The organism is Verrucosispora sp. WMMD573 (assembly GCF_027497175.1).
Lineage (GTDB): Bacteria > Actinomycetota > Actinomycetes > Mycobacteriales > Micromonosporaceae > Micromonospora.
In genome coordinates this window covers 6,436,021-6,492,815 of sequence record NZ_CP114901.1, presented here as the reverse complement: position 1 = coordinate 6,492,815, position 56,795 = coordinate 6,436,021, and the positions used below count along the sequence as shown (strand labels likewise).

The window sequence follows — 56,795 nt, the reverse complement described above, 5'->3', positions numbered from 1 at the left end:
CGTCAGCGAGGAGAGCGACCCCCGATGGCCTATCCGTTGCACGACCCGACCGCCGGCGGCGTACCGGCGAGCCCGGACCTGCCCGCGGTCGAGCGCCGGGTCCTGGAGCACTGGACGGCCGACAAGACCTTCGAGGCGTCCGTGGATGCCCGCCCGGCCGGCGACCAGGGGAAGAACGAGTACGTCTTCTACGACGGCCCGCCGTTCGCCAACGGGCTGCCGCACTACGGCCACCTGTTCACCGGGTACGTCAAGGACGTGGTGCCGCGTTACCAGACCATGCGCGGCCGGCGGGTGGAGCGGCGCTTCGGTTGGGACTGCCACGGCCTTCCCGCCGAGGTGGTAGCCGAGAAGCAGCTCGGCATCACCAGCAAGGCGGAGATCCTCGACCTCGGTGTGGCCCGGTTCAACGACGCCTGCCGCAGCTCGGTGCTGGAGTTCACCCAGGACTGGGAGCGGTACGTCACCCGCCAGGCCCGATGGGTCGACTTCACCAACGACTACAAGACCCTCGACCTGGACTACATGGAAAGCGTCATGTGGGCCTTCAAGACCCTGCACGACAAGGGCCTGGTCTACGAGGGCTTCCGGGTGTTGGCGTACTGCTGGCGGTGCGAGACGCCGCTGTCGAACACCGAGACCCGGATGGACGACGTCTACCGCGACCGACACGACCCGACGCTGACGGTGTGGTTCGAGCTGACCGCCGACGACGCGGCGCCGGAACTGCTCCGGGGGCCGGTGCGGTTGGGCGTCTGGACCACCACGCCGTGGACCCTGCCGTCGAACCTGGCCCTGGCCGTCGGCCCGGACATCGAGTACGCGGTGCTGGAGCGCGACGGCGTTCGTCACCTGGTGGGCTCGGCTCGGCTCGGCGCGTACGCCAAGGAGCTCGACGGGTACCAGCAGGTCGGCACGGTGCGCGGCGCGGACCTGGTCGGCCGCCGCTACACCCCGTTGTTCGACTTCCTCGTCGAGCAGGCCGGGCCGAACGCGTACCAGGTGCTCGGGGGGGAGTTCGTGACCACCGAGGACGGCACCGGGATCGTGCACCTGGCACCCGCCTTCGGCGAGGACGACCAGAACGTGTGCAACGCCGCCGGCATCCCGACCATCGTCACCGTAGACGATCACACCCGCTTCACCGCGCTGGTGCCGCCCTTCCAGGGCGAGCAGGTCTTCGACGTCAACAAGCCGGTGATCCGCCAGCTCAGGGAGCGGGGGGTGGTGCTCAAGCAGGACACCTACACCCACTCGTACCCGCACTGCTGGCGCTGCGACACGCCGCTGGTCTACAAGGCGGTGTCGTCCTGGTTCGTGGCGGTGACCCGGTTCAAGGACCGGATGGTCGAGCTGAACCAGCAGATCAACTGGACGCCGGGGCACATCAAGGACGGCTCCTTCGGCAAGTGGCTGGCCAACGCCCGCGACTGGTCGATCAGCCGCAACCGGTTCTGGGGCTCGCCCATCCCGGTGTGGAAGTCCGACGATCCGAACTACCCACGGGTGGACGTGTACGGGTCGCTGGCCGAAATCGAACGGGACTTCGGGGTACGCCTGAGCGACCTGCACCGGCCGGTGGTGGACGAGCTGGTCCGCCCCAACCCGGACGATCCGACCGGTCGGTCGATGATGCGTCGGGTGCCGGAGGTGCTGGACTGCTGGTTCGAGTCCGGCTCGATGCCGTTCGCGCAGGTGCACTATCCGTTCGAGAACCGTGAGTGGTTCGAGCACCACTACCCGGGCGACTTCATCGTCGAGTACATCGGGCAGACCCGCGGCTGGTTCTACACGATACACGTGCTGGCCACCGCGCTGTTCGACAGGCCGGCGTTCCGCAACTGCCTCAGCCACGGCATCCTGCTCGGCTCCGACGGGCGCAAGATGTCCAAGAGCCTGCGCAACTACCCGGACGTCTACCACGTCTTCGACTCGTACGGCTCGGACGCGATGCGCTGGATGCTGATGTCCTCGCCGGTGCTGCGTGGCGGGGACATGCCGGTCACCGAGTCGAGCGTGCGTGACGCCGTCCGGCAGGTGCTGCTGCCGCTGTGGAACGTCTGGTACTTCTTCTCGCTCTACGCCAACGCGGACGGGTATCAGGCGCGTCGCCGCACCGACTCGACGAACGTGCTCGACCGGTACGTGCTGGCGAAGACGAACGAGCTGGTGTCGACGGCCGGCGCGCAGATGGACGCGTACGACATCTCGGGTGCCTGCGCCACCGTGCGGTCCTACCTGGACGCGCTGACCAACTGGTACGTGCGTCGCTCCCGGGACCGTTTCTGGGCGGGCGACGCGGACGCGTTCGACACGCTGTGGACCGTGCTGGAGACGCTCTGCCGGGTGGTGGCGCCGCTGGCGCCGCTCACCGCTGAGGAGATCTGGCGCGGGCTGACCGGCGAGCGGTCGGTGCACCTGACCGACTGGCCGGTGGCCGAGGAGTTCCCGGCCGACCATGAACTGGTGGCCGCGATGGACGCGGTACGGGCGGTGGCCTCGGCGACGCTGTCGCTGCGCAAGGCCAAGGGGCTGCGGGTGCGGCTGCCGCTGGCGAAACTGACCGTGGCCAGCCCGGCGGCCGGGCAGCTGGGGCCCTTCGCGGACCTGGTGGCCGACGAGGTCAACGTCAAGGAGGTCGACTTCACCGATGCGGTGTCGGCGTACTGCCAGCAGGTGTTGACGGTGGTGCCGCGGGCGCTCGGGCCGCGGGTCGGCAAGCAGGTGCAGCAGGTGATCAAGGCGGTCAAGGCGGGGGAGTGGGAGCTGGTCGACGGCGCTCCGGTGGCCGCCGGAGTCACCCTGGCCGAGGGCGAGTACGAGCTGCGGCTGGTCGCCGCCGACGCGGAGCATTCGGCGCCACTGCCCGGCGGCGAGGGGGTGGTGGTGCTGGACACCACGGTCACCGCCGAACTGGCCGCCGAGGGGGTGGCCCGGGACTTCGTCCGGGTGGTGCAGCAGGCCCGCCGCGACGCCGACCTCGACGTGTCCGACCGGATCGCGGTGACCGCGTCGGGCGCCGACGAGGTACGGGTTGCGGTGGCCGGGTACCGGGACTTCGTGACCCGGGAGGTGCTCGCCGACAGCATCGACTTCGCCGACGGGGTCGACGGCTTCGCCGGTGAGGTCGGCGAGGGCGTGCCGGTGACGGTGGTCGTTCGTCGCGTCTGAGTTGCCCGGAGGGGCCCCTTCCGGCCGGAGGGGCCTCTTCCCGGCGACCCGTACTCAGCCAGCGGACCAGCCCGACCTCACGCATGCTGTCGTGGGGCGGTCCGCTACGGTGACACCGCCTCTTACCTCACTCGATCCGCCGGAGGACCAGTGCCGCTGCTCTACACCATCGGCAAGCTCACCGTGGGGCCCGCGATGCGGCTGGCGTTCCGTCCGACGGTGGAGGGGCTGGAGCACATCCCGGACAAGGGCGGCGCGATCTTCGCCGGCAACCACCTGTCGGTGGCCGACGAACTGTTCCTCGGCACGGTGGTACCCCGGCACCTGGCGTTCTGGGCGAAGTCCGAGTATTTCACCGGCACCGGCGTCAAGGGCCGCTTCTCCAAGTTCGTCCTCACCGGTCTCGGTGCGATTCCGGTGGAGCGGGCCGGCGGGCGCGCCGCGCTCGCCGCGTTCGACGCCGCCATTCCGGCGCTCAAGGGCGGCGACCTGGTGGTGGTATACCCGGAGGGCACCCGTTCGCCGGACGGGCGACTGTACCGGGGGCGCACCGGTGCGGTCCGGCTCGCCATCGCGGCCGGTGTGCCGATCATTCCGGTGGGCATGATCGGCACCGAGAAGGTGCAGCCGATCGGTGCCCGGGTGCCGCGCCCCTTCACGGGCAAGATCACCATCAAGTTCGGCAAGCCGCTCGACTTCACCGGCCGGCCGGACGACCGGCTGTCGCTGCGGCAGATGACCGACGAGATGATGGGTGAGATCCAGAAGCTCACCGGTCAGGAGTACGTCTCCCGCTACGCGCCGCCGCGGGCCCATCCGCCGGTCACCGGGGAGACCGACGCCCGCTGAGCCGTCCCGCCGGGTGCGCCCACGGCGTGCCGTCGTCGATCCGATCAGCCGTCCGCGGTGACGATCTGGTCCCGTAGGGTGGCCAGCAGTCGGGAGCTGTCGTCCACGGAGAGCCCGGTGAAGACACCCGTGGTGATGCTGCCGTGGTCGACCGAGGTGCACACCACCGCGCCGAGCCCGTCGGTGCGTCCCACCGCGCAACGTTCGTGGCGACCCCGGACACCGGTCTCCATGATCTGCATGTCGCCGAGGGCGTACTGGTCGGTGAGGCGTTCGATCTCGGCGTCGGCGTCCGCCGACGGGGCGAACCGGAAACCGGTGCCGCCGAAGACGGTCACCCGCTTGCCGTTGCTCGTGTGGTAGATCCCGGCGAAGGTGTCCTCGGCGAGCCAGTGCGACTGGCGCATCTGGGTCTCCAGCTGGCGGGCGTCGCGGGTGCTGCGCGGGTCCTCCCGCAGCCGCAGGTCGGCCACCTGCTGCGGCAACGCGGCCTTCGCCGGGTACTGGCTGGCCATCGGCATGCCGTAGTAGGCCGGGCAGCCGCAGCAGCACGCGAGGGTCAGCAGCAGCAACCAGGGCCAGCGGCGACGTTTGCGGACCGGCACCGGGACGTACCCCGAGGGCGGCTGCCAACCCGGTGGGGGTGCGACCGGTCCAACCTTGGACTTCTTCCTGCCCCGCCGACCACGCGACGGTGCCGGTGGGCCGGCCGGGATGGGCGGGTAGGGCCCGGGTGGTTGCGGCTGCTGTGGCGCGACCGGCGGGGGTTGTGGCTGTGGCGCGACCGCCGGCGGCGGATGGGGCGAGACCGGTGCCGGGGACACCGGGGGCCCGGAGTACGGCCGGGTCGGCGGCGGACTCGGGTAGGACAGCGTCGGTGGCAGGGCGGGAAAGTCGGTCGAGGGAAGGTCCCAGCCGCTGGTGTCGACGCCGGCCCACGGGTCGACAGGTGTCTGGTGCTCCGGCTGCGGCACCGGCGTCGCCGGCGGCGGGGTGGGTTCCGCCGACTCGCCCCAGCCGCGTCGGCGCGGTGCGGACGGGGGTACCGGAGCCGAGCCGCTCCAGCGCGGGGCGGCCGCCTCCGGCGCAGACTCGGGCAGCACCCGGGTGCCCTGCGGACCGACCTGCGCCACCGACGGCTGGTCGTCGTCGGAGACGGCTTCGGTGGCCCCTGCGTCGGTCGGGGGGCCAACCTTGGTGGGCAGGCCGACCTTGGTGGGCGGTGCGTCGGTCGGCTCGGTGTCGGCCAGCCCGTTCCCGGTCGGCTCAGCCTCGTCTGGCCTGGCCGACTGGTCGTCGGCGGTGGTCGGGTCGGTGGGCAGTTCGTGGGTGACCGCCGGCTCCCCGTCCCGGTGTTGATCCGGACGGCTCCCGTCGACCGGCCGGTCGGCTCCCGGCTGCGGCTCCGGCATCGCGGCAATCTCCTCTCGCGCCGGTCCGAGGTTAGTACCGGTGTGCCACCGGGACCGACTCGGGATGAGGCAAGGCCGGTGCGAGCGGCTCCGCCGGTAGGCGCCGTTTACCGATGGTGGCCGAATGGGGACCCTTAGTCTCGGCCTATGCCCGAGTCAGCGACGATGTCCGGTGCGCCGCGGGTCAGCGAGATCGGTCGGATGACCGGATTCAGCGACGGGGTCTTCGCCATCGTGATCACTCTTCTGGTGATCGAACTCCAGGTTCCCGACCATGCGCCGGGAGAACTGCTCCACGCCCTGTTCGAACAGGCTGCGGCGTACCTGGCCTTCCTGCTCTCCTTCGGGTACGTCGGCGTGCTCTGGCTCAACCACCACACCCTGCTGCGCCTCATCCGCGGAACCACGCTCGGCCTCAACTGGATCAACCTGTGGCTACTGCTCGGCGTGGTGATCATTCCGTTTCCGACCTCGGTACTCGCCGAGGCCTTCGCGCACGCCGGCACCGACCGTGACCGCCGGGTCGCCGTGCTGCTCTATGCCCTCGTCGCCGCCGCGATGTCCGCACCCTGGCTCGCCTTCTTCGCCTACCTCCGTCGGCACCCGATGTTGCTCAGAGAGGGGATCGACCGGGCGTTCGTGTCCAGTCAGCGGATCCGGCCGGTGGTCGGCATGGCGCTCTATCTCATCGGTGGGGCGCTGGGCTGGTTCGTCAGCCCGGTCATCGGACTGGTCGGCATCGGTGTCATGATTTTCTTCCACGCGGTGACGAGCGAGGGTGTCCGGCGGGGGCGGTCACGTCGGAGTACGACAACCTGACCGGTTGCGCTCGCCCCGTCGGCGCGGCTGGCGGTGGAGCACCGCGTACCCTTGGGCATCATGAGCGTCCCGTCCCCGACTTCGCGTCCCGTCGCGGCCAACTCCGTCTGGCCCCGGCTGGAGCCGCTGCTGCCCCAGGTGACCAAGCCCATCCAGTACGTCGGTGGCGAGCTGGGCGCGGTGGTCAAGGAGTGGGACGCGGCGACCGTACGGTGGGCGCTGATGTATCCGGACGCGTACGAGGTGGGGCTGCCCAACCAGGGCGTGCAGATCCTCTACGAGGTGCTCAACGAGCAGCCGGACACCCTCGCCGAACGGACGTACGCGGTCTGGCCGGATCTGGAGAAGCTGATGCGCGCCCACGGCGTGCCGCAGTTCACCGTCGACGCCCACCGCCCGGTTCGCGACTTCGACCTGTTCGGAGTGTCGTTCGCCACCGAGCTGGGCTACACCAACCTGCTCACCGCGATCGACCTGGCCGGCATCCCGCTGCTCGCCGCCGACCGCACCGACGCCGATCCGGTGATCGTGGCGGGTGGGCACGCCGCGTTCAATCCGGAGCCCATCGCCGACTTCGTCGACGCCGCCGTGCTCGGCGACGGCGAGGAGGCGGTACTGGAGATCACCGGGATCGTCCGGGAGTGGAAGGCCGAGGGCGGTCCCGGCGGCCGGGACGAGCTGCTGCTGCGGCTGGCGCGTACCGAGAGCGTCTACGTGCCGCGTTTCTACGACGTGGACTACCTGCCGGACGGCCGGATCCAGCGGGTCGTGCCGAACCGGGCGGACGTGCCGTTCCGGGTGCACAAGCGCACGACGATGGACCTGGACGCCTGGCCGTACCCGAAGAAGCCGCTCGTCCCGCTGGCCGAGACGGTGCACGAGCGGTATGCGGTGGAGATCTTCCGCGGCTGCACCCGGGGCTGCCGGTTCTGTCAGGCCGGCATGATCACCCGGCCGGTGCGCGAGCGTTCGATCACCACGGTGGGGCAGATGGTGCAGCAGGGGCTGGAGTTCTCCGGCTTCCACGAGGTGGGCCTGTTGTCGCTGTCGTCGGCCGACCACTCCGAGATCGGTGACATGTGCTCCGGCCTGGCCGAGCAGTACCAGGGCACCAACGTCTCGCTCTCGTTGCCGTCCACCCGGGTGGACGCGTTCAACATCGAGTTGGCGCAGGAGCTGTCCCGCAACGGCCGACGGACCGGTCTGACCTTCGCTCCCGAGGGCGGGTCGGAGCGGATCCGCAAGGTGATCAACAAGATGGTGTCGAAGGACGACCTGATCCGCACCGTCGTCACCGCGTACACGAACGGTTGGCGGCAGGTGAAGCTGTACTTCATGTGCGGTCTGCCGACCGAGACGGACGACGACGTCCTGGAGATCGCCGACATGGCGCATGAGGTCATCCGGGCCGGTCGTGCCGCCACCGGTTCCAAGGACATCCGGTGCACCGTCTCGATCGGCGGGTTCGTGCCCAAGCCGCACACCCCGTTCCAGTGGGCGGCCATGCAGCGGCCGGAGGTCATCGATCACCGGCTGAGGCTGCTCAAGCAGGCCATCAACGCTGATCGCTCGTTGGGTCGGGCGATCGGTTACCGCTACCACGACGGCGAGCCCTCGCTGATCGAGGGCCTGCTGTCCCGAGGCGACCGCCGGATCGGCGCGGTGATCCGCCGGGTCTGGGAGAAGGGCGGACGGTTCGACGGCTGGAGCGAACACTTCTCGTACCAGCGCTGGGTGGACGCGGCGGCTGAGGTGCTGCCCGATCTCGGGGTGGACCTCGACTGGTACACCACCCGGGAGCGCGACGAGCTGGAGGTCCTGCCCTGGGACCATCTGGACTCCGGCCTGGACAAGGACTGGCTCTGGCAGGACTGGCAGGACTCGCTCAGCGAGTACGAGCAGGATGACTGCCGGTGGACGCCCTGCTTCGACTGCGGCGTCTGCCCGGCGATGGACACCGAGATCCAGATCGGCCCGACCGGCCGGAAGCTGCTCCCGTTGACCCCGGTCAACGGCCTGAAGCTGTCCGCCGGCGCCCAGCAGTAACCGCGGCGCCACGGGTGGGGCCCGACACCGAGGAGCACGACGATCAGTAGGAAACCACAGCCCGAGGGGGGCCAGGCACCGGTCGTCCAGCGCGTCCGGATCCGGTACGCCAAGCGTGGCCCGCTGCGGTTCACCTCGCACCGGGACTTCGCCCGGGCCTTTGAGCGGGCGCTGCGCCGGGCCGGTGTACCGGTCGCCTTCTCCCAGGGTTTCACCCCGCACCCGAAGATCTCGTACGCCAGCGCGGCGCCGACCGGGGTGGCGAGCGAGGCCGAATATCTGGAGATCGGCCTGCGTGAGCCGGTCGATCCGGAGCAGTTGCGGTTGGCGCTGGACGCGGCGCTCTCGCCCGGCCTCGACGTGCTCGACGTCGTGGTGGCCAGCGGCGCGAGCCTGCCCGACCGGATCGAGGCGTCTCGCTGGCGGATCGAGTTGCCGCAGGTGGATCCCGACGTGCTGGCCAAGGCGGTGGCCGTCTTCACCGCCGCCGACGAGGTGCTGGTCGAGCGGATGACCAAGCAGGGGCGACGCACCTTCGACGCACGCTCCGCAGTTGTCGGCATCGATGTGATTGCCGCATCGGCGACGCCTTCCGAGGACCCGGCCGTACCGTGTGCGATACTCGAACTGGTCGTGCGGCAGGTCACCCCGTCCGTACGGCCCGATGACGTCCTTTCCGGCTTCCGCGTGGTGGCCGGCCTGGAGCCGCCGGTGGCCCCGAAGGTGATCCGGCTGGCTCAGGGCACGCTGACCGCGCAGGGCGCGATCGTGGATCCGCTGGACGCGGACCGCGACGGGGCAACCATCGGCGGGCGCTGACCGACGGTCGGCGTCCAGGCAGGCAGACTTCGCCGGCGCGCACCCCGTGCGCCCGGGGAAACACCTTTTGCGGCAACCCTGCGTGGCAGCGCTCACCCGCGCCCGGGGAAGCCAGAACTGGAGAACGTCCATGCTCGAGAACGAGCCCGAGGGCAGCGAACGCGCCGGCATCGATCCGGCCGACGAGAGCGCCGAGAGCAGCACCGCTGAGGCGACCGGGTCGTCGCGTCCGCCGCAGGACGCGACCGAATCCGGTCCGGTCGCCGACCCGCCGGAGGAGATCGCCGGTGCCGTGAGCGGCACCGCCGACCTGGGTGGCGCGACCGACGCCGAGCCGACCCCGCGACGTCGGACCACCCGACGTCGGGCCACCTCGGTCAGCCAGCCGGAGCAGACCGACGCGCCGGTCGAGGCGTCCGGCGCCGCAGCGATAGGCAGCGGAGAGGCTCCCCAGGCCGAGGTGTTCGCCCCGGTTTCGGGGGACCTCGACCCGGCCGCGAAGACGCCGCGACGCCGCCGTAAGGCGACCACCGGGCAGAAGGCGGTCGAGGAGCCGCTGACCGTGGCCGAGGCGGAGCCCACCGACAGCGACGTGGTGCCGCCGGTCAAGGTGACGCGTACCCGTCGCCGGAAGTCCGCGCCCGCGCCCGCCGAGCCACCGTCCGACGCCGTGATCGAGCCGTCCGCCCAGGCCGAGTCGACGCAGCCCGCCGCCGACGCCGGTCTCGCACCGGCGGCCGGCACCGACTTCGGTTCCGCCGCGCTGCCAGCCGAGGGCGCCGCCGATTCGGAGCAGGTGGCCGAGTCGGCCGAGACCACGGAGCCGGTGGGCCCGGACGCTGTGCCGGCCGAACCCGAAGGCCGCTCCCGCCGTCGCAAGGCCGCGCTCACCGCACCGACGGTGCTGTTCATGGCGCCGGAAGAGGTGCTCGCCGCCCGGGCTGCCGCCGCGCAGCCCACCGAAGCGGAGCCGGCAGAGGAACCGGCCGAGCCGTCCCGGCGGCGTCGTCGGGGCCGGCGGGAGACCGAGCCGGTGGCGGAGGCCGAGACCGAGGAGGAACCCACCGTGGCGACCGAGGAGGCCGCCGAGGAGGACGACGACGAGGAGACCGCCGGCGGCCGGCGTCGCCGCCGTCGCGGTCGCCGGGGCCGGGGCCGGGGCAAGGGCGGCGTCGACGACGGCGAGGAGGCCGAGGAGGGCGAGGCCGCGGAGCCCGTTCAGGCCGAGCCGGCCGAGTCGGAGACCGAGGCCGAGTCCGAGGAGGGCGACGAGGCCGATGGCGACGGGATGACCCGTCGGCGTCGGCGGCGGCGTCGCCGGGGGGCCGGTGACACCGACGGTGCCGCCGACGACGGTGTGCCCACCGTGGTGAAGATCAGGGAGCCCCGCCGAACGGTCGACGAGGTGCAGGGCGTCTCCGGCTCGACCCGGCTGGAGGCCAAGCGGCAGCGCCGTCGCGACGGCCGCGAGCAGCGCCGTACCCGCCCGCCGATCCTCAGCGAGTCGGAGTTCCTGGCCCGCCGCGAGGCGGTCGACCGGGTGATGGCCGTACGCCAGCGTGGGGACCGGACCCAGATCGCCGTGCTGGAGGACGGCGTCCTGGTCGAGCACTACGTCACCCGTAGTTCCGCCGGCACGATGGCCGGAAACGTCTACCTCGGCAAGGTGCAGAACGTGCTGCCGAGCATGGAGGCGGCGTTCGTCGACATCGGCCGTGGCCGCAACGCGGTCCTGTACGCCGGCGAGGTCAACTGGGACACCACCGGCCTGGAGGGCAGGGCCCGCTCGATCGAGCAGGCGCTCAGGTCCGGTGATTCGGTGCTGGTCCAGGTCACCAAGGATCCGATCGGGCACAAGGGCGCCCGGTTGACCAGCCATATCGCGCTCTCCGGCCGGCACCTGGTCTACGTGCCCGGCGGCAACGCCTCCGGGATCAGCCGCAAGCTGCCGGACACCGAGCGCAAGCGGCTGCGTGACGTGCTGAAGAAGCTCGTGCCCGAAGGTGCCGGGGTGATCGTCCGGACCGCGGCCGAGGGCGCCAGTGAGGACGAACTGGCCCGGGACGTCAAGCGGCTCCAGGCGCAGTGGGAGGACATCCAGGCCAAGGCTGCCGAGGGCGGCGCGCCGGTGCTTCTCTATCAGGAGCCCGATCTCGTGATCAGAGTGGTTCGCGACCTGTTCAACGAGGATTTCCGCGAGCTGGTCATGGAGGGCGACGAGGCGTACGACATGGTCGAGTCGTACCTGTCGCACGTGTCGCCGGACCTGGTCGCCCGGTTGCGCCGGCACATCGGCACCACTGACATCTTCGCCGAGTACCGCATCGACGAGCAGATCCTCAAGGGGCTCGACCGCAAGGTCTTCCTGCCCTCCGGCGGGCACCTGGTGATCGACCGGACCGAGGCGATGACGGTGGTCGACGTGAACACCGGCAAGTACACAGGTGCCGGGGGCAACCTGGAGGAGACGGTCACCCGCAACAACCTGGAGGCGGCCGAGGAGATCGTCCGGCAGCTGCGGCTGCGGGACATCGGCGGCATCGTGGTGATCGACTTCATCGACATGGTGCTGGAGTCGAACCGCGAGCTGGTGCTGCGCCGGCTGACCGAGTGCCTGGGGCGGGACCGCACCAAACACCAGGTCACGGAAATCACCTCGCTGGGCCTGGTGCAGATGACCCGGAAGCGGATCGGCGCCGGACTGCTGGAGGCGTTCAGCGAGACCTGTGAGTGCTGCAAGGGTCGGGGTTTGATCATTCACACCGAACCGGTGCCGGAGAAGGCACGCTCCGGTGGCGGGGACAAGGTCAAGGCGGTTGCCTCGGCGAGTGCGCCGGCCACCGAGCAGCCGACTGCTTCGTCCCGGCGCCGCGCGCGTAAGAGCGCCGCCTCGGCGGAGCGGACCGTGGTGGAGGTCACCGAGACCGACACGACGAGCACCGCCGACGCCGACTTCCACGACACGATGGGCTACGACCTCTCGCGTTACGAGACGGACACCCCGGCCGCGACGGACGTCGCCGACAGCCAGCAGGGCGAGGCGGCACGGCTCGCCGCCCCGGACGACCCGGATGCGGTCGGCGAGACCGACGAGGAGGAGGGCGGCACCGGTCGGCGTCGTTCTCGTCGTGGCGGCGCGCGTCGCCGTACCCGACCCTGACGCGACGTTCGGTGGGCGCGCTCGGCCAGGTGCCGGGCAGACGACGGCCCGACCGGTCCCGTCCGGTGGTGATGTCCGCCGGGCGGGACCGTCCCGTATGGTCGACGGGCGGCCCCCGCGCCCGGTCCGGGCTGACTGGCCCGTTCCCGTGCCCTCAGTCGCACGGCGGGTGGACGCGACCGCCGGAGGAGGAGACGATGCGCCGACCGCTCGCCGTCACCGTGGCCACTGCCGTGCTGCTCGTCGGCGCTGCCTGCTCGACCGAGCGGCCCGACGCGGGCGAGCCGTCCGCCTCGGCCTCGACGCGCGTCGAGGTCACCACCGACCCGGCGACGCCGACCCTGGAACCGTCGGCGGCGACCCCCGCCCCCGGGGCGGCAGGCGGAAACGCCCCAGAGGTCTGTGCCGCCGCCCAACAGGCCAGCGGCGACGCGGGGAAAAAGTACGTCGAGCAGCTCGCCGCGATGGCCACGGCTACCGGTGCGGGTGACAGCGCCGACGCGCAGGCGGCCGGCCGGCGGGCCGAGGCGGCCCTCAGCGACTGGGAGAAGGCGCTCAGGGCACAGGCAGCACGCGCGGACGACCAGCGGCTCAAGGAGCTGCTGACAGAGTTGTCGACCGAGGTCGGCCGGCTCGGCACCGACATTGAGGCGCTCGAGGGGACCGCGCTCGACCGGTTGCAGCAGCGCCTCGACCGGCTCTGCGCCCGCTGACCGGCCCGGCCCGGTTTGGGTCCCGGCCCGACCATGGCGTACGCTAGCCTGCGGCGCACTTTGGTGTGCCGAGTTCCCGCGTGCCCGCGCCGCCGTGCTTCTGCTGCCCGGCGAGCCGCCGTGGGGACGACCGACCGGCAACGGTGGGAAAGACGCTAGCAGCCTCAACGACAGGGAGTGCGCCTCCGATGTACGCGATCGTCAAGACCGGCGGCAAGCAGTACAAGGTCGCCGAAGGCGACGTGATCGAGGTCGAGAAGCTCACCGGTGCTCCCGGTGACGCGGTGAAGCTCGCCGCGGTGCTCCTCGTCGACGGTGACGACTTGGTGACCGACGCGGCGAAGCTCGCTCAGGTCGAGGTGTCCGGCGAGATCGCCGCACACACCAAGGGCCCGAAGATCCGGATCCACAAGTTCAAGAACAAGACCGGCTACCACAAGCGCCAGGGTCACCGCCAGCCGTTGACCCAGGTCAAGGTGACCGGCATCTCCAGCGGGAAGTAGGTCGTCCTCCAATGGCTCACAAAAAGGGTGCGTCCAGCTCGCGTAACGGTCGTGACTCCGCGGCCCAGCGACTCGGCGTGAAGCGCTTCGGTGGTCAGGTCGTCAGCGCGGGTGAGATCCTCATTCGTCAGCGTGGCACCAAGTTCCACCCCGGTGACCTGGTCGGCCGTGGCGGAGACGACACGCTCTTCGCGCTGGCCGCCGGTGCGGTCCAGTTCGGCACCAGGCGCGGTCGCAAGACCGTCAGCATCGTGCCGCAGCAGTAGCTGTCCGGCGTAAGCGGGCCGTGGACCTGATGTCCCGGCCCGCTTCGCCTTTTCTCGCGCAGGGCCGAGCCCTGCTGGAAGGATTACGTCGTGACGACGTTCGTTGACCGGGTCGTCCTGCATTTGCAGGCCGGCGACGGCGGGCACGGCTGTGTCTCGATCCACCGGGAGAAGTTCAAGCCGTTCGGCGGCCCGGATGGGGGCAACGGCGGGCACGGTGGCAGCGTCTCCCTGGTGGTCGACCCGCAGGTGCACACGCTGCTCGACTTTCACTTCCGGCCGCACGTGAAGGCGGAGAACGGGCGGGGCGGCGCGGGATCCAACCGGGACGGCGGCAACGGTGCCGACCTGGTGCTCAAGGTGCCCGACGGCACGGTGGTACAGACCAGCGACGGCACCGTGCTGGCCGACATGGTTGGCGCCGGCACCACCTTCGAGGTGGCCCGGGGCGGGCGTGGCGGCCGGGGCAACGCCTCGCTGGCCAACGCGCGCCGCAAGGCACCCGGCTTCGCAGAGCTGGGCGAGCCCGGCGAGCACCTGGACGTGGTGCTGGAGCTGAAGAGCGTGGCCGACGTCGGTCTGGTGGGCTTCCCGTCGGCCGGTAAGTCGTCGCTGATCTCGGTGATCTCCGCAGCCAAACCCAAGATCGCCGACTATCCGTTCACCACGCTGGTACCGAACCTCGGCGTGGTTCGGCTCGACAACCACACCTTCACCGTCGCCGACGTGCCCGGGCTGATCCCCGGGGCGGCCACCGGCAAGGGTCTGGGGCTGGAGTTCCTTCGGCACGTCGAGCGCTGCGCCGTGCTGGTGCACGTCATCGACACCGCCACCCTGGAGCCGGGGCGCGACCCGTTGGCCGACATCGACACCATCGAGGCGGAGTTGGCCGAGTACGGCGGGTTGGCCGACCGGCCCCGCCTGGTCGCGCTGAACAAGGTCGACGTGCCGGACGGCCGCGACCTCGCCGAGATCGTCCGACCCGACCTGGCGGCGCGTGGCCTGCGGGTCTTCGAAGTCTCCGCGGCCACGAGGGAAGGGCTCAAGGAACTCACGTACGCGATGGCGGAACTGGTGGAGCAGTCGCGAGCGGCGGCACCACCGGCCGAACCGACGCGGATCGTGATCCGGCCGAAGGCGGTCGACGACGCCGGTTTCACCATCGAGGCCGAGGACGACGGCTCGTACACCGTGCGCGGTGTCCGTCCCCAGCGTTGGGTGCGTCAGACGAACTTCGACAACGACGAGGCGGTCGGCTACCTCGCCGACCGGCTGGCGCGTCTCGGCGTCGAGGAGCAGTTGGCCAAGGCGGGGGCCCAGCCAGGTGACCTGGTTCGCATCGGCGAACGGGAGTTCGACTGGCAGCCCACCCTCTACGCCGGCGCCGAGTTCGTCCCGGGCGCCCGGGGCCGTGACGTCCGGCTGGAGGAGAAATCGACCCGGGTCAGTGCCGCCGAGCGGCTGGCGGCCCGTAAGGCACGCCGGCAGCGACCGGCCGACGAGGTCGAGCCGGTGCCCGCTGACGGAGATGACGCCGAATAGCTCGGTGCGCTCCGAAATGGGGACGACTGCTGGAAACCCTCGCGAAATTTCGTCGCCCTAGCGTGGAGTGATGCTGATCCAGTCCCGCCCGCTGGCGGATCCGGAGGTCGCCGCGCTTGCCGCGGCCGAGCAGCGCGAGCTGCGTGAGCTTGCGGGCGGTGCCGCCGGGCGGGACATCGGTACGCACGGTGACGCCTGCTGGCTGACGGCCGTGCTTGCCGGCCGGGCGGTGGCGTACGGCGGGATCCGGGTCCGCGACGACGACACCGGCGAGTTGGAGCATCTGTACGTGCGTCCCGCCTACCGGCGTCGCGGTGTCGCCCGCCAACTGGTCGCCGCGCTGGAGGAGTTGGCGTACCAGCGGGGGCACTCTCTCGTTCGGGTGGAGACCGGGCCGCACCTGCCAGCGGCGGTGGCGTTCTTCCGGGCCTGCGGGTACGAGTCGCTTCCCGGCGACGGTGAGCCCGGTGGCGGACCGTATCGGCCCTGCCTCGCCAAGCGGCTGCCGGTTCCGGCCTGAGCCCTGCTCAGGGGAGGTCGAACGGGCGGTCGAGCCCGATCCGCAGGGAATTCTCCGATCGAGCATGGGCGGCCGATGGCGGGGTAGGTCAATCAGGGACAGCGGCGACATCGTTCGCCGTACCCCCGACACCTGCGATGATCCCGCAGCGGAAGGACATCATGACCTACGACCTGTCATCGACCCCCAGGACCCACGAGCCCGATTCGCCGAACGGCAGCGGCGTCCGTGAACAGGCCCGCCAGGTGGGTTCGGATGCCGCTCACGCCGGCGGAGCGGTGGCCGAGACTGCCCGCGAGCAGGGCCGGGAGGTTGGCCGGGAGACCGCCCGCCAAGCCCGCGACCTGTACGGCGAGGCTCGTACACAACTCGCCGGTCAAGCCGGTGAGCAACAGCGACGCGCCGCCGGTGGCCTTCGCTCGCTGGCCGACGAGATGCGTTCGATGGCCGACAACGGTGGCCAGGCCGGCCCGGTGAGCGAACTCGCCCGGCAGGCCTCCGACCGGGTGCACGGTGTCGCCGGTTGGCTGGAGCAGCGCCAACCCGGCGACCTGCTCACCGAGGTACGCGACTACGCGCGCCGCAACCCCGGCACCTTCCTGGTCGGCGCGGCCCTGCTCGGAGCGGTGGCTGGCCGGCTTACCCGCAACCTCTCCGCGAATGGCGACGACAGTTCCGGCCACACCGCCACGCACGACCCGTACGGCGACCCCGACCGGACGGTGGCCCTGCCGACGCAGGCCCCGCCGCCCGTCGGGCCGACGGGAGTGTCCGCCGGAGAAAGCCTCGACCCGCGTACGCAGCCCGCCGACGTCCGGCCGATCGGCGAGGGTCACTCCGCAACGGGCGCGCCGCTGCCCCCGGTGGACCGGACCGATCCGCTGCCGGGCGTGCCGTCCAGCGGAACTAGCCGCCGGTGAGGACCCGAGTCATCCGAAGGGAGGCGACGGCATGACCACGCCTACGCAGAGTTCCGCGGCGGACGCCCGGAACCATCACCCGCCCTCCGCAGACGAGGTCCGGGATAGCTCCATCGGCGAGCTGATGCGCCAGGTCACCAGCGACCTGTCGACGCTGATGCGGCAGGAGGTGGAGCTGGCGAAGGCCGAGATCCGGCAGGAGGGGAAGAAGGCGGGCAAGGCCGCTGGCCTATTCGGCGGTGCCGGCTTCGGCGCGTACATGGTCGCCCTGTTCCTCTCCCTCGCCCTCTGGGGCGGCCTGTCCAACGTGATGGACGCCGGCTGGGCGGGACTGATCGTGGCCGTCATCTGGGCGGCGATCGCGGCAGTTCTCTACACGATGGGCCGACGGAACGCGGAGCGCATCCGTGGGCTCAAGCAGACCAACGACAGCGTGCAGCGCATCCCCGACGCGCTCAAGCCACACCCGGAGGGAGTGACCCGATGAGCACCGACCCCGTCCAGATCCGCCGGGAGATCGAAGCCACCCGCGACAACCTCAGTTCCGACGTGGACGCCCTGGCGTACAAGGTCAGCCCGGGCCGCATCGTCGACGACCGTAAGCAGCGGGTGCGTAGCACGCTGCAGAATGTGAGGGACAAGGTAATGGGAACCGCATCCGACCTCGGCCATCAGACCAGCCAGGGTGCCCACTCGGCCGGCGATCGTGCCGCCGCGACGGCCGCTGCGATGGGCGACGCCGCGCATTCGGCCACCTCGGCCGTCGGCGACGCGGCACATCGCGCCCCGCAGGTCATCAGGCGCAAGTCCGAGGGGAACCCGCTGGCCGCCGGCCTCATCGCCTTCGGCGTCGGCATGCTCGTGTCCTCGCTCGTTCCCCCGACTCAGCGTGAGCAGCGGTTGGCCACCCAGGCCCGGGAGAAGGCCGGTGAGCACGGCTCGGCGGTGACCGAGACGCTGGGCCGGGTGGCCAGCGAGGTGAAGGAGGAACTGCGCGAGCCGGCGCAGCAGGCAGCCGAGTCGGTGAAGGCCAGCGCGCAGGACGCCGCGCAGGCGGTGACCGATGACACCCGGTCCGCGGCCCACGACGTGAAGCACCGGGCGCAGCACTCCCGGGACCAGGTACGGCACTGACCGGTCAACGAACCCAGCGGCTGCTCGCGCCGGTCCGTCGTACGCACCGGACGCGACATCGGCGTGACGTAGGCAAGGGCTCCTCCTCGGGCGTACCCGATCGGAGGAGCCCTTGCCTTCCGCCCGTCTCGCGGTCTCTGCCGGGGTAACGGCCGCGCCCGGCGTCAGCCCGGGCAGGCCGCGGCCGGCGGGCTCAGCGGACGCGCCGCACGGCGCTGACCACGAAGCCGCTGCCGGGCAGTGCCGGCATCCGGCTCAGGTCCACCGCGAGATCCTGCGGTGGTACGTCGTAGCGGACGACCTCGGTCAGCAGCGCCACCGCACGCTTCATCAACTCGATGGTGATCCACTCTCCGGCGCAGCGGTGTCCGGTGAGATGACCTCCGCCGCCCTGCGGTATGAATGTGAACGGGTCACCCGGCCAGCCGGCGAAACGCTCCGGCCGGAACCGCTCCGGCTCCGGCCACAGCTCGGGGTGATGATCGGTGCCGTAGAGATCCAGCAGCACCCGGCGGCCCTGCGGGAAGTGGTAGCCCTGCCAGTCGAAGTCCCGCCGGACCCGGGCCACGGTCACCGGGAAGAACGGGTAGTAGCGGCGTACCTCCTGCACGAACTTCCCGGCGGCCTCGTCATCGTCGCGTACCCGTTGCCGCCAGGCGGGATGGTCGTGCAGGGCCAGCGCGGCGAAGACCACGAACCGGGTCACCGCGACGGTCGGGCGCAGCACGTTCAGCAGTTCCACCGCGGCGACGCGGCGGGGCAGCCGATGCCCCGCGCCGTCGCGGTGCTCGGCGATCACGCGCAGGGCGGTGCCGTCGGGCGGGGACAGCGACCCGCCGCGTACCCGCTCGACGAGATCGCCGGCCCAGTGCTCGCCGCGCAGCCGGCCCAGCCGACCACGCCAGTGCTTCGGACCGAGCGCGGCGGCGCTGTCGATCATGGCCTGTAGGTCGGCGGTGCGCCGGTCCAGCTCGCCGGCGGCCAGTGGCACCCCGGCCCAGGCGCAGACCGCTCGGGTCAGCATCGATGCGACCTCGGTGTGCAGGGTCACCGTCCCGGCCAGTTCCCAGGCGGGCAGCCGGGCCTGCCACTCGTCGACGAAGAGTTGCCCGAGCCGCCGCACTGCGGTCGGCGTCATCAGCGACATGAACATGGCCTTGCGGTCGTGGTGGGCGTCGCCGTCGAGACCCTGGACGCCGCCCCGGCCGGTCAGCGTCCGTTGACCCCGGCCCGGCATGGCGCCCGCCCGCACGAACCGGTCGGCGTCGTAGAAGAGTTCGGCGGCGGCCCGGCCGCGCAGACAGATCGTCGGCTCCAGCAGCAGGCGGGTCTGGAAGATGTCGGTGCCGTGCCGCTCGCACCGTTGACTGACGAACCGGTAGCCGGCCCGCAGGAAGGCCAGAGTGCTGTCCGGGCTGCGGTCCGTCGGAATGGTCGCCATCGGGTCCCCTGCTGCCGGGGCGCGGCCGTCGCCGACCGGCCACTCGATCCTCGCGGATGGTGACTACCCAGGTCAGGGCGGCGCAACCGCATCAACGGGCGGCAGCGCGGCCGGGCCGGTCCGGTAGCGGAGCTGCTGGCCCCTCCCAGGCTCGGGGAAGCCTGGTTAGCTGAATACGGCGGCGTCGTCGACCTGCCCCGGCGGTTGATCCGGCCGCCGGGCCGGGTCGCTGGTTGCGTCGTCGGTCAGGGGTTCGGCAGGCCACGGGGAGGATGGATGCGAAACAACCGTGCGGCGTACTGGCGACGGTGGCCAGCCGGGGCGGCCGGCAGGGACCGACCACCGCTGGTGGGGCCGCCACGCCGCCAGGCCCGGCCCGACCGCCACTTCACCGTGCATCTCGGCTTCACCGCTGCCGATCTCGTCACCGCCCGTGAGGTGGCCGTCGGGTACGCCGAGGCGTTGAGCGTGCTCCGGCCCGAGCTGGCGATCGGTGCGTGCGCGTTGTCGCCGGCCGATGCCTGGCACCGTGCGGAGCGGCTGTTCTGTGGTGCCCTCGGGCCGGACGCCGAACGGTGTGTCGATGTCGCCGGCCACGCCGGTTTTCATCACGCGCCCGGTCCGGGTGGCCTCGGCTGGGGCGACGGTGACTAGGTCGGGGACGCCGCCGGTCATCGTCGGTGCCGGCGGCGTCCCGTGAACGTCTCCGGGGCACCGCATCCCGCTCAGTCCAGATCGAACTCGCCGTCCTGGGCACCCGCGACGAAGGCGTCCCACTCGGCCTGGGTGAACACCAGCACCGGGCCGTCCGGCTCGGCGGAGTTGCGCATGCCGATGAGATCGTCGACGAAGGCGACCTCCACTGCGGCCTCCGAGGTGTCGCCCTCGGCCCGTTGCCAGACCGCCCGGGAGAGGTCGAAGTCACCCTTGGGGTGCGCTGTCATGGTCCCGTCCTCCAGTACCAGGGGAAATGGGGAAGCCGGTTCGTTCCCTCATCGGGCAGGATAAGCGGATGCCGAGCCTGAGCCGTGCAGAGGCGACCGCGCGTGGCGCGTCGATCACCGTCGAGTCCTACCAGGTGGATCTCGACCTCACCGGGGGCGGTGAACGCTTCCGATCGCACGTCACGATCCGGTTCCGGGCCACCGGCCCCGACACCTTCGCCGAGGTCAAGCCGGCGAAACTGCTGGCGGTACGCCTCAACGACACCGATCTCGATCCCGCGACGCTTGACGACAACCGCCTGCCGCTGACCGGCCTGGCGACGCAGAACACGCTGACCGTCGAAAGCGAGATGGCGTACACGAACACCGGCGAGGGGATGCACCGCTTCGTCGACCCCGCCGACGGTGAGACCTACCTGTACGTCATGTCGTTCCTGGACGATGTGCAGCGGGTCTTCGCCGCCTTCGACCAGCCGGACCTGAAGGCGCCGGTCACGTTGTCGGTGAGCGCGCCGGAGCACTGGACAGTGGCGGCCAACGCGGAACTCGCGGCCAACCCGGGGCCGGGTCGCTGGGAGTTCGCTCCCACCCTGCCGATCGCGACGTACTTCTTCACTCTGATCGCCGGCCCCTGGCACGTACGCCGGGACACCCACGACGGGATTCCGCTGGGTGTGTACTGCCGGCGTTCGCTCGCCGAGCACCTCGACGCCGACGCGGCGGAGATCTTCACCGTCACGAAGCAGTGCCTCGACCGGTTCCACCAGCTGTTCGACGAGCGCTACCCGTTCGGCAAGTACGACCAGGCGTTCGTGCCCGAGTTCAACGCCGGTGCCATGGAGAATCCGGGCCTGGTCACCTTCCGCGACGACTACGTGTTCCGCTCGGCGGTCACCGACAGCGAGCGCGAGCTGCGCGCCACCACGATCGCCCACGAGATGGCGCACATGTGGTTCGGCGACCTGGTCACCATGCGTTGGTGGGACGATCTGTGGCTGAACGAATCGTTCGCGGAATATCTGGGCACCCGGGTCACCGCCGAGGCGACCCGGTTCGACCGGGCCTGGACGACTTTCGCGTTGCGCCGCAAGGCGTGGGGATACGCCGCCGACCAGCGCCCCTCCACCCATCCGGTGGCACCCGAGCGGGTCATCGACGCCGCCGAGGGGCTGCTCAACTTCGACGGCATCTCGTACGCCAAGGGGGCCAGTGTGCTGCGGCAGCTGGTGGCGTGGCTCGGTGACGAGGCGTTCCTGGCCGGCCTCAACGATCATTTCAGCCGGCACCGCTTTGGCAACGCCACCCTCGCCGACCTGCTCGATAGCCTGGCCGCCAGCAGTGGGCGGGAACTGACCGACTGGGCGGAGTCCTGGCTGCGGACCGCGCAGGTCAACACGCTGCGGGCCGAGGTGGCGCTGGACGCCGACGGCCGGTACGACGAGGTCGTGATCGCCCAGACCGCGCCGTCGACGCACCCGGTGCTGCGCCCACACCGCATCGGCGTGGGCCGGTACGCCGTGGATGGCACCGCCGAGCGGTTCGAGGTCGACCTCGAACCGAAGAGCGACGACGGCCGTACCCGGCTCGTCGGGTTGGCCGGGGAGCCGGCGGCTGCGGTTCTGCTGCCCAACGACGGCGACCTGACCTTCGCCAAGATCCGCCTCGACCCCGCGTCGGCCGATGCGGTGCCGCTGCTGCTGCCCCGTCTGCACGACCCGCTGGCCCGGGCCCTGCTGTGGGGTGAGGCGCTGGACGCGGCGACCGACGGGGAACGGCCGGTCACCGGTCTGGTCGACCTGATCGTCGCGGCACTGCCCACCGAGACAGAAGTGATCATCGTCGAGGACGTGCTGACGATGAGTCGCAGGCTTATCGACCGCTATCTCGATCCGCTGGCCCGACGGTCCGCTCTGGCCCGGGTCGCGGAGTCCTGCCGGCGGTTGCTCGACGGCGCCACCCCGGGAGAGTCGTTGCAACTGGCCGCCGCCCGGGGGCTGATCGCCGCGAGCACCGATGCCGAGCTGCTCACCGGATGGCTGGCCGGCCGGGCCGTGCCCACCGGGTTGGCCGTGGACACCGAACTGCGGTGGGCGCTGCTCGGCCGGTTGGTGGTGCTCGGTGCCGCCGGTGTGGCCGAGATCGAGGCCGAGGCGGCAGCCGACCCGAGCGCCACCGGTGCCGAGCGGGCCGCCCGGTGCCGGGCCGCCCTGCCCGATCCCGCTGCCAAGCAGGCCGCATGGAAGATCATCGTGTCGAACACGGAACTGTCGAATCGGCTGGTCGAGGCGACGGCGGAGGGCTTCTGGCAGCCCGAGCAGGCCGACCTGACCAGCACCTACGTGGCCAGCTACTTCGCCGACATGCCGGCCGCCGCGCGGCTGCGTACGCCCTGGGTGGCTGATGAGGTCGCCAAGCTTGCCTACCCCCGCCACGCGGTGTCCCAGCCCACCCGGGAGGCGGCCGCGGCGTTGCTGGCCCGCGAGGACCTCACGCCGGGGCTGCGTCGGGTGGTCACCGACGCCGACGACGACCTGCGCCGCGCCCTGGTGGCGCGCACGGCGGTAGCCGCCACGAGCGCGTGACGACCGTGGCCGGGCCGGTCCGGAGGGTGACGGCCCGGCCCGGCCATGGTCGTGCACGCCCTAGGATCATGGGGTGGAGGAAGACATCCGGCGGATCGGCATCATGGGCGGGACGTTCGATCCGATCCATCACGGGCACCTCGTGGCCGCGAGCGAGGTGGCGGACCGGTTCGGCCTCGACGAAGTGATCTTCGTACCGACCGGGCAGCCCTGGCAGAAGGCCGACGTCCCGGTCAGCTCGGCCGAGGATCGTTACCTGATGACCGTGATCGCCACGGCGTCCAATCCCCGGTTCCAGGTCAGCCGGGTCGACATCGACCGGGGCGGGCCCACCTACACCGTCGACACCCTGCGTGACCTGCGTGCCCAGTACGGTGCGAAGGCGCAGCTGTTCTTCATCACCGGCGCGGACGCGCTGGAGCGGATCCTGAGCTGGAAGGACCTCGACGAAATCTTCGAGCTGGCTCACTTCGTCGGGGTCACCCGGCCGGGTTTCCAGCTGACCGCCGCGCACCTGCCCGCCGACACGGTCAGCCTGGTGCAGGTGCCGGCCATGGCGATCTCATCCACCGACTGCCGGGCGCGGGTCGCCCGGGGGGAGCCGGTCTGGTATCTGGTGCCGGACGGTGTGGTGCAGTACATCGCGAAACGGTGCCTGTATAGGGAGTGATTCGACCGCTTCATGCCGTTTTCCGGCTGAAACTGGCGAGTCGGGAATCCGGGCCGTGTGAGAGGCTGGAAGCCTCGCACGGTTGATCGAAGGAGAACGGTGACAGTTTCCGAACGCGCTCACGAGCTGGCGATCGTCGCCGCCCAGGCGGCGGCCGACAAGAAGGCTCAGGACATCGTCATCATCGACGTGGGCGACCAACTCGCCATCACCGACGCGTTCCTGCTCGCCGCGGCCCCGAACGAGCGCCAGGTGCTGGCCATCGTCGACGCCATCGAGGAGGCCCTGCTCGACCTGCCGGAGAAGGCGAAGCCGGTGCGTCGGGAGGGCGAGCGCGGCGGTCGTTGGGTGCTGCTCGACTACGTCGATGTCGTGGTGCACGTGCAGCACACCGAGGAGCGCGAGTTCTACGCCCTCGACCGGCTCTGGAAGGACTGCCCGACCATTCCGTTCGTCGACCGGGACCTCGCCAGCGCAGAGGCCGCCGCCGGATCGGGCGAGTGACCAGGCTGATCATCTGGCGGCACGGCAACACCGACTGGAACGCCGCCAGCAGGGTGCAGGGACAGACCGACGTACCGCTGAACGACCTCGGCCGGGAACAGGCGCGCAGGGCCGCGCCGCTGCTGGCCGCGCTGCGCCCGGATGCCCTGGTCGCCAGCGACCTGAGCCGCGCCGCGGACACCGCCGCCGCGCTGTCCGCGCTCACCGGCCTGCCGGTACGCTCCGACGCCCGCCTGCGGGAGCGGGACTTCGGCAGCTGGCAGGGGCTGCTGCTGGCCGAGGTGGCGGAGCGGTTCCCCGCAGAGTACGCCCGCTGGCGGGCCGGGGACCCCGACCCGGGAGCGGACATCGAACCGTTGGACGAGTTGGGCAAACGCATCGGCACCGCGTTGCAGGAGGCCGCCGACCAACTGCCCGGGGGCACCGTGGTGATCGCCACCCACGGCGGCGCCGCCCGTCAGGGCTGCGGCCACCTGCTCGGCTGGGAGCACGCCGTGCTGCGTGCCGTCGGCTCGCTGCGCAACTGCCACTGGACGGAACTGCGTCACGACGTCGAGCGCGGGTGGCACCTGCGCGCCCACAACGTCGGCCCGATGGAGGCCTCCACCGTTTCGACAGGCACCGCCGCGACAGGTGTTCCGGTCTCCGCCGAGCCGGTCTGAGCGGGCGCGGTCAGGCAACCGTCCAGCTTGATCCGCTACGGTGCCCGCATGCCAGTCGCGGTCGTCACCGACTCCACCGCCTACCTTCCACCCGAGCTGCTGCGGAAGCACGCGCTGACCGTGGTGCCGCTGACCGTCGTGCTGGCCGGCGTGGAAGGGCTGGAGGGCGTCGAGACCTTCCCCGCGGACGCCACCCGGGCGCTGCGCGCGCGGCGGGTGTCGGTGAGCACCTCCCGCCCGTCGCCCGAGCAGTTCGGCCGCACGTACCGGGAACTGCTGGCGGCCGGGGCGGAGGGCATCGTCTCGGTGCACCTGTCGGCCGGGCTCTCCGGCACGGTCGAGGCCGCCGAGTTGGCCGCCGCGGAACTGGGCGGCCGGGTCAGCGTGGTCGACAGCCGCTCCTGCGGGATGGGTCTCGGTTTCCCGGCCATCGCGGCGGCCCGGGCCGCCGCGCGCGGTGCCGACCTGTCCGGCGTACGGGCTGCGGCAGCAGCCGCCGTCGATCGCACCAGCATCCACTTCTACGTGGACACGCTGGAGTTCCTTCGTCGTGGCGGGCGGATCAACGCGGCGGAGGCGTTGCTCGGCACCGCACTGTCGGTCAAGCCCATCCTGCACATGCCCGAGGGGCGCATCGTGCTGCGGGACAAGGTCCGCACCGCCAGCCGGGGCATGGCGCGGCTGGCGGACCTCGCCGTCGAGGCAGCCGGCGACGGGCCGGTGGACCTGGCCGTCCACCACCTCGACGCGCCGCAGCGGGCCGAGGAACTCCTCGACACACTTACCGTTCGGCTCGGCGACCGGCTGCATGCGGCGTACGTGTCCGAGGCCGGTGCTGCCGTCGCGGTGCACGTCGGACCCGGTCTGGCCTGTGTGGTGGTCCACCGTGGGCCGGACACCGCCGACTGACCTGCCCGCCGTTGGTGGCAGCGGTGGGCGAGGATTGATCCCATGGCCGGGCCGGGGGAGGTAAGGCGGATGTCCTGTGTGGTGACCGGTGGGGGGCGCGGGGTCGGGCGGGGCATCGTGGAGCGGTTGCTCGCCGACGGTGGAGCGGTCGTGGTGATCGAGCGCGATCCGGGGGCGTTGTCCTGGGTGGCGGAGCATGCCCGCGCCGACCGACTCGCGGCGGTGGTCGGTGACGCCGGTGACGAGGGCGTCGCCGGGCGGGCCGCGGACCTGGCGGAGCGCTTCGGCCGGCTCACCGGTTGGGTGAACAACGCCGCCGTGTTCCGCGACGCCTCGGTGCACGACGCGCCGGTCGGCGAGGTCGTCGACCTGATCACCCGTAACCTGCGTCCCGCGGTGGTCGGTGCCGCGACCGCGGTACGCCGCTTCCTCGCCGCCGGCACCCCTGGCGTCGTGGTGAACATCTCGTCCCACCAGGCGAGCCGGCCGGTGCCGGGCTGCCTGCCGTACGCCACGGCGAAGGCGGCGGTGGAGGGGCTGACCCGGGCGCTGGCCGTCGAGTACGGCCGGCACGGCATCCGAGCCAACGCGATCGCCCTCGGTTCGGTGGCCACCGAACGACACGAGGCGTTCCTCACGGACCTCACCGACACCGAGCCGGACCAGGCGCGGCGGATCGAGGCGGAGCTCTCCCGGCTGCACCCGGTGGGCCGGATCGGGCAGCCGCAGGACGTGGCGGAGGCGGTGGCGTACCTGCTCTCGCCCGCGGCCGGCTTCGTCAACGGGGTGACTCTGCCGGTCGACGGCGGGCGCGCCGTTCTCGGTCTGGACCCGCAGGCGCGCACCGACTGAACCAGGCGCGGCGGGGAACCGCGCGGCACGTGTCGGCTCCGCCGCGTGGCCGGTCCCTGCGAGGGCTCGGGTTCGACGGGCGGCGGGCCGGCACGGCGGCGGTCATAGCAGACCCGGTGCATGATCAGGGCGCTGTCCACAGAGCCTCAGGCTGTCCACAGGCCGACCGGCGTGGCGCGCTCGACCGGGCCTGGCCGCCCTAACCTCGCGGCGTGTCGAAGGACGAAGACGAGGCGATGGTGGTCCGGCGGCGTCTGTGGCAACTGATGCCCGGCGCGCTGGACCTGCCGGCGGAGGCCGCCGTACCGCCGATGCCAGGCGGCGAGCGGACGCCGGCCCTCACCGGGTGGCCTCCGCCCGCCGACCTGCCTCCGCCCGTGGACCTGTCCCCGTCCGTCGAACTGCCTCCGCTCGGCGGGGCGTCGCGGCCGGTCACCGAGTGGCCGACCGTGCTGCTGCCGGTGCAGGCCGCCGACCGGGTCCCTGACACTGGTCCGGTTCGCGGCGGCGGGTCGGCTCGGGCCGGTGGTCCGGGTCGCGACGGCGTGCCGGCCTGGGACGGTGGTCCGGGTCGCGACGGCGAAACGGCTCGGGCCGGTGGTCCGGGTCGCGGCGGCGTGCCGGCCTGGGCTGATGGTCCGGTTCGGTTCAGCGAGGATGGACCGGTCGGCTTCGGGCAGGGGCGGACGGCCGACGAGACGTCGCCGAAGCGCCTCCCCGGGCCGGGTGCCTTCGATCCGGGGCGGCGGGGGGTGCGGGCGCTCGCCGCCGTCGCCGTCCTTGTGGTGCTGGTTGCGGCCATCTGGGCCTGGCAGTCCCGTCCCGAGCTGGAGCCGGTCGTCGCCGAGACCGGCGCCGCCGTGACGTCGGACCCGTCCGTCGTGGCCGGCGACGAACCGGCGAAGCCGGAGACGGAGTCGACAGGTGAGTTGGTGGTCGCCGTCGCCGGCAAGGTCCGACGGCCCGGGTTGGTGCGGTTGGCGGCCGGCGCTCGGGTGGCCGACGCGCTGCACGCCGCCGGAGGCGCGTTGCCCGGGGTGGACGTGGCGATGCTGAATCCGGCCCGTCGGATCAGCGACGGCGAGTTGATCCTGGTCGGTGTGCCGGCACCTCCGGGCGCGGCGGTGGGTGCCGGGTCCGGAGCCGGCCCGGCACCGGATGGCGGGCCGGGCACGGTCGGGCGGGTCAACCTGAACACCGCGACGTCGGCACAGCTCGAAACCCTGCCCGGGGTGGGGCCGGTGCTCGCCCAGCGGATCGTCGAGTATCGCGACCAGCACGGCGGCTTCCGGTCCGTCGGCGACCTGCGTCAGGTGACCGGGATCGGCGATGCCCGGTACGAGCAGCTCAAGGACCTGGTGACGGTGTGAGGGCGTCGACTGCCCCGGTCGCGCCGCCGGCCGGCCTCCCCGGTGTCGCGACCGGCGAAACCGCACCCGATCTCCGCCTGGCAGGGCTGGCGGTGGGGGCCTGGCTCACCGCGTTGATGGGGCTGCATCTCGATGCCCGCCGGACGCTGCTGCTGGCCGCCGTCGCGGTCGGTCTCGCCGGGGTGGCGACACTGCATCTGCTCGGCTTCGTCGGGCGACCCGGCCCGACCGTGCGCCGCCACGGCTGGGTCGTGGTGGCGATCCTGCTCGGTGTGGTCTGTGGCGGGGCGGCCACCTCGGCGCGGCTGACCGTTCGGGACGCGGGCCCGCTGCGTGCCCTGGTGGACGAACGGGCACGGATCACCGCCGAACTGGTCGTCCGCGACGATCCCAGGCCGGTGCGCGGCGGCATCGTGGGTCGTCCACCGACCCTGCTGGTGCCGGCCAGACTGGTGACCCTGACCGGGCCGCAGGGCCAAAGGCTCGCCGTGCCGGCGCGGGTGCTGGTGCTCGCCGATGATCCGGCTTGGCGAGGGCTGCTGCCCGGGCAACGGCTCACTGCGGAGGGACGCCTGGCCGAGCCGCGCGGCGGCGACCTCACCGGGGCGGTCCTGATGGCCGTCGGCGCACCGGTTCGACTGGGTTCCCCCTCGGCGTTGCAACGCGCGGCCGGCCGCCTCCGCGCCGGCCTCCAGCAGGCGTGCGCACCCTTGCCGGACGATCCCGGTGGCCTGCTGCCCGGCCTGGTCGTCGGGGACACCAGCCGGCTGCCCGACACTGTGGAGGAGGATTTCCGGGCCACCGGAATGACCCACTTGAATGCTGTCTCCGGATCGAACGTCGCGATAGTGGTGGGCGCGGTGCTGCTGCTGGCCCGCTGGGCCCGAGCCGGTCCCACCCTCGCCGTCGGCCTCTGCGGGCTGGCCCTGGTGGGCTTCGTCATCCTGGTTCGGCCGTCGCCGAGCGTGGTACGCGCGGCCACCATGGGCGCTATCGGGCTCGCCGCGCTGGCCGTCGGCCGATCCCGGGCGGCGGTGCCGGCGCTCGCCGCCGCCGTGGCGATGCTGGTGCTGGTCGACCCGGATCTGGCCGGGGACGCCGGTTTCGCGCTGTCCGTGCTGGCCACCGGCGGGCTGCTGCTGCTCGCACCGGGTTGGCGGGACGGTCTGCGTCGGCGGGGTGTACCGCCGGGTGCGGCCGAGGCGCTCGCGGTGCCGGCCGCCGCGCAACTCGCCTGTTCGCCGGTGATCGCCGGGCTGACGGGCACGGTCAGCGTGGTCGCGGTGCCGGCGAACCTGCTCGCGGTGCCGGCGATCGCTCCGGCGACGGTGCTCGGCGTGGCGGCGGCGATCGTCTCGCCGATCTGGTCGGGCGGCGCGGAGGCTCTGGCCTGGCTGGCCCACTGGCCGGCCTGGTGGCTGGTGCTGGTCGCCCGGTACGGTGCCCGGCTGCCGGCGGGCAACCTGCCCTGGCCCGGCGGGGTGTCCGGGGCGCTGCTGCTGGCGATGCTGACCGTGGCGTTGCTGGTCGCCTTCCGACGGCCGCTGGTACGCCGCCTGGTGGTGGTCTGCCTCGTCGCGGTCGTGCTGGGTGCCCTGCCGGTGCGGGTGATCGCGCCGGGTTGGCCGCCGGATGGTTGGGTCGTCACGGCCTGTGCGGTGGGTCAGGGTGACGCGGTGCTGCTGCCGGTGGCGGCGGGCCGGGCGGTCGTGGTGGACACCGGCCCGGATCCGGCGGCGGTGGACGCCTGCCTGCGCCGGCTCGGCGTGCGTCGGGTGTCGCTGCTGGTGGTCAGCCACTACCACGTGGACCATACCGGCGGGGTGGCCGGGATCTTCCGGGGAAGGCCGGTGGACACGGTGCTGGTTCCGCAGTGGCCGGAGCCGGTGGCCGGCCGGGACCTGGTGCGCAGCACCGCCGCAGCACACGGCACGCCAGTGGTCGCCGCACCGGCGGGCTGGCGCTATCGGGCCGGCGCGGTCGATCTGACCGTGCTCGGCCCGCCGTACCCGATGCGCGGAACCCGCTCGGACCCGAACAACAACTCACTGGTGGCGCTCGCCACGGTCGACCGGGTGCGGGTCCTGCTGACCGGCGACGCCGAGGTCGAGGAGCAGCGTGCGCTGCGGGAGCGGCTGCCACCGGACGGGCTGCGGGCCGACGTGCTGAAGGTCGCCCACCACGGCAGCGCGTACCAGGATCCGGCCTTTCTGGACGCGGTGCGGCCGGCGGTGGCGCTGGTGCCGGTCGGCGCGGAGAACAGCTACGGCCATCCCAACGAGGCGGTGCTGGCCCGGCTGGCCCGGGGTGGGGCGCGGGTGCTGCGTACCGACGTCGGAGGTGACGTGGCGGTGGTGCGGTCGCCCCGAGGGCTGGCGGTGGTGAGCGCTGGCGTCGACCGGGTCCGTCCACGGTGATGAATCAACGGCAATTTACCGTGAAAAGCCAAAGATAAGGCGTATGTCTGGATTTGCGTTGAGTGCGGGGTCTGCCGGCAGAGTAATGACGAGCAGGCTGGACCGGAGGGCCGCGCGTGCGAATATGGGCGGCGTGACCGCCGCCAGTGCCGCTCCTATTGTCCTCGTCCTCGGCGACGAGGAGCTGCTCGCCACGCGCGCGGTGACCGAAACCGTTGCCGCCGCCCGCGCCGCCGACCCCGCCGTCGACGTGCGCGAATACCAGGCCAGTCAGCTCACCGTCGGTGAGATCGACGAGATGCTCAGTCCGTCGCTGTTCGGCGGGCGTCGCGTGCTGGTGCTCCGATCCGGTCAGGACGCCCGCAAGGATCTGGTCGCCGCCCTGTTGGCGTACGCGAAGAACCCCGACCCGGAGGTGCAACTCGTGGTGGCGCACCTCGGGGGCGCGAAGGGCAAGGCGTTCGCCGACGGCCTGAAGTCGGCCGGCGCCCGGGTCGTGCCGGCCGCGAAGCTCAAGGGCCACCGCGATCGGGTGGCCTTCGTCCGCGACGAGATCCGTCGGGCCGGTGGACGGTGTACCGACGACGCCGCCGAGGCGCTGATCGCCGCCGTCGGCAACGACCTGCGTGAACTCGCGGCAGCCTGTTCCCAACTCATCGCCGACACCGACGGCCGGATCGGCGCCGATACGGTGGCGCGCTACTACCGGGGCCGGGTGGAGGTCAGCGGGTTCACGGTGGCTGACGCCACGATGGTCGGTGACCTCCCGGGTGCCCTGGAGGCGCTGCGCTGGGCGTTGCACGTGGGAGTGGATCCGGTGCCGATCGCCGACGCCCTCGCCGACGGCATCCGTACGGTCGCCCGGGTCGCCTCGGCCGGCCGGGGCAGTCCGTACCAACTGGCCAGCAGCCTCGGCATGCCGCCGTGGAAGGTCGAACGGGCCCAACGGCAGGCCCGAGGCTGGACCCCCGACGGGCTGGTCCTGGCCATGCGAGCGGCGGCCGAGTGCAACGCGGCGGTCAAGGGCGGCTCCGACGACCGGGCGTACGCGCTGGAGAAGGCGGTCTTCTCGGTGGCGGCCGCTCGGCAGGGCGGCGCCAGGTGAGCGGAGCCCTCCGTGGCTCGTGGGCCACGATCCCGGCCGACGAGGAGCGGTACCGTCCGTTCTACGCGCGGGCGCTCGGTCTGCGGTTCGTGAATCCGGGTGGGGTCCTCTGCTTCATCTTCTTCGAGGGGACGATCGCGCTGGCGGCGCTGCTCGCGCTCGCCGAACTGGTGACCTGGTGGGCGATGCTCGTGCTGCCGGCCACGGTGGCCGTGATGGTCAAGCTCAACGACCTGGTGGCCGCCGCGGTGGTGCGCTCCGCCGCGGCCGTACCCGAGCAGGAGCGGGACCGGTTTCGCCAGCAGATGGAGCCGGTGGTCGGGCGGGCGCGGGTCGACTGGCTGCGGCACAGTGTGCCCGGCGTCGTGGTGCGGTCCGAACCGACGGAGGTAGTGGGCCCTGGCGCGGCGCGGCCGACACCGCGTGCCGTCGGCGGTCGGTCCGACCGGGTGCCGGACGGCACGGGCCGGGACGCAGCGGCGGCGGGGCGCGGCGAGGAGGCGGCGAAACGGAGTGACTTCGGGACTCGGCCGGAAACCACCGAACCCGGTTCCTGATCAGGGCGCCCGGTCGGACCGGAAGCGGATCAACGCCGGGCTGATGGACGTGCGGAAGCCCCGAGGCACCGCCCCGGGGCTTCCGTCAGGTCTGAGCGCTGGCTCAGGCGGCGAGCGACGCGACGCGCTTGGCGATCGCGGACTTGCGGTTCGCGGCCTGGTTGCCGTGGATGACGCCCTTGCTGGCCGCCTTGTCCAGCTTGCGCGAGGCGTCCTGCATGAGGGCGTTGGCCTTCTCGACGTCACCGGCCTCAGCGGCCTCGTGGAACTTGCGGATGGCGGTCTTCAGCGACGACTTGACCGACTTGTTACGCAGCCGGCGCTTCTCGTTCTGCCGGTTGCGCTTGATCTGGGACTTGATGTTCGCCACGCGACAGCCTCGTCTTGATAGCTCGGGTTGGTCAGCTTGTGCGCGCGACGAGCATGCGTCATCGCTGCGCGAAGAGCCAGGCTACCAGGTCCAGTTCCGGCGGACCAAAACAACCTCCCGCCCACCCCCACCCACCCACCCCCCACCCGTCCTGGTTGATCATGAGGTTAGCGGCAATCGTTGATCTTCAAACTGCCGCCAACCTCATGATCAACGGTGTGGGTGCGGGCGGCGGGTGTGGTCAGGTCCAGTCTTGGCGGTGGGACAGCCAGCGGATGGCCTGCTCGCCGGTCCAGCGGTGGTGTGCGGGCAGGTGGATCGACGCGGTAGGTGGTGGCGACGTCGAGGCGGTGAGGTGGTACCCGGCCAGGGCGGCCAGCGCGACGTCCAGCGCGTCGTCGGGCGCGCCGGCCGCGGCCGGATGGGCGGCGAAGAGCGAATCGACGTCCAGCCCGCCGGCGTACCCGGTGATCAGCAGGGTGACCAGGTCGAACCAGGCCGGCCCCTGGCACAGCCACGACCAGTCGCAGAACCAGGCGGCACCGACGGTGTCGATCAGCACGTTGTCGACCCGCAGGTCGCCGTGGGTCAACCCGGTCGCGGCGGCGGCGTATCCGGGCAGGCGCGACTCCAGGGTGACCAGTTCGGCCAGCCGTCCCCGGGCCGGGGCGGGCAGTGGCGGCACCGGTTCCCGACCTGCGGCGACCTCGCCCCACCAGAGGATGTCGTCGCGGGCCAGGTCGGCGAGGCGGGGCGGGCCGAGGGCGGTCAACTCGGCAGGTGGATCGGCGAGCGCCGCGGCGACGTCGGCGAAGGCGGTGAGGGTGGCGCTCAGTTCGACCTGCTCCCAGGGCAACCGAGGAGTGTGCCCGTCGACGGCGTCGAGGCACAGGACGTACCAGCCCGCCTCCCACAGCGTCCAGTGCGGGCGGGGCACCGGCAGCCCGGCCGGCAGCCGGTGCAGGATCGCGGCTTCCCGGGCGTACCAGTCGACCAGGTGTGGCTGCTCGGCGTGCGGTGCGGCCTTGACGAACGCGCGACGCCCGTCGTCGGTGCGCAGCAGCGCGGCGAACCCCCGGGTGAAGCCGGCACCGGCGGTCGTGACCCGGACCACCGGGGCGCCGAGCCGGGTGGCCACAGCGGCCCGCAGCCGCGCCGGCAGGGCCGACCACTCGGGCCGCTGCGCGGTCGCGTGGTACGCGGGCGGGAAGGCGGAACTCACCGGACCATGCTGCCCGGTGGCCGGTCGGGCGGCGACCTCCGGCGCGGATCCGGGCACCCGGGGCGGCGTCTGCCAGACTGCCGAACCATGAGGACCGACGACTTCTGGCAGTTGATCGACCGCGCCCGTACCGGCGGGGGAGAGCCGGCCGCCATCGCCGCCCGGGCCGTCGCGCTGCTCGCCGCCCGCGACCCCGAGGAGATCGTCGGGTACGCCCACCACCAGCAGCGGGTCCTCACCGCGTCCTACCGGGTCGACCTGTGGGGCGCCGCGTACCTGATCAACGGCGGTGCCTCCGACGACGGGTTCGAGTACTTCCGGGGTTGGCTGATGACGCAGGGCCGGGAGGTGTTCGCCCGGGTGGTCGCTGATCCGGACTCGCTGGCGGAGCTGCCGCAGATCCGGTCCGCCTCGCTCAGCGGCGAGGAGTTCGAGTGCGAGGACATGCTCGCGGTGCCGTGGGACGCGTACCGCAGGGCCACCGCGGCCGACCTGCCGGGGGAGCGCGCGCCGACGCCGCAGCCCGACCTGAACGACTTCTGGGACTTCGACGACGAGGAGGAGGCCCGCCGCCGACTGCCCCGGCTCGCCGCCCTCTTCGTCGAGCCGCCGCAGGAGTGACGGACGCCCGGCCGATGCCCGCCGGGGACATGGGAGCATAGAGGGGGCCGGCGCGTGCCGGCCCGCTCACGTCAGCCGACCAGAACGGACCGCTGTGCCACCGACGCTCGATCCCGGCGCGAACGCTCCTGGTGCCACCGACCCGGGGCGGATCAGGAACTTCTGCATCATCGCCCACATCGACCACGGAAAGTCGACCCTGGCCGACCGGATGTTGCAGCTCACCGGCGTGGTCGACCCGCGGCAGATGCGCGCTCAGTACCTCGACCGGATGGACATCGAGCGCGAGCGTGGCATCACCATCAAGAGCCAGGCGGTCCGGATGCCGTGGACCATCGCCGAGGGCGAGCGGGCCGGCGAGCAGGCCGTGCTCAACATGATCGACACGCCCGGTCACGTCGACTTCACCTACGAGGTGTCCCGGTCGTTGGCGGCGTGCGAGGGTGCGATCCTGTTGGTCGACGCGGCCCAGGGCATCGAGGCGCAGACGCTGGCGAACCTCTACCTCGCGCTCGAGAACGACCTGCACATCATCCCGGTGCTCAACAAGATCGATCTGCCGGCGGCCCAGCCGGAGAAGTACGCCGAGGAACTGGCGCACCTGATCGGCGGCGACCCCGCGGACTGCATCAGGGTCTCCGGCAAGACCGGTGAGGGGGTGCCGTACCTGCTCGACGAGATCGTCCGGCAGTTCACCCCGCCGGTCGGCGACGCCGATGCTCCGGCCCGTGCCATGATCTTCGACTCGGTGTACGACGTCTACCGGGGCGTGGTCACCTACGTGCGGGTGGTCGATGGGCGGATCAGTGCCCGGGACCGGATCAAGATGATGTCCACCGGCGCCACCCACGAGCTGCTGGAGATCGGGGTCATCTCGCCGGAGATGGTCAAGGCCGACGCGCTCGGCGTCGGTGAGGTCGGCTACCTGATCACCGGGGTGAAGGACGTCCGGCAGTCCCGGGTCGGTGACACGGTCACCATCAACGGGCGGCCGGCGGCCGAGGCGCTCGGTGGTTACAAGGACCCGAAGCCGATGGTCTACTCCGGCCTGTATCCGATCGACGGGTCGGACTACCCCGCGTTGCGGGACGCGCTGGACAAGCTCAAGCTCAACGACGCCGCGTTGACCTACGAGCCGGAGACCTCCGGTGCGCTCGGGTTCGGTTTCCGCTGCGGCTTTCTCGGCCTGCTGCACCTGGAGATCATCCGGGAGCGGTTGGAGCGGGAGTTCAACCTCGACCTCATCTCGACCGCGCCGAACGTGGTCTATCGGGCCATCCAGGAGGACGGCGACGAGGTCGTGGTCACCAACCCCAGCGAGTACCCGACCGGCAAGATCGCCGAGGTGTACGAGCCGACCGTGCGGGCCACGGTGCTCACCCCCAACGACTACGTCGGTGCGGTGATGGAGCTGTGTCAGAGCCGGCGCGGCAGCCTCCTGGGCATGGACTACCTCTCCGCCGACCGGGTGGAACTGCGTTACACGCTGCCCCTCGCTGAGATCATCTTCGATTTCTTCGACCAGTTGAAGAGCCGTACCAAGGGCTACGCGTCGCTGGACTACGAGCCCTCGGGTGAGCAGGCGTCCGACCTGGTCAAGGTCGACATCCTGCTGCACGGCGAGCCGGTGGACGCGTTCAGCGCCATCGTGCACAAGGAGAAGGCGTACACCTACGGCACCACCATCGCGGCGAAGCTGCGCAACCTCATCCCGCGCCAGCAGTTCGAGGTGCCGATCCAGGCGGCCATCGGCAGCCGGGTGATCGCTCGGGAGACGATCCGCGCCATCCGCAAGGACGTGCTAGCCAAGTGCTACGGCGGTGACATCAGCCGTAAGCGCAAGCTGCTGGAGAAGCAGAAGGAGGGCAAGAAGCGGATGAAGATGGTGGGCCGGGTGGAGGTCCCGCAGGAGGCGTTCATCGCTGCGCTCTCCTCCGACTCGGACGGCAAGGCGAGCGGCAAGAAGTGATGCCTTCCGGGGTGGTCGCGATCTTTCGGGGTGGTCGCGAGCTCTCGGTCAGAAAAGCCGGTTTGGGATCTTCCATGGTCGGGCATTAGGCGGTCACGACAGGAACACCACAAACGTTGAACGTCTTTCGTGAAGGAGAGCGACCATGGAGCTCACCGTCTGGGGCATCATCACCGCCCTGATCGTTGGTCTGATCGTCGGTGCGCTTGGCCGACTGGTGGTGCCGGGCCGGCAGAACATGCCGATCTGGCTGCACATGCTCATCGGTGTCGGCGCGGCGCTGCTCGGCACCGTGATCGCCCGTGCGTCCGGCTTCGCCGAGACCGCCGGTATCGACTGGCGGGAGCTGATGCTCCAGGTGCTGCTGGCCGCCGTCGCGGTGGCGCTGGTCGCCGGCGTGGGCCGTAACCGCCGGGGTGTCACCCACCGGTAACAGCTGAACCGCCGAAAGGCGCCCGACCGTCGAGGTCGGGCGCCTTTCGCATTCGTACGCCCGATCCTCGTGTCCGTGCCGCTGGCGACCTGACCAGCGGGCGGTGGCGTGCCGAGGCCGCTCCCGTAGGATGTGATCATGACAGGCAGGGTGGCCTCGGTAAACGTCGGCATCGTCACCGAGGCGGCGTGGGCCGGCGACCCGAGCGGGCGCAGCGGCATCGACAAACGGCCGGCGGAGGCCCCGGTGCTCTTTCGCACCGACGGCGTGGCCGGCGACTTCATCGGCGAACGGGCCCACCACGGTGGTCCGGACCAGGCTGTCTACGCGTACGCGGGGGAGGACGCGGCCTGGTGGGAGGCGGACCTCGGGCGCACCATCCGGCCCGGCTGCTTCGGCGAGAACCTCACCACGTACGCGGTCGACCTGACCGGTGCCGTGATCGGCGAGCAGTGGGCAGTCGGCGAGGCGCTGCTCCAAGTGACCACGCCGCGTACGCCGTGCACCACCTTTGCCGGCTTCTGGGGCGTACCGGATCTGATCAAGCGGTTCACCGCCCGTGCCACGCCCGGCGCGTACCTGCGGGTGGTGCGCGAGGGCGCGGTGGGCGTCGGCGACCCGATCGAGATCGTGCACCGGCCGGCGCACGGGGTGACCATCGGCGAGGTGTTCCGGGCGCTGACCGTGGAGCCGGCGCTGCTGCCCCGGTTGCTGAACGCCGACGAGCTGCCCGAGCCGATTCGCGACAAGGCGCGTCGCCGCCTCGGTGAACCGGCCGGCTGACCGACCGGCAGGTCTGTCCCGAGACGACGCGACAGGCCCCGTGGCACGTCCAGGCGTGCCCACGGGGCCTGTCGTCACGCTCCGGTCAGCGGAGCCAGGGGATGTTGCGGTTGAGCAGACCGCGCTGCTTGAGCTCCTTGCGCAGCGGGATCTCGTCGTCGATGTAGCCGTCCCAGTTGATGCCCCAGTAGTTGGCCGTGTGGGTGCCCTCCCCGAGCAACTGGCGCTGCACCGGCGTGCGGTTGCGGTACCACTCGCCGTCCTTGTCGGGGTGCAGCTCGTCGAGCGGGCGGATCCACCGGTAGGTGTAACCGACGAACAGCATCTTGCGGGTGATGTTCGACAGGTTTGTCGACCGGGAGTGCCACTGGCGGCGGTCGAAGATGAAGGCGTCACCCGGGTTGGCGGTGATCTCGACCGTGCCCTCGGGGTCCGGGTTGTGCACGCTCAGGTCCGCCGGGCGCGGCAGCGAGTTCCACAGGTGGCTGCCGGGGATCACCTTCGTCGCGCCCCGTCCCTTCTCCGACAGGTCGGAGAGCACGTAGGCGACCTTCAGCGAGAACATCGGCCGGGGCAGGTTCGGGTCCATCGTCTCCGGGTCGGAGTTCTGCCGGTACCCGTCCTGGTGCCAACCCCAGTACGGCTTCTCGGGCTCCGACGCCGGCGGCGTGACGTCGAGGTGGTTGTGGTGGGTGTAGATGTTCCAACCCGCCAGGCCCCACATGTAGGGGAACGCGATCGGGTGGGTGAGCAGCTCGCCGAAGAGCTCGTCACGCTCAAGGAAGCCCAGCAGGTGCAGGGTGCCGTCCTTGGTGGTGCTGCCCTTGGCCTTCTCCTCCTCGTACACCCGGTCGACCGCGGCCTCGAGAGCGGCCCGGTGATCCTCGGTCAGGACGTTGCGCAGCAGGAGAAAGCCCTGCTCGTGGAACTCCTTGCGGTCGACGTCACTGATCGGTTCGTAGCCGGTCCGGTCGCCGTAGTCGAACGCCACGTAGTACCCCTCCCCAAGAGGTGAAACCATTTCTGGCACAGGCCGCCGATCGTAACGCGGGTCCAGACGGCTCGGGGGGCACCCCGCGACCTTTCCACAGGTACGGCGACTGAAGGCGGTTGAACGACTACCGCATGTCACCCAACGTGGCGAGACGCGGCTTTACGTACCGAAATGCCGGATCTTGCGGTGACTGCGAGTAAGAGCGACAGGTCAGACGTCGGCGTGGACCTCGGCGAGGACCTCCGTGTCACCCCGGTCGCTGTCCGGCAGGCGCTTCCAGTCACCGCGCTTGGCGGTCCACTCCCGGCCGTCGTAGGTCACCCGCTTCACCCCGTGCTCCTTCGCGTGGGAGACCAGCCAGTGCGTGTACCGCCAGCCGGCCCGCACGCCCTCGGCGGAGGTCATCAGGCTGCCGGCGGGGCTCCGCTCGAAGTCGTTGATCCCCACCTTCAGCAGAGTCGGGTTGCCGTAGCTGTCGACGGCGGAGCTGAAGTAGCCCCTGCCCGTCTGCCGGTCGTCGTCGGAGGTGAAGGCTCGCAGACCCCAGTCGAGCGCCAGTCCCTCGGTCAGCGCGGCAATGGCGGCGGCGCCGCGCAGCACCGGATCACCGCCCACCGCGCAGGTGACCGCCGTGGTGGCGTGGCCGAGCAGCGCCCGGCTGAGCACCTGCGACTCGTCGGCCCACTTCTCGTACGCCTCCGGGAAGGCCGAGCGCTGCACCTTCTGCGCGGCGTCGGTGACCCGCATGTCCTCCCAGCCGCGCACCTTCTTCAGCGCCGCGTAGAACTTCCCCGCCGCGTACCGGGGGTCGCGGATCTGTGTCGGCGTGCCCCAACCCTGGCTCGGTCGCTGCTGGAACAGCCCCACGGAGTCGCGGTCGCCGCCGGTCAGGTTGCGCAACCCGGACTCCTGGTACGCGGTGGCCAGCGCCACCACCACCGCCCGCTCCGGCATGTCGCGCTGCACGCCGATCGCCGCGATGGTCGCCGCATTCGCCATCTGCTGCGAGTCGAGCGTCACCTTGCCGTCGGCCTGCACCGTGCAGGCCCGGCCGGCCAACGGCAGCCGGAGCCCCTCACCGGCCTGCCTCAGCACCACGATCATCCCGATCGCGGCGATCAGGACGAGGACCACGAAGCCCGTCGCGACAGCCCGAGTTCGCACCCGCACCTCCTGCGTCAAGGTCCGCCAAGCGTACGTCCCTCATCGACCCGTTCGGGTCGTCCGACCGGTTCCCACCTCCTGTGGCACCCCCGCGTAACCCGAGGTTCCCCGTCCCGGCCGTACCTCACCCACCGAGTTCCGTCACCCAGCGCGGCTGGCGCTTCTCCCGGAACGCGGTGACCCCCTCGATCCCGTCCGCCGACAGGAAGTACCCGGTGGACAGCTCGGCCAGCTCGGCCAGGTCGGCCCGCAGGTCGACGGCGGCCGGCCGGCGCAGCAGGCGCTTCGCGCCGGCCAGCGCCGCCGGGGCCCCACGGACCAGCGAGTCGCAGTACCGCCGCACCTCGGCATCCAGCTCCTCGGCCGGCACCGCGGCGGTGACCAGGCCGATCTCGGCGGCCCGCCGGCCGTCGAAGGTGTCGCCGGTCAGGTACAGCTCGGCCGCCGCCCGGGTGGTTAGGCGGGGCAGCACCGTCGCGGAGATCACCGCCGGGATCACCCCGATCCGCACCTCGGTGAAGGCGAACGTGGCCTCGGCCGCGCAGACCGCCAGGTCGGCCGCCGCGATCAGGCCCAGTCCGCCGGCCCGGGCCGGGCCGGCCACCCTCGCCAGCACCGGCTTCGGGCACTCCCAGACCGCCGCGAGCACGTCACCCAGCATCCTGGCGGGCACCGTGCCGCTGGCGTACGCCGCCGCGGTCTCCTTCAGGTCGGCGCCGGAGCAGAAGACCGGTCCGCTGTGGTCGAGCACGATCACCCGGACCGCGTCGTCGGCGACCGCGGCGGCCAGCCCCGCCAGCAGTTCGGTCATCAACGGTGTGGAGAGCGCGTTGCGGTTGTGCGGACTGTCCAGCGTGAGCGTGGTCACCCCGCGGGCCGTGGCGACCCGCACGAGCGCGTCGGGAGAGGTCATGCCAGGGCACACTAGTGGCCATGCCCGGCGTTCTTCCAGCAGGCGAGCCCGTCCCCGCCGACGGGTCGCTGCCCGCGTCCGCCCGTGCCTCAGTGGGCGCCCGGGGTTTCGGGGTCTACGTGCATGTGCCCTTCTGCGCGAGCCGCTGCGGCTACTGCGACTTCAACACGTACACCGCCGACGAACTGGGCGGCGGCGCGAGCCGGGAGAGCTACGCCGACACCGTGCTGGCGGAACTGACGCTCGCCGCCCGGGTGCTGGGCGAGGCCCCACCGGCACGGGTGGACACGGTCTTCGTCGGCGGCGGCACCCCCACCCTGCTGCCCGCCGACGACCTGGCCCGGATCCTCGACGCGATCGACCGGACCTGGGGGTTGGCCGCCGACGCGGAGGTGACCACCGAGGCCAACCCGGAGTCGGTGACGCCCACCTCGCTGAAGGAGTTGCGTGCCGCCGGGTACACCCGGATCTCGCTGGGCATGCAGTCGGCCGCGCCCGGGGTGCTCGCCGTGCTCGACCGCCGGCACCACGCCGGTCGGGCCACCGCCGCCGCGCTGGAGGCCCGCGACGCCGGCTTCGACCACGTCAATCTCGACCTGATCTACGGGACACCGGGGGAGCGGGCCGATGACTTCGCCGCCTCGCTGGACCAGGTGATCGCCGCTGGCGTGGACCATGTCAGCGCGTACGCCCTGATCGTCGAGGACGGCACCCGGCTGGCCGCCCGGATGCGCCGTGGTGAACTGCCGTACCCGGACGAGGACGTCGCCGCGGACCGTTACCTGGCCGCCGAGTCCGCCCTCGGTGCGGCCGGCTTCTCCTGGTACGAGGTCTCCAACTGGGCCCGCACACCGGCCGCGCGCTGCCGGCACAACCTGCTCTACTGGACCGGCGGTGACTGGTGGGGCCTCGGGCCGGGAGCGCACAGCCATGTCGGCGGGGTGCGCTGGTGGAACGTCAAACATCCCGCCGCGTACGCGCAACGCCTCGCCGCCGAAGCGTCACCCGGGCAGGCCCGGGAGGTGCTCACCGGCGACGAGGCGCACATGGAGGACGTCATGCTCCGGCTGCGGCTGCCCGCGGGCCTGCCGCTGGACGCGCTGACCGACGCCGGTCGGGCCGGCGCGGCGCGGGCGGCGGCCGAGGGGCTGCTCGACCAGCCCGCCCACGCCGCCGGCCGCGCCGTGCTCACCCTGCGCGGTCGGCTGCTCGCCGACGCCGTGGTCCGCGACCTGCTGCCCTGATCCCCGTCATCAGACCGGCCGGCGCGCTCAGCGCTTCACGAACGCGTAGGTCATCGGGTACTGGTAGAGCACGCCCTCGTTGGCCTTGACCCCGCCGATGATGCCGAAGATCAACGGCACGATCGCGACGAGGATCGGCACGAAGAACAGGATGCCGCAGGTGATCGTGGCGAGCACCCAGCTCAGCACGCCAGCGACCGCCCAGGTGAGCTGGAAGTTCAGCGCGGCCACCGAGTGCGCCCGGACGATCGGGGACTGCTGCCCGCGGGCCATCATCGCGATCAGTGGCGCCACCCAGCCGAAGAGCCCGCCGCCGACGACCACGCCGAGCGGGCCGCCGAAGTGCGCGATCAGGGCCCAGGTCTTGTCCTCGTTGTTGGCGTAGCCACCGCCAGGAGCGCCGTAACCGCCGGTCGGGTAGCCGACACCGGGGGCTCCGGGTGGGGGCGGGTAACCGCCCGGCGGCGGGTAGCTGCCGGGTGGTGGGTAGCCGGCCGGCGGCGGCTGGTCGCCGGTGGGAGGGGGATAGCCGCCGGGCGGGGGATAGCCGCCCTGGCCAGGCGAACCGGACAGTGGTGTCGTGGGTTCGTCGCCGGAGTCCGGGGGACGAGGTGGTTCAGTCATGGAGGTCACGGTAGGTGCCAGCGGCAACGGCGCACCAGAGCGACACCGGCGAGTGTCAACCCGCCGATCGGTTCGATGACGGGCGTGCCGACTTGATCATCGCGTCGAGGGGGACGCCGACGTAGACTGGCACTCGCTACAGTCGAGTGCCAGAGTGTTCCTCTGGCGGCCGTGACGCTGCGGGCTGACCTGCGACAGGAGGTGGCAAGGATGGGTCTGGACGACCGGAAGCTCGCCGTGCTCCGGGCGATCGTCGAGGACTACGTCGCCACCCAGGAGCCGGTCGGCAGCAAGTCACTTGTCGAGCGGCACCAACTCGGCGTCTCGCCGGCCACGGTCCGAAACGACATGGCCGTGCTGGAGGAAGAGGGCTACATCCGTCAGCCGCACACCAGCGCCGGGCGGGTGCCCACCGACCGTGGCTACCGACTGTTCGTCGACCGGCTGAGCCGGGTCAAGCCGCTCAGCCCGGCCGAGCGCCGGGCGATCGAGCGCTTCCTGGCCGGCGCCGTCGACCTGGACGATGTGGTGCACCGCACAGTGCGGCTGCTGGCGCAGTTGACCCGGCAGGTCGCCGTCGTGCAGTACCCGAGCCTGGCCCGGTCCCGGGTGCGGCACCTGGAACTGGTGCCGATCTCCACCACCCGGCTGATGCTGGTGATGATCGCCGACACCGGCCGGGTCGAGCAGCGGCTGGTGGAGCTGCCCGCACCGGTCCTCGCCGACGACGTGCTGGACCTGCGCCGGCTGGTCAACGAGAAACTGGTGGGTGTCCGCCTGTCGGAGACCCCGCCGCTGGTGCAGACGCTCATCGACGACTCCGTGCCGCACCTGCGCGCGGCGATGGCCACCCTGTCCACGGTGCTGCTGGAGACACTCGTCGAACGACACGAGGAGCGGCTCGCGCTGGCCGGCACCGCCAACCTCGCCCGGGGCGGCCTGCTCGACTTCCAGGGCTCGTTGCGTCCGATCCTCGAAGCGCTTGAGGAGGAGGTCGTGCTGCTCAAGCTCATTGGCGAGGTGGAGCCGAGCACACTGCGGGTGCGCATCGGCGACGAGAACGAGATCGACAACCTACGGGCGGCCTCCGTGGTCAGCACGGGGTACGGCCCGGGCGCGACAATCGTCGGGGGGATGGGCGTGCTGGGACCGACCCGGATGGACTACCCCGGAACCATCGCCACGGTGAGGGCCGTGGCACGCTACGTGGGCGAGCTGCTGGCCCAGAACTGACAAGTCAGGGCCGACGGCAGGCTGCCGCCGCCGAACGGCGTAACCCGAGACGAACACGAGGACACGGAACGCAGTGGCCAGGGACTACTACGGCATTCTCGGCGTGAGCAAGGGTGCCTCCGATGACGAGATCAAGCGCGCCTACCGCAAGTTGGCGCGCCAGTTCCATCCGGACGTGAATCCGGATCCGGAGGCACAGGAGAAGTTCAAGGACATCAACGCCGCGTACGAGGTTCTCTCGGACGATCGGAAACGGCAGATCGTCGACCTGGGCGGGGACCCGCTGGCCCCCGGCGGGGGCGGACCCGGCGGTCCGGGTGGCCCCGGCGGGGCCGGTCCCTTCGTCGGCTTCCAGGACATCATGGACGCGTTCTTCGGCGGAGCCACGGGCGCCGGGCGAGGCCCGCGTCCGCGCACCCGCCCGGGCGCCGATGCGATCCTGCGCCTGGAGCTGGACCTTCAGGAGACCGCCTTCGGCGTCGAGGCGCCGATCACCGTCGACACCGCCGTGCTCTGCACCACCTGCTCCGGCGCCGGCACCGCCGCCGGCACCCACCTGGCCACCTGCGAGGCCTGCGGTGGCCGGGGCGAGGTGCAGTCGGTGCAGCGCACCTTCCTCGGGCAGGTGGTCTCCGCCCGGCCGTGCACGGTCTGCCAGGGCTACGGCACCACCATCCCGAGCCCCTGCCCGACCTGCGCCGGCGACGGCCGGGTGCGCACCCGCCGTTCGCTGACCGTCAAGATCCCCGCCGGGGTGGAGGACGGCATGCGGATCCGCCTCGCCCAGCAGGGCGAGGTCGGCCCGGGCGGCGGCACCGCCGGGGACCTCTACGTGGAGATCCACGAACGGCCACACGACGTCTTCTCCCGCAAGGGGGACGACCTGCACTGCCGGGTCACCGTGCCGATGACGGCCGCCGCGCTCGGCACCCGGCTGACCATCAAGGCGCTCGACAGCGAGGAGCCGGTCGACGTCAAGCCGGGCACCCAGCCGGGCAGCACCCTGCGGCTGCGGGCCCGCGGCGTACCGCACCTGCGCGGCGCCGGGCGCGGCGACCTCTACGTCCACCTGGACGTGCGTACCCCGACCAAGCTCGACGCCGAGCAGGAGCGGATGCTGCGCGAGTTCGCCAAGACCCGCGGCGAGGAGGTCGCCGAGCTGACCAAGCAGGGTGGCTTCTTCTCCCGGATGCGCGACGCCTTCAACGGCCACGCCTGACGTGTCCGCCCCGCTGTTCCTGGTCGAGTCGCTGCCCACCGCCGCCTCGATGGTGCTGGACGGCCCCGAGGGCCACCATGCCGCGACCGTGCAGCGGCTGCGCGTCGGCGAGCAGGTGCTGCTCGCCGACGGGCGAGGCGGCACGGCCACCGCCGTGGTCAGCGCCGTCGGCCGGGGCACCCTCGACCTCGACGTGACCGACCGGGGGTACGTCGACGCGGCGAACCCGCGGCTGGTGGTGGTCCAGGGCATCGCCAAGGGCGACCGGGGTGAGCTGGCCGTGCAGGCCATGACCGAGGCGGGCGTGGACGAGATAGTCCCCTGGGCGGCGGGCCGCTCGGTGGTGCAGTGGCGCGGCGACCGGGGCGTACGGGCCCGCAGCCGGTGGGTAGCGACCACCCGGGAGGCGACGAAGCAGGCCCGGCGGGCGTGGCTGCCGGTGGTGGCGGGGGCACCGGACGAGACCACCACATCGGTGACGCGCCGGATCGCCGGGGCGGCGGGCCGGTACGTGCTGCACGAGGAGGCGACGGACCGGCTGACCACCGTCGAACTGCCGGAGCACGGCGAGATCGTGCTGGTGGTGGGGCCGGAGGGTGGCATCACCCCGGCCGAGTTGTCGGCCTTCCAGGAAGCCGGTGCCCGACCGGTGCGGCTCGGCTCCTCGGTGCTGCGCACCTCCACCGCCGGGGTGGCTGCCCTGGCGGTCCTCGCCACCCGCCTGCTGCGGTGGTGAGCGTCGCGGGAACATCGCCGCGGACCCCTTCCTTACACTGCCCGGATGGGAAGCGACTGTCTGTTCTGCCGCATCGTCGACGGAGAGATTCCGGCCACCGTGGTCCGTGAGACACCCACCACGCTCGCCTTCCGCGACATCGACCCGAAGGCACCGGTGCACGTGCTGGTCATTCCGAAGGAGCACTACGCCGACGTGGCCACGCTGGGCCAGGGTGATCCGGGGCTGGCCGGCGAGGTGCTGGCCACCGCCGCCGCGGTGGCCGAGGACGAGGGCCTGCTCGGCGACGGGTTCCGGCTGATGTTCAACACCGGAGCGTACGGCGGCCAGGAGGTCTTCCACGTGCACGCCCACGTGCTCGGCGGCGCCCCCCTCGGCCCGATGCTGGCCCGGAACCTCGGATGACCTCCGCCGCCGGCCGCACCTCCGCAGCCGATCGCCTGGACCGGATGGTGCGCCAGGTCCAGGCGCAGGCCCGGGTGCCCGCGATCTCGGCGGCGGTGCACCGCGCCGACCGGCCGTTGTGGACATGCGCCGCCGGCGGCACCGGCAACGCCGCCGCCCTGGACGACCAGACCCGGTTCCGGATCGGCTCGGTCACCAAGACGTTCACCGCCGTGCTGGTCATGCAGTGCCGCGACGACGGGCTGCTCGACCTCGACGACCCGCTGCGCCGGCACCTCGACCTGCCGGCGCACGGCGAGCTGACCGTACGCCGGCTGCTGTCGCACACCGCCGGCCTGCAACGGGAACCGTACGGCGACGTCTGGGACACGCTGCGGGCGCCGGACGCCGACCAGCTGATCACCGAGCTGGCCCGGGCCGAGCGGGTGCTGCCGACCGGCCGCCGCTACCACTACTCCAACCTCGGCATGGCACTGCTCGGCCACCTGGTCGGGCAGGTACGCGGCGGCACCTGGGCGGAGACGCTGACCGAGCGGGTGCTGACCCCGCTCGGACTGACCGCCACCACCACCGTCCCGGGCCCGCGCGCCGCGACCGGGTACCTGGTCGACGCGTACTCCGACGAGGCGCATCCGGAGCCGCCCACCGACTTTGGCGCGGTGAGCCCTGCCGCGCAACTGTGGAGCACGGCCACCGACATGGCCCGGTGGGCCGCCTTCCTGGCCGACCCGGCGGCGTTGGACGCGGCGGGTCGGGTGCTCGCCCCGGCCACGCTTGACGAGATGCGCTGGCCGGTGACGGTCACCGACGAGGCGGTGTGGGCCGGCGGGTTCGGTCTCGGCCTGATTCTGGTGCCCCGAGGGGAGCGGGTGGTGCACGTCGGGCACGACGGGGCGATGCCCGGCTTCCTCGCCGGGGCGTACGGCCGCCGGGGCGGCGAGGGCACCCCGGGGGCGTTCGGCGCCGCCGTGCTGGGCTCCTCCGGCACCGCCGTCGAGCTGCTGGAACTGCCGCACCGGCTGCTCGCCGCCGCAGTCGAGCACGATCCGGCCGACATCGACCCGTGGCGTCCCGGTGAGCCGGCGCCGCCGGACGTGCGCGGGCTGCTCGGCCGCTGGTGGGGCGAGGGCTTCGAGTACGTCTTCTCGTGGCACGAGGGGGCCCTGCGGGCCCGTGGCGCCGGTGACCCGCCGGGAAAGCCGCCGGCGGTGTTCGCCCCGGTGCCGGGCCAGCCGGACGTGTTCCGTACCGCCTCCGGCCGGGAGAACGGCGAGCTGCTCCGGTTGACCCGTGACTCCGCCGGCGCGGTGGTCCGGATGCACTGGGCGACCTACCGGTTCACCCGCCGCCAGGAGACCTTCGACGGTTTCGACTTCCGCGTCTGACCGGGCGGTACGTCGGGGTGGAATGCCCTGCTCTGTCCGGTGGTGCCGGGGCGTCACAGCGGCGGAAATGGGCAGCGTGTCCCCGCCGTTGAACCGATACGATGGTGGCAACGTCCACACGCCGTGCCACGGGCCCGGCACCGAGATCGAGAGCAGGTGGCGCAGGGCCCTCGGGCCCGACCTATGACCGGCACCCCACCTCCCGGCCCGCCCCGGGTGCAGACCAGGATCACGGTTCCCGATTCGAAGATCATGGTCAACCTGCTCGGCGCGGGTGACGAGATCCTGCGACTGGTCGAGCGCTCGGTGAACAGTGACGTGCACGTGCGTGGCAACGAGATCACCATCACCGGCGCTCCCGCCGACAACGCCCTCGCCGAGCGGCTCTTCAGCGAGTTGCTCGAACTCATCGAGAAAGGCGAGACCCTGACCACAGATGCCGTCCGGCGTACCGTCGGCATGCTCGAACAGGGTGGCACGGAGCGGCCCGCCGAGGTCCTGACCCTCAACATCCTCTCCCGGCGCGGGCGCACCATCCGTCCCAAGACGCTGGGTCAGAAGCGCTACGTCGACGCGATCGACGGGCACACCATCGTCTTCGGCATCGGCCCGGCGGGTACCGGCAAGACCTACCTCGCCATGGCCAAGGCGGTGCAGTCGTTGCAGGCCAAGCAGATCAACCGGATCATCCTGACCCGGCCGGCGGTCGAGGCGGGGGAGCGACTCGGTTTCCTGCCGGGCACGCTCAACGAGAAGATCGACCCCTACCTGCGCCCGCTCTACGACGCCCTGCACGACATGCTCGACCCGGAGACCATCCCGAAGCTGATGGCCGCCGGCACGATCGAGGTCGCCCCCCTCGCATATATGAGGGGTCGGGCGCAGCCGTACGACGCCCGCGTGCTGACCCCGGAGGGCTTCAAGCGGTTCGGCTCACTCCAGGTTGGCGACCTGGTGATCGGCTCGAACGGCATGCCGACCCCCGTGATCGGGATCTACCCGCAAGGGCCCAAGCAGGTCTACCGGGTGACCACGCAGGACGGGGCCTCCACCCTGTGCTGCGGTGAGCACCTCTGGACCGTGGCCACCCCCGAGGACAAGCGGCGTGGTCGCCGGCGCACGCTGGAGACCCAGGAGATGATCGGGCAGGAGCGGCGGGGTGACATCCGCCGTTACGAACTGCCGGTTGTGGCTCCGGTGCAGTTGGAGCCGCAGGACGTTCCGCTCGATCCGTACGTCCTCGGCCTGCTGCTCGGTGACGGGTCGATCTCGTGCCGGACGACGCCGGGGTTCACCACGGCGGACCCCGAGCTCGCCCGGGCGATCGAGGACGATCTGGTCGACATCGAGCTGCACCGCAAGAGCGAGTACGACTTTGTGCTCCGGCACACCAAGGGGCAGCTAGGCGGGGTGATCGTCGCGAACCCGGTGACGGTCGCGCTCCGCGAGTTGGGGCTGGACGGGACGAAGTCAGGTACCAAGTTCGTCCCGTCCGTCTATCTCCAGAACAGCGTCGATGTCCGCCTGGCCGTCCTGCAGGGGCTGCTGGACACCGACGGCGGGCAGGCCGGACGTACCTGCCGGGTGCAGTACTCGACGACCTCTCCCCGACTGCGTGACGATGTCGTCCACCTGGTCCAGTCACTCGGTGGCGTGGCGACGTGGCGTGTTCGAGTGGCCGAGGGCCGCAAGCCTGGCCTGGCCAACGGTCGACCGGTCGCCCACCGGTCGGACGCCTATGTCGTGGAGATCCGCTTGCCGGAGGGCGTACCGCCGTTCCGGTTGTCGCGTAAGCGCCAGCGGTACGAGGAGTGCGGCGGCGGCCGGCCGATGCGTTTCATCGACTCGATCGTTCCCGCCGGTGTCCAGGAGACGATGTGCATCCAGGTGGCGGCGGAGGATTCGCTGTATGTCACCGATGACTTCCTGGTCACGCACAACACGCTCAACGACGCGTTCATCATTCTCGACGAGGCGCAGAACACCACGCCCGAGCAGATGAAGATGTTCCTCACCCGGCTCGGCTTCGGCTCCAAGATCGTAGTCACCGGCGACGTCACCCAGGTCGACCTGCCCGGTGGGACGACAAGCGGGCTGCGGGTCGTCCGGGACATCCTGGCCGGGGTCGACGACGTGCACTTCGCGCAGCTGTCCAGCGCCGACGTGGTGCGTCACCGGTTGGTCGGGGAGATCGTCGACGCGTACGCGCGGTGGGACGCCGAGAACCAGCAGGCGCAGGGCGTGCACGCGGTGTCCGGGCGCAGCGCCCAGGGCAACCGCGGCGGCCGGCGCCGCTAGACCGAGGGAAGACAGTTGTCCATCGAGATCGCCAACGAGTCCGGTGCCGAGGTCGACACCGACGCCGTGCTCGCCGTCGCCCGGCATGCGCTCGACGAGATGGGAGTCAACCCGCTCGCCGAGCTTTCCGTGCTGCTTGTCGACATCGACTACATGACCGAGCTGAACCATCGCTGGATGGGCGGCGACGGTCCGACCGACGTGCTGGCCTTTCCCATGGACGAGGGCAGCGTCGACCACGGGCCGGGTGAGACCGCCGCCGCCGGTGGTGAGCCCGCACTGCTCGGCGACATCGTGCTCTGTCCGGAGGTGGCGGCGAAGCAGGCCGCCACCGCCGGGCATCGCACCGCCGACGAGCTGCATCTGCTCACCGTGCACGGTGTCCTGCACCTGCTCGGCTACGACCATGCGGAGCCGGAGGAGGAGCGGGAGATGTTCGGTCTCCAGGCCCGGTTGCTGGCGAGCTGGCGGTCGGCCCGCTCCCGGTGATGGACACTCCGCTGGCCGCGGCCGCCACTGGCCTACCCGACCTGCAACTGCTCGTGTTCGCTGCCGGGCTGGTGGTGCTTGCCGGCCTGATCGCGATGACCGAGGCCGCCCTGGCCGCGGTCTCACCGGCCCGGGCGGCCGAGCTGGCCCGAGAGGGGATCCGGGGCGCGCGCACCCTTCAGACGGTCGCCGGTGACGTGGTCCGGCATCTCAATCTCCTGTTGCTGCTCCGGCTGCTCGCCGAGCTGACCGCCACCACGCTGGTGGCGCTGGTGGCGGTGGACACCTTCGGCGCCGGCTGGCGGGCGGCGCTGGTCACCGCCGGGGCGATGACCGTGGTCAGCTTCGTCGTGGTCGGCGTGGGTCCGCGTACTCTCGGCCGGCAGCACGCGTACGTGGTGGGCCGTTCGGCCGCGCCGCTGGTGCGCTGGCTGGGCCGGGTGCTCAACCCGCTGGCCTCCCTGCTGATCCTGATCGGTAACGCGGTCACGCCGGGCCGTGGTTTTCGGGAGGGGCCGTTCGCCACCCAGGTCGAGCTGCGTGAGCTGGTCGACCTCGCCGAGCAGCGGGGCGTGGTGGAGCACGGCGAGCGGCAGATGATCCATTCGGTCTTCGCGCTCGGCGACACCATCGTCCGCGAGGTGATGGTGCCGCGTACCGAGATGGTGTGGATCGAGTCGGGCAAGAACCTCTCCCAGGCGCTCGCGCTGTTCCTGCGCTCCGGCTTCTCCCGGATTCCGGTGATCGGCGAGAGCGTGGACGACGTGCTCGGCATCCTGTATCTCAAGGACCTGATCCGGCGTACCCAGGGCGGGGCTGTCGAGGATCGTCAGCTGCCGGTGGCCGAGCTGATGCGGCCGGCGACCTTCGTGCCCGAGTCCAAGCCCGTCGACGATCTGCTGTCGGAGATGCAGGCCGCCCGCAACCACCTGGTCATCGTGGTCGACGAGTACGGCGGCACCGGCGGCCTGGTCACCATCGAGGACATTCTCGAAGAGATCGTCGGGGAGATCACCGACGAGTATGACGTCGAGCGCCCACCTGTCGAGCAGTTGCCCGACGGTGCGGTGCGGGTCACCGCACGGCTGCCGGTCGAGGATCTCGGCGAGCTGTTCGACACCGAGCTGCCGCACGACGAGGTGGAGACCGTGGGTGGTCTGCTCGCCCAGGCCCTGGGTCGGGTGCCGATTCCGGGCGCGCGGGTCGAGGTGGCCGGCCTGCGCCTGGTCGCCGAGGGCACCACGGGTCGCCGCAACCGGATCGACACGGTGCTGGTGCGCCGGGTGGAGCCGACCAACACGAAGGACGCTCCGGGCGGCCCGCCGACCGCGTCCCGTTCCGACACCGACCAATCCGAGGAGAGGCAGCCCGCCGATGCCTGAGTCACCCGCCGTGCCGGCCGTCCGGTCCACCGGCTCCGAATTGAGCGCCGAGGACGGCAAGCTGGTCATCCTCGCCCGGGGTGCCCGGGGCCGGGTGGGCGCCGTGGAGGGTGCCGCGGTCCGGGATCAGGACGGCCGGACGTATGCGGCGGCCAGCGTGTCGCTGCCCTCGCTGACCATCACCGCGCTGCAACTGGCGGTCGCCTCGGCGGCTGCGGCGGGTGCCACCCGGTTGGAGGCCGCGGTGGTCGTGACCGAGGCGTCCACGTTGGACGGTGCCGGCTACGCGGCCGTGCGTGACCTGGCCGCCGACGCGCCGGTGCACGTGGCCGGGCCGGACGGCACGGTGCTCGGCACGGTGACCGCATGAGCGAGCGGGGCGGAGTGCGGGCATGAGCGAGCGCTCCTACCGGGCGGGTTTCGCGTGTTTCGTCGGGCGGCCCAACGCCGGCAAGTCCACGTTGACCAATGCCATCGTCGGGCAGAAGATCGCGATCACGTCGAACAAGCCACAGACCACCCGGCACGTCATCCGGGCGGTGCTGCACCGGCCGGAGTCGCAGCTCGTGCTGGTCGACACTCCGGGCCTGCACCGCCCCCGCACCCTGTTGGGCGAGCGGCTCAACGATCTGGTGCGGCAGACCTGGAGCGAGGTCGACGTGATCGGTCTCTGCATCCCGGCCGACGAGCCGATCGGCCGGGGCGACCGGTTCATCACCGGGGAGCTGGCCGAGCTGAAGGCGACCGTGCTGGCGGTGGTCACCAAGACCGACCTGGTCGATCGCAAGCGACTGGCCGAGCAGCTGCTCGCCGTCAGTGAGTTGGGGGATTTCGCGGAGGTCGTGCCGGTCAGCGCGGTCTCCGGACACCAGGTGGACACCCTGGTCGAGGTGATGACGCGCTATCTCCCCGAGTCGCCGCAGCTGTACCCGGACGACATGCTCACCGACGATCCGGAGCAGGTGCTGGTGGCGGAGCTGATCCGGGAGGCCGCGCTGGAGGGTGTCCGGGACGAGTTGCCGCACTCCATCGCCGTGGTGGTGGAGGAGATGATCCCGGAGGACCGGCTGACCAAGATCTACGCCGACGTGTACGTGGAGCGGCCCAGCCAGAAGGCGATCATCATCGGGCATCGGGGTGCTCGGCTCAAGGGGGTCGGCACCGCCGCGCGGCGGCAGATCGAGGAGTTGTTGGGCACGAAGGTCTACCTCGATCTGCACGTACGGGTGGCCAAGGACTGGCAGCGCGACCCCAAGCAGCTGCGCAAGCTCGGGTTCTGAGCCGATCCGGCTCAGCGGTGCGATCGGACGACCCGACCCGCGCCGGAGCGTCTGATCGGGACCGGTCAGGCAGATGGGGATTTTCACTAACGTAGTGGGTCTCTGGCCGGTTCGTCGGCGGGCAGCGGAGGGTAGGAGAGCAAGAGCCTCCGACCCCCCTGACACAGATGCAGGCTGATGCGAAACAGATACCTGGACCTGCTGCGCGCTCTGGCCATCGTGCGGGTGGTCGTGTACCACGTCACCGGCTGGGGATCGCTTACGCTGCTGTTCCCGGCGATGTCGGTGATGTTCGCGCTGGCCGGTTCGCTGATGGCCGCGTCCCTGCTGCGGTCCGGGCCGGTGGCGGTGGGGCGGCGACTGCGGCGGTTGCTGCCATCGCTGTGGGTGGTCGCCGCGATCTTCGTGCCGGCGATGCTGCTCACCGGGCTGCCGCTGTCTCCGACGGTGCTGCTCTGGCTCTTTCCGGTGGCCGACCCGCCGGCCAACTACTGGGGTGCGCTGGCGCTGAGCCCGATCTGGTACCTGCGTGACTACCTCTGGTTCGTTCTCGCCTCGCCGGCCGCGCTGTGGCTGTTCCGCCGCTTCCCGCTGCCCACCCTGCTCGCCCCGTACTGCCTGCTGCTGGTCATCGAGTTGGGCATCTATCAGAACCCGCCGGTCGTGCTGCGCCACTTCGGGCTCTACTTCGGGGCGTGGCTGCTGGGTTTCGCCCACCAGAGCGGGATGCTGCGCCGCCTGAGCGCCTGGATTCTGGTGCCGACGGCGGTCGCGCTCGCCGCGATGGGTGGTGCCTGGGTGCTGACTCACGCGGGCCCGCGTGGCTACGACCTCAACGACATTCCGCTCGGCAACGCGTTCTGGTCGGCCGCGTTCATCCTGGTGGCGCTGGGTAGGGCACCGGCGACCGCGGCCTGGGTGGACCGTGGCGCGTTGTTCGGCCGGGCGGTCACCGTGCTGAACCGGCGGGCGTTGACGGTCTACCTGTGGCACATGGCGTTCGTGGTCGCGCTGACCCCGTTGGTCGACGTGGTCGGCTGGTCGCATCAGGATCCGCTGGGCCTGGCGATCCGGGTGGCCCTGGTCTTCCTGCTGGTGGGTCTGGTCACCGTACTGGTGGGCTGGGTCGAGGACGTGGCGGCGAGGCGTCGGCCAGAGCTGGTTCCCGGTGGCCGTCGCCCGGCGTCGCGCCCCGTCCGCCGGCATGCGGAGTCCCGCGTCGGCGACGAGCACGAACCGAGCCCCGGAGCGGCGGAACGTTCGGCGGTCCCGGAACAGCGTGGCCGAGGTGGCGAAGTCATCGCGAGGTGACGGTGATGTCGCCGCTGCCGGTGCGCAGGTCGAGCACGGTTGTGGCGGACGGGTCGGGCGTCACGCCCAGCTCGATCTGACCGGAGCCGACCCTCGACCGGACCTGGTACGCGCCTTCCGGCACGATCAGGTCGACGTTGCCGCTCGACGCGTGCGCCCGTACGGAGGCGGGCTTGTCCAGTTCGAGGCTGACGTTGCCGGACTTGGTCTCCGCGTCCACGCTGTCGCCGAGGCGGCTGCCCGTCACGTCACCGGAGGAGGCCCGCATCACCACGGGTGCGGTCACCTCGTACACCTCGATGTTGCCGGAGCCGGTCTCCACCCGCACCGTGTCGGTCGCCGCGGCCACCCGGACGTCGCCGGAGCCGACCTTGAGATCCACCTGGCCGACGCGGCCGAGGTCGACGTTCCCGGAGCCGGTCTCGCCCCGCACGCTCACCCCCTCACCGACCGTCACCTCGTAGGAGACGCTGCACCGGGGGCCGCAGGAGGTGTCCAGCACCAGCTCCCCGCCCTTGATCTCGTAGCTGGTGTCCGGCTGGCCGCCCTGGTAGCGCACCATGCGCTTGACGCGTACCTCGTCCGCCCCGCCGTCCGCCCGGACCATCACGTCGCCGGCACCGGGCAGCACCTGGATCGCGGTGATCCGGGCGGCCTCGGTGGTGTCGAAGTCCAGCCGCCGGTACGACAGGTTGTCGCACCCGACCAGGACGATGAGGGCGGCGGTCGCGGCGACCGCCACGCCGGCCCGGCGGGCGGCCCTCGCTCGCGGGGCGGTGGTTCGGCGCACGGCGGTGGGCTGATCCGCGGCGGTGGGCCGGGAGACGGTGCTGGTCCGGTGCGAAGCCATGCCGAGCACGCTACGACCGGCGCGACCGCGCGCGCATCCGGGTTCGCCGGCACGGCGACCCCGAGCGGACCCTGAATTCCGACCCGGGGTCGGACCTGATTTCCGGCCGGAGGGGAGAATGGCGCGATGGCCGGGTACCGCCGACAGCTATACCGCGACGACGCGGTGGTGCTGCGTGTGCAGAAACTCGGCGAGTCCGACCGGATCATCACCCTGCTCACCCGGCGGCACGGCCGGCTCCGCGCGGTCGCCCGGGGGGTACGCCGGACCATGTCGAAGTTCGGTGCCCGGCTGGAGCCCTTCGGCCACGTCGATGTGCAGCTGGCCGGCGACCCCAAGGGGGAGCAGGGCAGTTCGCTGCACAGCGTCAGCCAGGTCGAGGGGATCGACCTCTACGGCAAGCGGTTTCTCGGTGACTATCCCCGCTACACCGCCGCGAGCGCGATAGCCGAGACCGCCGAGCGGCTGACCCCGGTCGAGCGGGAACCGTCGTTGCGGCTGTTCCAGCTCACCCTGGGCGCGCTGCGCGCCCTCGCCGACGGTGGGCATGCCACCACGCTGGTGCTCGACGCGTATCTGCTGCGCGGGATGGCGTTGGCGGGCTGGGCGCCGGCGTTGACCGCCTGCGCGGTCTGTGGCACCCCGGGCCGGCATCGGGCGTTCTCGGTGCCGGCCGGGGGCGCGGTCTGCCCGGACTGCCGGCCACCGGGGGCCGCCCACCCGGCCCCGGCCACCATCGACCTGATGTCGGCGTTGACCGTGGGTGACTGGCGGGTCGCCGACGCCACCGAGAACGGGGTACGCCGGGAATGCAGCGGCCTGGTCGCGGCGCACCTGCAGTGGCACCTGGAACGCGCGCTACGCTCGCTGCCGCTGGTCGACCGGGGTGGGATGCCCCCGGCATCCGGCGCGCGGCGAACGACCGGCGATGCCGGCACCGTGGCCCCGGCCGGTGCGGCGCTGCCGCCCGACCGGGCGTCACCGGACGTGAGTAGGGAGAGAAGCGAGTGATCCGATCGTCCAGGGCCGGGCGGCGCGAACCGGTGCCGCCGACACCGCATCCGTCGGGGGCCCGACCGCCGGCGCTGCCACCGGGGGCGGTGCCCCGCCACGTCGCCGTGGTGATGGACGGCAACGGCAGGTGGGCCAAGGAACGCGGCCTGGCGCGCACCAAGGGCCACGAGGCGGGGGAGTTCTCCCTCTTCGACACCGTCGAGGGCGCCATCGAGTTGGGTATTCCTTACCTGTCGGCGTACGCCTTCTCGACCGAGAACTGGCGACGCTCACCCGATGAGGTGCGGTTCCTGATGGGCTTCAACCGGGATGTCATCCGCCGCCGCCGGGACCAGCTGGTCGACCTCGGGGTGCGGGTGGTGTGGTCCGGTCGGGCCGGGCGGCTGTGGAAGAGCGTCATCAGCGAGTTGCAGACCGCCGAGGAGATGTCCCGCGGCAACTCGACGCTGACCCTTCAGTTCTGCGTGAACTACGGCGGGCAGGCGGAGATCGCCGACGCGGCCGCCGCGATCGCCCGGGAGGTGGCCGCCGGCCGGCTCGATCCGGCCAAGGTCACCGAGAAGACGGTCCAGCGGTATCTCTATCACCCTGAGGTGCCCGAGGTGGACCTGTTCCTGCGACCCTCCGGCGAGCAGCGGACCTCGAACTTCCTGCTCTGGCAGAGCGCGTACGCCGAGCTGATCTTCCTGGACACGCTCTGGCCGGACTTCGACCGCCGGCACCTGTGGTACGCCTGCGAGTTGTACGCCCAGCGCGACCGGCGGTTCGGTGGCGCACTGCCCAACCCGGTGGCTCCGACCACCTCGACAGCCACGGTGCCGGCCGGCTGAGCGTCGGTGCTCCCGGCCGCCTGAGCGCATACCCGGCGGCCACACTGGGTATCACCGCCGGCAGCAGCCACTGACGGAGGTGAACCCATATGATCCGCAAGCGCATCGGGCAGTGGGCGGTGATGGCCATCGCGGTACC

The 56,795-nt window shown here is 71.6% G+C and carries 53 protein-coding genes and 3 pseudogenes (1 of these 56 running past the window's edge); 46 read left to right on the top strand and 10 right to left on the bottom strand.

Annotated features, from left to right (window positions below; translation table 11 throughout):
• Positions 1 to 24 precede the first annotated feature (24 nt).
• Positions 25 to 3,171 (top strand): isoleucine--tRNA ligase, encoded by a 3,147-nt coding sequence (gene ileS / locus O7601_RS29420; protein ID WP_281564277.1) that lies wholly within the window; start codon positions 25 to 27, stop codon positions 3,169 to 3,171.
• Positions 3,172 to 3,321: 150 nt separating this feature from the next.
• Positions 3,322 to 4,020: a lysophospholipid acyltransferase family protein gene (locus O7601_RS29415; protein ID WP_281564276.1), complete on the top strand. Its 699-nt coding sequence runs from the start codon at positions 3,322 to 3,324 to the stop codon at positions 4,018 to 4,020.
• Between the two features lie 44 nt (positions 4,021 to 4,064).
• On the opposite strand, the gene O7601_RS29410 is transcribed toward O7601_RS29415, so the two are convergent.
• Entirely contained in the window at positions 4,065 to 5,432 is a 1,368-nt protein-coding gene (locus O7601_RS29410) for a hypothetical protein (RefSeq protein ID WP_281564275.1), read from the bottom strand.
• 147 nt (positions 5,433 to 5,579) lie between these two features.
• On the opposite strand from O7601_RS29410, the gene O7601_RS29405 reads away from it, so the two are divergent.
• The 12 genes from O7601_RS29405 (at position 5,580) to O7601_RS29350 (ending at position 17,874) form a co-directional block, all read left to right on the top strand.
• Complete coding sequence (locus tag O7601_RS29405) at positions 5,580 to 6,251, top strand: TMEM175 family protein (protein ID WP_281564274.1); 672 nt, start codon at positions 5,580 to 5,582, stop codon at positions 6,249 to 6,251.
• A 60-nt stretch (positions 6,252 to 6,311) separates the two neighbouring features.
• Positions 6,312 to 8,297 carry a TIGR03960 family B12-binding radical SAM protein gene (locus tag O7601_RS29400; RefSeq protein WP_281564273.1) on the top strand — a complete coding sequence of 662 codons (1,986 nt, stop codon included), beginning with the start codon at positions 6,312 to 6,314 and terminating at the stop codon, positions 8,295 to 8,297.
• Positions 8,298 to 8,396: 99 nt separating this feature from the next.
• Complete coding sequence (locus O7601_RS29395; RefSeq protein ID WP_281567094.1) at positions 8,397 to 9,116, top strand: TIGR03936 family radical SAM-associated protein; 720 nt, start codon at positions 8,397 to 8,399, stop codon at positions 9,114 to 9,116.
• A gap of 130 nt (positions 9,117 to 9,246) precedes the next feature.
• The gene (locus O7601_RS29390; RefSeq protein WP_281564272.1) at positions 9,247 to 12,276 is read left to right on the top strand and encodes an Rne/Rng family ribonuclease; all 3,030 of its coding nucleotides are present in this window, start codon (positions 9,247 to 9,249) and stop codon (positions 12,274 to 12,276) included.
• Between the two features lie 197 nt (positions 12,277 to 12,473).
• The gene (locus O7601_RS29385; protein WP_281564271.1) at positions 12,474 to 12,989 is read left to right on the top strand and encodes a hypothetical protein; all 516 of its coding nucleotides are present in this window, start codon (positions 12,474 to 12,476) and stop codon (positions 12,987 to 12,989) included.
• 188 nt (positions 12,990 to 13,177) lie between these two features.
• Positions 13,178 to 13,492, top strand: a complete 315-nt coding sequence (gene rplU / locus O7601_RS29380; protein WP_093407572.1) for a 50S ribosomal protein L21 — start codon at positions 13,178 to 13,180, stop codon at positions 13,490 to 13,492.
• Positions 13,493 to 13,503: 11 nt separating this feature from the next.
• A complete protein-coding gene (rpmA, locus tag O7601_RS29375; protein ID WP_091197044.1) occupies positions 13,504 to 13,758 on the top strand; it encodes a 50S ribosomal protein L27 in 255 nt (84 codons plus the stop codon).
• Positions 13,759 to 13,848: 90 nt separating this feature from the next.
• On the top strand, positions 13,849 to 15,300 hold the full coding sequence (gene obgE / locus O7601_RS29370) for a GTPase ObgE (protein WP_281564270.1): 1,452 nt from the start codon (positions 13,849 to 13,851) through the stop codon (positions 15,298 to 15,300).
• Between the two features lie 70 nt (positions 15,301 to 15,370).
• On the top strand, positions 15,371 to 15,820 hold the full coding sequence (locus O7601_RS29365) for a GNAT family N-acetyltransferase (protein ID WP_281564269.1): 450 nt from the start codon (positions 15,371 to 15,373) through the stop codon (positions 15,818 to 15,820).
• Between the two features lie 161 nt (positions 15,821 to 15,981).
• Positions 15,982 to 16,740: a hypothetical protein gene (locus O7601_RS29360; protein WP_281564268.1), complete on the top strand. Its 759-nt coding sequence runs from the start codon at positions 15,982 to 15,984 to the stop codon at positions 16,738 to 16,740.
• A gap of 31 nt (positions 16,741 to 16,771) precedes the next feature.
• On the top strand, positions 16,772 to 17,227 hold the full coding sequence (locus tag O7601_RS29355; RefSeq protein ID WP_281564267.1) for a phage holin family protein: 456 nt from the start codon (positions 16,772 to 16,774) through the stop codon (positions 17,225 to 17,227).
• Positions 17,224 to 17,874 carry a DUF3618 domain-containing protein gene (locus O7601_RS29350; RefSeq protein WP_281564266.1) on the top strand — a complete coding sequence of 217 codons (651 nt, stop codon included), beginning with the start codon at positions 17,224 to 17,226 and terminating at the stop codon, positions 17,872 to 17,874. Before O7601_RS29355 ends, O7601_RS29350 begins: the two co-directional genes overlap by 4 nt.
• A 193-nt stretch (positions 17,875 to 18,067) precedes the next feature.
• Here O7601_RS29350 and O7601_RS29345 read toward each other — a convergent pair whose 3' ends face one another.
• The gene (locus O7601_RS29345) at positions 18,068 to 19,315 is read right to left on the bottom strand and encodes a cytochrome P450 (protein ID WP_281564265.1); all 1,248 of its coding nucleotides are present in this window, start codon (positions 19,313 to 19,315) and stop codon (positions 18,068 to 18,070) included.
• 276 nt (positions 19,316 to 19,591) lie between these two features.
• Here O7601_RS29345 and O7601_RS29340 point away from each other — a divergent pair, with 276 nt between their 5' ends.
• Positions 19,592 to 19,969 carry a hypothetical protein gene (locus O7601_RS29340; RefSeq protein WP_281564264.1) on the top strand — a complete coding sequence of 126 codons (378 nt, stop codon included), beginning with the start codon at positions 19,592 to 19,594 and terminating at the stop codon, positions 19,967 to 19,969.
• 71 nt (positions 19,970 to 20,040) lie between these two features.
• Here the strand turns inward: O7601_RS29340 and O7601_RS29335 are convergent, their stop codons facing one another.
• A complete protein-coding gene (locus O7601_RS29335) occupies positions 20,041 to 20,259 on the bottom strand; it encodes a DUF397 domain-containing protein (protein ID WP_093407559.1) in 219 nt (72 codons plus the stop codon).
• A 68-nt stretch (positions 20,260 to 20,327) separates the two neighbouring features.
• Here O7601_RS29335 and pepN point away from each other — a divergent pair, with 68 nt between their 5' ends.
• The 10 genes from pepN to O7601_RS29285 all read left to right on the top strand — a co-directional run bounded on the left by pepN (position 20,328) and on the right by O7601_RS29285 (position 31,887).
• Positions 20,328 to 22,841: an aminopeptidase N gene (gene pepN, locus O7601_RS29330; protein WP_281564263.1), complete on the top strand. Its 2,514-nt coding sequence runs from the start codon at positions 20,328 to 20,330 to the stop codon at positions 22,839 to 22,841.
• Between the two features lie 73 nt (positions 22,842 to 22,914).
• A complete protein-coding gene (gene nadD, locus O7601_RS29325; protein ID WP_281564262.1) occupies positions 22,915 to 23,511 on the top strand; it encodes a nicotinate-nucleotide adenylyltransferase in 597 nt (198 codons plus the stop codon).
• A 99-nt stretch (positions 23,512 to 23,610) separates the two neighbouring features.
• Positions 23,611 to 24,015, top strand: coding sequence for a ribosome silencing factor (gene rsfS, locus O7601_RS29320; RefSeq protein WP_093407553.1), 405 nt, complete (start codon positions 23,611 to 23,613; stop codon positions 24,013 to 24,015).
• Entirely contained in the window at positions 24,012 to 24,677 is a 666-nt protein-coding gene (locus O7601_RS29315) for a histidine phosphatase family protein (protein ID WP_281564261.1), read from the top strand. Before rsfS ends, O7601_RS29315 begins: the two co-directional genes overlap by 4 nt.
• Before the next feature lie 48 nt (positions 24,678 to 24,725).
• The gene (locus O7601_RS29310; protein WP_281564260.1) at positions 24,726 to 25,586 is read left to right on the top strand and encodes a DegV family protein; all 861 of its coding nucleotides are present in this window, start codon (positions 24,726 to 24,728) and stop codon (positions 25,584 to 25,586) included.
• Between the two features lie 69 nt (positions 25,587 to 25,655).
• Entirely contained in the window at positions 25,656 to 26,438 is a 783-nt protein-coding gene (locus tag O7601_RS29305) for an SDR family oxidoreductase (RefSeq protein WP_281564259.1), read from the top strand.
• Between the two features lie 617 nt (positions 26,439 to 27,055).
• Positions 27,056 to 27,808 (top strand): ComEA family DNA-binding protein, encoded by a 753-nt coding sequence (locus tag O7601_RS29300; RefSeq protein WP_281567093.1) that lies wholly within the window; start codon positions 27,056 to 27,058, stop codon positions 27,806 to 27,808.
• Between the two features lie 116 nt (positions 27,809 to 27,924).
• Entirely contained in the window at positions 27,925 to 30,225 is a 2,301-nt protein-coding gene (locus O7601_RS29295; RefSeq protein WP_281567092.1) for a ComEC/Rec2 family competence protein, read from the top strand.
• A gap of 124 nt (positions 30,226 to 30,349) precedes the next feature.
• Entirely contained in the window at positions 30,350 to 31,330 is a 981-nt protein-coding gene (holA, locus tag O7601_RS29290; RefSeq protein ID WP_281564258.1) for a DNA polymerase III subunit delta, read from the top strand.
• A complete protein-coding gene (locus tag O7601_RS29285) occupies positions 31,327 to 31,887 on the top strand; it encodes a hypothetical protein (protein ID WP_281564257.1) in 561 nt (186 codons plus the stop codon). The genes holA and O7601_RS29285 overlap by 4 nt, the downstream gene beginning before the upstream one ends.
• 103 nt (positions 31,888 to 31,990) lie before the next feature.
• Here O7601_RS29285 and rpsT read toward each other — a convergent pair whose 3' ends face one another.
• The gene (rpsT, locus tag O7601_RS29280) at positions 31,991 to 32,257 is read right to left on the bottom strand and encodes a 30S ribosomal protein S20 (protein ID WP_281564256.1); all 267 of its coding nucleotides are present in this window, start codon (positions 32,255 to 32,257) and stop codon (positions 31,991 to 31,993) included.
• Between the two features lie 241 nt (positions 32,258 to 32,498).
• Positions 32,499 to 33,479 carry a phosphotransferase gene (locus tag O7601_RS29275; RefSeq protein WP_281564255.1) on the bottom strand — a complete coding sequence of 327 codons (981 nt, stop codon included), beginning with the start codon at positions 33,477 to 33,479 and terminating at the stop codon, positions 32,499 to 32,501.
• Between the two features lie 87 nt (positions 33,480 to 33,566).
• Here O7601_RS29275 and O7601_RS29270 point away from each other — a divergent pair, with 87 nt between their 5' ends.
• From O7601_RS29270 to O7601_RS29255, 4 genes are all read left to right on the top strand, one after another.
• Positions 33,567 to 34,100 (top strand): DUF4240 domain-containing protein, encoded by a 534-nt coding sequence (locus tag O7601_RS29270; protein WP_281564254.1) that lies wholly within the window; start codon positions 33,567 to 33,569, stop codon positions 34,098 to 34,100.
• Positions 34,101 to 34,194: 94 nt separating this feature from the next.
• Entirely contained in the window at positions 34,195 to 36,069 is a 1,875-nt protein-coding gene (gene lepA, locus O7601_RS29265) for a translation elongation factor 4 (RefSeq protein WP_281564253.1), read from the top strand.
• 145 nt (positions 36,070 to 36,214) lie between these two features.
• Positions 36,215 to 36,502 carry a GlsB/YeaQ/YmgE family stress response membrane protein gene (locus O7601_RS29260; RefSeq protein WP_093407532.1) on the top strand — a complete coding sequence of 96 codons (288 nt, stop codon included), beginning with the start codon at positions 36,215 to 36,217 and terminating at the stop codon, positions 36,500 to 36,502.
• Between the two features lie 138 nt (positions 36,503 to 36,640).
• Positions 36,641 to 37,285 (top strand): MOSC domain-containing protein, encoded by a 645-nt coding sequence (locus O7601_RS29255; protein ID WP_281564252.1) that lies wholly within the window; start codon positions 36,641 to 36,643, stop codon positions 37,283 to 37,285.
• Between the two features lie 85 nt (positions 37,286 to 37,370).
• Here the strand turns inward: O7601_RS29255 and O7601_RS29250 are convergent, their stop codons facing one another.
• The 3 genes from O7601_RS29250 to O7601_RS29240 form a co-directional block, all read right to left on the bottom strand.
• On the bottom strand, positions 37,371 to 38,276 hold the full coding sequence (locus O7601_RS29250) for a phytanoyl-CoA dioxygenase family protein (RefSeq protein WP_281564251.1): 906 nt from the start codon (positions 38,274 to 38,276) through the stop codon (positions 37,371 to 37,373).
• 213 nt (positions 38,277 to 38,489) lie between these two features.
• On the bottom strand, positions 38,490 to 39,449 hold the full coding sequence (locus tag O7601_RS29245; protein WP_281567091.1) for a hypothetical protein: 960 nt from the start codon (positions 39,447 to 39,449) through the stop codon (positions 38,490 to 38,492).
• 118 nt (positions 39,450 to 39,567) lie between these two features.
• Positions 39,568 to 40,356, bottom strand: coding sequence for an enoyl-CoA hydratase-related protein (locus O7601_RS29240; RefSeq protein ID WP_281564250.1), 789 nt, complete (start codon positions 40,354 to 40,356; stop codon positions 39,568 to 39,570).
• Between the two features lie 20 nt (positions 40,357 to 40,376).
• On the opposite strand from O7601_RS29240, the gene hemW reads away from it, so the two are divergent.
• Positions 40,377 to 41,600: a radical SAM family heme chaperone HemW gene (gene hemW, locus O7601_RS29235; RefSeq protein WP_281564249.1), complete on the top strand. Its 1,224-nt coding sequence runs from the start codon at positions 40,377 to 40,379 to the stop codon at positions 41,598 to 41,600.
• Positions 41,601 to 41,627: 27 nt separating this feature from the next.
• Here the strand turns inward: hemW and O7601_RS29230 are convergent, their stop codons facing one another.
• Positions 41,628 to 42,224 carry a DUF4870 domain-containing protein gene (locus O7601_RS29230; RefSeq protein ID WP_281564248.1) on the bottom strand — a complete coding sequence of 199 codons (597 nt, stop codon included), beginning with the start codon at positions 42,222 to 42,224 and terminating at the stop codon, positions 41,628 to 41,630.
• 210 nt (positions 42,225 to 42,434) lie between these two features.
• On the opposite strand from O7601_RS29230, the gene hrcA reads away from it, so the two are divergent.
• The 13 genes and pseudogenes from hrcA to O7601_RS29165 all read left to right on the top strand — a co-directional run bounded on the left by hrcA (position 42,435) and on the right by O7601_RS29165 (position 53,962).
• On the top strand, positions 42,435 to 43,457 hold the full coding sequence (hrcA, locus tag O7601_RS29225) for a heat-inducible transcriptional repressor HrcA (RefSeq protein ID WP_281564247.1): 1,023 nt from the start codon (positions 42,435 to 42,437) through the stop codon (positions 43,455 to 43,457).
• A gap of 73 nt (positions 43,458 to 43,530) precedes the next feature.
• A complete protein-coding gene (dnaJ, locus tag O7601_RS29220; RefSeq protein ID WP_281564246.1) occupies positions 43,531 to 44,676 on the top strand; it encodes a molecular chaperone DnaJ in 1,146 nt (381 codons plus the stop codon).
• A 1-nt stretch (position 44,677) separates the two neighbouring features.
• Positions 44,678 to 45,412, top strand: coding sequence for a 16S rRNA (uracil(1498)-N(3))-methyltransferase (locus O7601_RS29215; RefSeq protein WP_281564245.1), 735 nt, complete (start codon positions 44,678 to 44,680; stop codon positions 45,410 to 45,412).
• A gap of 45 nt (positions 45,413 to 45,457) precedes the next feature.
• A complete protein-coding gene (locus tag O7601_RS29210) occupies positions 45,458 to 45,817 on the top strand; it encodes a histidine triad nucleotide-binding protein (RefSeq protein WP_281564244.1) in 360 nt (119 codons plus the stop codon).
• Positions 45,814 to 47,202: a serine hydrolase domain-containing protein gene (locus tag O7601_RS29205; protein ID WP_281564243.1), complete on the top strand. Its 1,389-nt coding sequence runs from the start codon at positions 45,814 to 45,816 to the stop codon at positions 47,200 to 47,202. Before O7601_RS29210 ends, O7601_RS29205 begins: the two co-directional genes overlap by 4 nt.
• A gap of 183 nt (positions 47,203 to 47,385) precedes the next feature.
• Positions 47,386 to 48,081 (top strand): annotated as a pseudogene (locus tag O7601_RS29200) (PhoH family protein); the annotation flags it as partial.
• Positions 48,070 to 48,885, top strand: a pseudogene (locus O7601_RS29195) (LAGLIDADG family homing endonuclease); the annotation flags it as partial. The pseudogenes O7601_RS29200 and O7601_RS29195, both read left to right, overlap by 12 nt.
• 258 nt (positions 48,886 to 49,143) lie before the next feature.
• Positions 49,144 to 49,500: pseudogene (locus tag O7601_RS29190) on the top strand (PhoH family protein); the annotation flags it as partial.
• A 15-nt stretch (positions 49,501 to 49,515) separates the two neighbouring features.
• On the top strand, positions 49,516 to 49,989 hold the full coding sequence (gene ybeY, locus O7601_RS29185; RefSeq protein ID WP_281564242.1) for an rRNA maturation RNase YbeY: 474 nt from the start codon (positions 49,516 to 49,518) through the stop codon (positions 49,987 to 49,989).
• A complete protein-coding gene (locus tag O7601_RS29180; protein WP_281567090.1) occupies positions 49,965 to 51,371 on the top strand; it encodes a hemolysin family protein in 1,407 nt (468 codons plus the stop codon). The genes ybeY and O7601_RS29180 overlap by 25 nt, the downstream gene beginning before the upstream one ends.
• A complete protein-coding gene (locus tag O7601_RS29175; protein WP_281564241.1) occupies positions 51,364 to 51,741 on the top strand; it encodes a cytidine deaminase in 378 nt (125 codons plus the stop codon). The genes O7601_RS29180 and O7601_RS29175 overlap by 8 nt, the downstream gene beginning before the upstream one ends.
• A gap of 22 nt (positions 51,742 to 51,763) precedes the next feature.
• The gene (gene era, locus O7601_RS29170; RefSeq protein ID WP_281564240.1) at positions 51,764 to 52,651 is read left to right on the top strand and encodes a GTPase Era; all 888 of its coding nucleotides are present in this window, start codon (positions 51,764 to 51,766) and stop codon (positions 52,649 to 52,651) included.
• A gap of 177 nt (positions 52,652 to 52,828) precedes the next feature.
• Positions 52,829 to 53,962, top strand: coding sequence for an acyltransferase (locus O7601_RS29165; RefSeq protein WP_281564239.1), 1,134 nt, complete (start codon positions 52,829 to 52,831; stop codon positions 53,960 to 53,962).
• On the opposite strand, the gene O7601_RS29160 is transcribed toward O7601_RS29165, so the two are convergent.
• Entirely contained in the window at positions 53,949 to 54,812 is an 864-nt protein-coding gene (locus O7601_RS29160) for a DUF4097 family beta strand repeat-containing protein (protein ID WP_281564238.1), read from the bottom strand. The genes O7601_RS29165 and O7601_RS29160 overlap by 14 nt on opposite strands.
• Positions 54,813 to 54,938: 126 nt before the next feature.
• Here O7601_RS29160 and recO point away from each other — a divergent pair, with 126 nt between their 5' ends.
• From recO to O7601_RS29145, 3 genes are all read left to right on the top strand, one after another.
• The gene (recO, locus tag O7601_RS29155) at positions 54,939 to 55,823 is read left to right on the top strand and encodes a DNA repair protein RecO (protein ID WP_281564237.1); all 885 of its coding nucleotides are present in this window, start codon (positions 54,939 to 54,941) and stop codon (positions 55,821 to 55,823) included.
• A gap of 32 nt (positions 55,824 to 55,855) precedes the next feature.
• Positions 55,856 to 56,656, top strand: coding sequence for an isoprenyl transferase (locus O7601_RS29150; RefSeq protein WP_281567089.1), 801 nt, complete (start codon positions 55,856 to 55,858; stop codon positions 56,654 to 56,656).
• An 89-nt stretch (positions 56,657 to 56,745) separates the two neighbouring features.
• Positions 56,746 to 56,795: the beginning of a hypothetical protein gene (locus O7601_RS29145; protein ID WP_269737781.1), read on the top strand. 136 nt of this gene lie beyond the right edge of the window; the window shows 50 of its 186 coding nt (coding positions 1-50); its start codon is at positions 56,746 to 56,748; its stop codon lies beyond the right edge, outside the window.

Bases quoted from the DNA above. Each gene is read 5' to 3' on its own strand.
- O7601_RS29345 (WP_281564265.1), bottom strand. From the start codon at position 19,315: ATGGCGACCATTCCGACGGACCGCAGCCCGGACAGCACTCTGGCCTTC.
- recO (WP_281564237.1), top strand. From the start codon at position 54,939: ATGGCCGGGTACCGCCGACAGCTATACCGCGACGACGCGGTGGTGCTG.
- O7601_RS29340 (WP_281564264.1), top strand. From the start codon at position 19,592: ATGCGAAACAACCGTGCGGCGTACTGGCGACGGTGGCCAGCCGGGGCG.
- rplU (WP_093407572.1), top strand. From the start codon at position 13,178: ATGTACGCGATCGTCAAGACCGGCGGCAAGCAGTACAAGGTCGCCGAA.
- O7601_RS29210 (WP_281564244.1), top strand. From the start codon at position 45,458: ATGGGAAGCGACTGTCTGTTCTGCCGCATCGTCGACGGAGAGATTCCG.
- O7601_RS29405 (WP_281564274.1), top strand. From the start codon at position 5,580: ATGCCCGAGTCAGCGACGATGTCCGGTGCGCCGCGGGTCAGCGAGATC.
- rpmA (WP_091197044.1), top strand. From the start codon at position 13,504: ATGGCTCACAAAAAGGGTGCGTCCAGCTCGCGTAACGGTCGTGACTCC.
- pepN (WP_281564263.1), top strand. From the start codon at position 20,328: ATGCCGAGCCTGAGCCGTGCAGAGGCGACCGCGCGTGGCGCGTCGATC.
- O7601_RS29230 (WP_281564248.1), bottom strand. From the start codon at position 42,224: ATGACTGAACCACCTCGTCCCCCGGACTCCGGCGACGAACCCACGACA.
- O7601_RS29390 (WP_281564272.1), top strand. From the start codon at position 9,247: ATGCTCGAGAACGAGCCCGAGGGCAGCGAACGCGCCGGCATCGATCCG.
- O7601_RS29355 (WP_281564267.1), top strand. From the start codon at position 16,772: ATGACCACGCCTACGCAGAGTTCCGCGGCGGACGCCCGGAACCATCAC.
- O7601_RS29295 (WP_281567092.1), top strand. From the start codon at position 27,925: ATGGGGCTGCATCTCGATGCCCGCCGGACGCTGCTGCTGGCCGCCGTC.
- O7601_RS29400 (WP_281564273.1), top strand. From the start codon at position 6,312: ATGAGCGTCCCGTCCCCGACTTCGCGTCCCGTCGCGGCCAACTCCGTC.
- O7601_RS29350 (WP_281564266.1), top strand. From the start codon at position 17,224: ATGAGCACCGACCCCGTCCAGATCCGCCGGGAGATCGAAGCCACCCGC.
- O7601_RS29160 (WP_281564238.1), bottom strand. From the start codon at position 54,812: ATGGCTTCGCACCGGACCAGCACCGTCTCCCGGCCCACCGCCGCGGAT.
- O7601_RS29305 (WP_281564259.1), top strand. From the start codon at position 25,656: ATGTCCTGTGTGGTGACCGGTGGGGGGCGCGGGGTCGGGCGGGGCATC.
- O7601_RS29310 (WP_281564260.1), top strand. From the start codon at position 24,726: ATGCCAGTCGCGGTCGTCACCGACTCCACCGCCTACCTTCCACCCGAG.
- O7601_RS29255 (WP_281564252.1), top strand. From the start codon at position 36,641: ATGACAGGCAGGGTGGCCTCGGTAAACGTCGGCATCGTCACCGAGGCG.
- hrcA (WP_281564247.1), top strand. From the start codon at position 42,435: ATGGGTCTGGACGACCGGAAGCTCGCCGTGCTCCGGGCGATCGTCGAG.
- O7601_RS29385 (WP_281564271.1), top strand. From the start codon at position 12,474: ATGCGCCGACCGCTCGCCGTCACCGTGGCCACTGCCGTGCTGCTCGTC.
- O7601_RS29270 (WP_281564254.1), top strand. From the start codon at position 33,567: ATGAGGACCGACGACTTCTGGCAGTTGATCGACCGCGCCCGTACCGGC.
- hemW (WP_281564249.1), top strand. From the start codon at position 40,377: ATGCCCGGCGTTCTTCCAGCAGGCGAGCCCGTCCCCGCCGACGGGTCG.
- O7601_RS29175 (WP_281564241.1), top strand. From the start codon at position 51,364: ATGCCTGAGTCACCCGCCGTGCCGGCCGTCCGGTCCACCGGCTCCGAA.
- O7601_RS29410 (WP_281564275.1), bottom strand. From the start codon at position 5,432: ATGCCGGAGCCGCAGCCGGGAGCCGACCGGCCGGTCGACGGGAGCCGT.
- ileS (WP_281564277.1), top strand. From the start codon at position 25: ATGGCCTATCCGTTGCACGACCCGACCGCCGGCGGCGTACCGGCGAGC.
- O7601_RS29260 (WP_093407532.1), top strand. From the start codon at position 36,215: ATGGAGCTCACCGTCTGGGGCATCATCACCGCCCTGATCGTTGGTCTG.
- era (WP_281564240.1), top strand. From the start codon at position 51,764: ATGAGCGAGCGCTCCTACCGGGCGGGTTTCGCGTGTTTCGTCGGGCGG.
- O7601_RS29365 (WP_281564269.1), top strand. From the start codon at position 15,371: ATGCTGATCCAGTCCCGCCCGCTGGCGGATCCGGAGGTCGCCGCGCTT.
- O7601_RS29335 (WP_093407559.1), bottom strand. From the start codon at position 20,259: ATGACAGCGCACCCCAAGGGTGACTTCGACCTCTCCCGGGCGGTCTGG.
- O7601_RS29165 (WP_281564239.1), top strand. From the start codon at position 52,829: ATGCGAAACAGATACCTGGACCTGCTGCGCGCTCTGGCCATCGTGCGG.
- O7601_RS29240 (WP_281564250.1), bottom strand. From the start codon at position 40,356: ATGACCTCTCCCGACGCGCTCGTGCGGGTCGCCACGGCCCGCGGGGTG.
- O7601_RS29205 (WP_281564243.1), top strand. From the start codon at position 45,814: ATGACCTCCGCCGCCGGCCGCACCTCCGCAGCCGATCGCCTGGACCGG.
- O7601_RS29360 (WP_281564268.1), top strand. From the start codon at position 15,982: ATGACCTACGACCTGTCATCGACCCCCAGGACCCACGAGCCCGATTCG.
- holA (WP_281564258.1), top strand. From the start codon at position 30,350: ATGGGCGGCGTGACCGCCGCCAGTGCCGCTCCTATTGTCCTCGTCCTC.